General features: G+C 66.6%; 41 protein-coding genes and 3 pseudogenes (1 of these 44 cut by a window edge). 10 read left to right on the top strand and 34 right to left on the bottom strand.

All coding sequences use genetic code 11. The features are described 5' to 3' along the window. Nucleotides 1–30 precede the first annotated feature (30 nt). From ACXI0D_RS19425 to ACXI0D_RS19405, 5 genes and pseudogenes are all read left to right on the top strand, one after another. Entirely contained in the window at nucleotides 31–1,416 is a 1,386-nt protein-coding gene (locus ACXI0D_RS19425; protein WP_119006199.1) for an NAD-dependent succinate-semialdehyde dehydrogenase, read from the top strand. Between the two features lie 63 nt (nucleotides 1,417–1,479). Then, on the top strand, nucleotides 1,480–3,120 hold the full coding sequence (locus ACXI0D_RS19420; RefSeq protein WP_101765389.1) for an acetolactate synthase large subunit: 1,641 nt from the start codon (nucleotides 1,480–1,482) through the stop codon (nucleotides 3,118–3,120). A gap of 183 nt (nucleotides 3,121–3,303) precedes the next feature. Further along, nucleotides 3,304–4,814 (top strand): annotated as a pseudogene (gene lysS / locus ACXI0D_RS19415) (lysine--tRNA ligase). Between the two features lie 205 nt (nucleotides 4,815–5,019). Then, nucleotides 5,020–6,165, top strand: coding sequence for a cyclic di-GMP phosphodiesterase response regulator RpfG (rpfG, locus tag ACXI0D_RS19410; RefSeq protein WP_014037069.1), 1,146 nt, complete (start codon nucleotides 5,020–5,022; stop codon nucleotides 6,163–6,165). Further along, nucleotides 6,162–8,336 (top strand): response regulator, encoded by a 2,175-nt coding sequence (locus tag ACXI0D_RS19405; RefSeq protein ID WP_049443464.1) that lies wholly within the window; start codon nucleotides 6,162–6,164, stop codon nucleotides 8,334–8,336. Before rpfG ends, ACXI0D_RS19405 begins: the two co-directional genes overlap by 4 nt. Here the strand turns inward: ACXI0D_RS19405 and ACXI0D_RS19400 are convergent. From ACXI0D_RS19400 to betI, 6 genes are all read right to left on the bottom strand, one after another. Continuing rightward, nucleotides 8,333–10,087: a hypothetical protein gene (locus ACXI0D_RS19400; protein ID WP_479642986.1), complete on the bottom strand. Its 1,755-nt coding sequence runs from the start codon at nucleotides 10,085–10,087 to the stop codon at nucleotides 8,333–8,335. The two genes, ACXI0D_RS19405 and ACXI0D_RS19400, sit on opposite strands and share 4 nt — an antisense overlap. Nucleotides 10,088–10,267: 180 nt before the next feature. Further along, nucleotides 10,268–11,140 carry a crotonase/enoyl-CoA hydratase family protein gene (locus tag ACXI0D_RS19395; protein WP_014037072.1) on the bottom strand — a complete coding sequence of 291 codons (873 nt, stop codon included), beginning with the start codon at nucleotides 11,138–11,140 and terminating at the stop codon, nucleotides 10,268–10,270. A gap of 161 nt (nucleotides 11,141–11,301) precedes the next feature. Further along, nucleotides 11,302–12,978, bottom strand: a complete 1,677-nt coding sequence (locus ACXI0D_RS19390; protein WP_049443466.1) for a long-chain fatty acid--CoA ligase — start codon at nucleotides 12,976–12,978, stop codon at nucleotides 11,302–11,304. A 221-nt stretch (nucleotides 12,979–13,199) separates the two neighbouring features. Next, a complete protein-coding gene (gene betA, locus ACXI0D_RS19385; RefSeq protein WP_049443467.1) occupies nucleotides 13,200–14,882 on the bottom strand; it encodes a choline dehydrogenase in 1,683 nt (560 codons plus the stop codon). 101 nt (nucleotides 14,883–14,983) lie between these two features. Then, nucleotides 14,984–16,456 (bottom strand): betaine-aldehyde dehydrogenase, encoded by a 1,473-nt coding sequence (betB, locus tag ACXI0D_RS19380; RefSeq protein ID WP_101765391.1) that lies wholly within the window; start codon nucleotides 16,454–16,456, stop codon nucleotides 14,984–14,986. Between the two features lie 38 nt (nucleotides 16,457–16,494). Continuing rightward, complete coding sequence (gene betI / locus ACXI0D_RS19375) at nucleotides 16,495–17,085, bottom strand: transcriptional regulator BetI (protein WP_014037076.1); 591 nt, start codon at nucleotides 17,083–17,085, stop codon at nucleotides 16,495–16,497. 170 nt (nucleotides 17,086–17,255) lie between these two features. On the opposite strand from betI, the gene ACXI0D_RS19370 reads away from it, so the two are divergent. Further along, on the top strand, nucleotides 17,256–18,806 hold the full coding sequence (locus ACXI0D_RS19370; protein ID WP_014037077.1) for a BCCT family transporter: 1,551 nt from the start codon (nucleotides 17,256–17,258) through the stop codon (nucleotides 18,804–18,806). Nucleotides 18,807–18,994: 188 nt separating this feature from the next. Further along, nucleotides 18,995–19,438, top strand: coding sequence for a hypothetical protein (locus tag ACXI0D_RS19365; protein WP_014037078.1), 444 nt, complete (start codon nucleotides 18,995–18,997; stop codon nucleotides 19,436–19,438). A gap of 126 nt (nucleotides 19,439–19,564) precedes the next feature. On the opposite strand, the gene acnA is transcribed toward ACXI0D_RS19365, so the two are convergent. Next, nucleotides 19,565–22,318, bottom strand: a complete 2,754-nt coding sequence (gene acnA / locus ACXI0D_RS19360; RefSeq protein ID WP_049443469.1) for an aconitate hydratase AcnA — start codon at nucleotides 22,316–22,318, stop codon at nucleotides 19,565–19,567. A gap of 302 nt (nucleotides 22,319–22,620) precedes the next feature. On the opposite strand from acnA, the gene ACXI0D_RS19355 reads away from it, so the two are divergent. Genes ACXI0D_RS19355 through acnB form a run of 3 tightly spaced genes read left to right on the top strand, consistent with a single transcriptional unit; the run spans nucleotide 22,621 to nucleotide 25,882 of the window. Beyond that, nucleotides 22,621–22,845 (top strand): AbrB/MazE/SpoVT family DNA-binding domain-containing protein, encoded by a 225-nt coding sequence (locus ACXI0D_RS19355; RefSeq protein ID WP_005409505.1) that lies wholly within the window; start codon nucleotides 22,621–22,623, stop codon nucleotides 22,843–22,845. Nucleotides 22,846–22,851: 6 nt separating this feature from the next. Next, entirely contained in the window at nucleotides 22,852–23,250 is a 399-nt protein-coding gene (locus tag ACXI0D_RS19350) for a type II toxin-antitoxin system VapC family toxin (protein ID WP_008267153.1), read from the top strand. Between the two features lie 40 nt (nucleotides 23,251–23,290). Then, nucleotides 23,291–25,882 (top strand): bifunctional aconitate hydratase 2/2-methylisocitrate dehydratase, encoded by a 2,592-nt coding sequence (gene acnB, locus ACXI0D_RS19345; protein WP_049463414.1) that lies wholly within the window; start codon nucleotides 23,291–23,293, stop codon nucleotides 25,880–25,882. 92 nt (nucleotides 25,883–25,974) lie between these two features. Here the strand turns inward: acnB and ACXI0D_RS19340 are convergent, their stop codons facing one another. From ACXI0D_RS19340 to flhB, 27 genes and pseudogenes are all read right to left on the bottom strand, one after another. Further along, on the bottom strand, nucleotides 25,975–27,462 hold the full coding sequence (locus ACXI0D_RS19340; RefSeq protein WP_101765394.1) for an XVIPCD domain-containing protein: 1,488 nt from the start codon (nucleotides 27,460–27,462) through the stop codon (nucleotides 25,975–25,977). Further along, nucleotides 27,459–28,097, bottom strand: a complete 639-nt coding sequence (locus ACXI0D_RS19335; RefSeq protein ID WP_479642985.1) for a hypothetical protein — start codon at nucleotides 28,095–28,097, stop codon at nucleotides 27,459–27,461. The genes ACXI0D_RS19340 and ACXI0D_RS19335 overlap by 4 nt, the downstream gene beginning before the upstream one ends. Before the next feature lie 273 nt (nucleotides 28,098–28,370). Further along, the gene (locus tag ACXI0D_RS19330) at nucleotides 28,371–29,174 is read right to left on the bottom strand and encodes an alpha/beta fold hydrolase (protein ID WP_119006209.1); all 804 of its coding nucleotides are present in this window, start codon (nucleotides 29,172–29,174) and stop codon (nucleotides 28,371–28,373) included. 317 nt (nucleotides 29,175–29,491) lie between these two features. After that, entirely contained in the window at nucleotides 29,492–30,565 is a 1,074-nt protein-coding gene (locus tag ACXI0D_RS19325) for a protein-glutamate methylesterase/protein-glutamine glutaminase (protein WP_119006210.1), read from the bottom strand. After that, nucleotides 30,562–31,158, bottom strand: coding sequence for a chemoreceptor glutamine deamidase CheD (gene cheD / locus ACXI0D_RS19320; RefSeq protein ID WP_014037083.1), 597 nt, complete (start codon nucleotides 31,156–31,158; stop codon nucleotides 30,562–30,564). Before cheD ends, ACXI0D_RS19325 begins: the two co-directional genes overlap by 4 nt. Continuing rightward, a complete protein-coding gene (locus ACXI0D_RS19315; protein WP_014037084.1) occupies nucleotides 31,155–32,024 on the bottom strand; it encodes a CheR family methyltransferase in 870 nt (289 codons plus the stop codon). The genes cheD and ACXI0D_RS19315 overlap by 4 nt, the downstream gene beginning before the upstream one ends. A 37-nt stretch (nucleotides 32,025–32,061) precedes the next feature. Continuing rightward, entirely contained in the window at nucleotides 32,062–34,344 is a 2,283-nt protein-coding gene (locus tag ACXI0D_RS19310) for a methyl-accepting chemotaxis protein (protein WP_479642984.1), read from the bottom strand. Nucleotides 34,345–35,341: 997 nt separating this feature from the next. Further along, nucleotides 35,342–37,556: pseudogene (locus ACXI0D_RS19305) on the bottom strand (methyl-accepting chemotaxis protein); the annotation flags it as partial. A 101-nt stretch (nucleotides 37,557–37,657) separates the two neighbouring features. After that, nucleotides 37,658–38,041 carry a hypothetical protein gene (locus ACXI0D_RS19300; RefSeq protein WP_075674549.1) on the bottom strand — a complete coding sequence of 128 codons (384 nt, stop codon included), beginning with the start codon at nucleotides 38,039–38,041 and terminating at the stop codon, nucleotides 37,658–37,660. Nucleotides 38,042–38,177: 136 nt separating this feature from the next. Further along, nucleotides 38,178–38,669: a chemotaxis protein CheW gene (locus ACXI0D_RS19295; RefSeq protein ID WP_119006212.1), complete on the bottom strand. Its 492-nt coding sequence runs from the start codon at nucleotides 38,667–38,669 to the stop codon at nucleotides 38,178–38,180. Between the two features lie 218 nt (nucleotides 38,670–38,887). Beyond that, complete coding sequence (locus ACXI0D_RS19290; RefSeq protein WP_119006213.1) at nucleotides 38,888–39,661, bottom strand: flagellar brake protein; 774 nt, start codon at nucleotides 39,659–39,661, stop codon at nucleotides 38,888–38,890. A gap of 158 nt (nucleotides 39,662–39,819) precedes the next feature. Next, nucleotides 39,820–42,069, bottom strand: a complete 2,250-nt coding sequence (locus ACXI0D_RS19285; protein ID WP_049443475.1) for a methyl-accepting chemotaxis protein — start codon at nucleotides 42,067–42,069, stop codon at nucleotides 39,820–39,822. Nucleotides 42,070–42,451: 382 nt separating this feature from the next. After that, a complete protein-coding gene (locus ACXI0D_RS19280) occupies nucleotides 42,452–44,434 on the bottom strand; it encodes a chemotaxis protein CheA (RefSeq protein WP_049443476.1) in 1,983 nt (660 codons plus the stop codon). Between the two features lie 45 nt (nucleotides 44,435–44,479). Next, complete coding sequence (locus tag ACXI0D_RS19275; protein WP_005409521.1) at nucleotides 44,480–44,845, bottom strand: response regulator; 366 nt, start codon at nucleotides 44,843–44,845, stop codon at nucleotides 44,480–44,482. Next, a complete protein-coding gene (locus ACXI0D_RS19270; RefSeq protein ID WP_101765404.1) occupies nucleotides 44,842–45,150 on the bottom strand; it encodes an STAS domain-containing protein in 309 nt (102 codons plus the stop codon). The genes ACXI0D_RS19275 and ACXI0D_RS19270 overlap by 4 nt, the downstream gene beginning before the upstream one ends. A 233-nt stretch (nucleotides 45,151–45,383) precedes the next feature. Further along, entirely contained in the window at nucleotides 45,384–46,649 is a 1,266-nt protein-coding gene (locus ACXI0D_RS19265) for a chemotaxis protein CheW (protein WP_119006214.1), read from the bottom strand. Beyond that, nucleotides 46,646–47,428, bottom strand: a complete 783-nt coding sequence (locus ACXI0D_RS19260; protein ID WP_014037094.1) for a ParA family protein — start codon at nucleotides 47,426–47,428, stop codon at nucleotides 46,646–46,648. Before ACXI0D_RS19260 ends, ACXI0D_RS19265 begins: the two co-directional genes overlap by 4 nt. A gap of 4 nt (nucleotides 47,429–47,432) precedes the next feature. After that, nucleotides 47,433–48,449 (bottom strand): flagellar motor protein MotD, encoded by a 1,017-nt coding sequence (motD, locus tag ACXI0D_RS19255; RefSeq protein ID WP_014037095.1) that lies wholly within the window; start codon nucleotides 48,447–48,449, stop codon nucleotides 47,433–47,435. A 1-nt stretch (nucleotide 48,450) separates the two neighbouring features. Beyond that, nucleotides 48,451–49,191: a flagellar motor protein gene (locus tag ACXI0D_RS19250; protein ID WP_014037096.1), complete on the bottom strand. Its 741-nt coding sequence runs from the start codon at nucleotides 49,189–49,191 to the stop codon at nucleotides 48,451–48,453. 90 nt (nucleotides 49,192–49,281) lie between these two features. Next, a pseudogene (locus ACXI0D_RS19245) lies at nucleotides 49,282–51,125 on the bottom strand (chemotaxis protein CheA). 2 nt (nucleotides 51,126–51,127) lie between these two features. Then, nucleotides 51,128–51,733 (bottom strand): protein phosphatase CheZ, encoded by a 606-nt coding sequence (locus ACXI0D_RS19240; RefSeq protein WP_006442968.1) that lies wholly within the window; start codon nucleotides 51,731–51,733, stop codon nucleotides 51,128–51,130. Continuing rightward, complete coding sequence (gene cheY, locus ACXI0D_RS19235) at nucleotides 51,733–52,125, bottom strand: chemotaxis response regulator CheY (protein WP_005413247.1); 393 nt, start codon at nucleotides 52,123–52,125, stop codon at nucleotides 51,733–51,735. Before cheY ends, ACXI0D_RS19240 begins: the two co-directional genes overlap by 1 nt. Nucleotides 52,126–52,182: 57 nt before the next feature. Further along, nucleotides 52,183–52,926, bottom strand: a complete 744-nt coding sequence (locus tag ACXI0D_RS19230) for an RNA polymerase sigma factor FliA (RefSeq protein ID WP_049443479.1) — start codon at nucleotides 52,924–52,926, stop codon at nucleotides 52,183–52,185. Next, nucleotides 52,923–53,810: a MinD/ParA family ATP-binding protein gene (locus ACXI0D_RS19225; RefSeq protein WP_005416424.1), complete on the bottom strand. Its 888-nt coding sequence runs from the start codon at nucleotides 53,808–53,810 to the stop codon at nucleotides 52,923–52,925. Before ACXI0D_RS19225 ends, ACXI0D_RS19230 begins: the two co-directional genes overlap by 4 nt. Beyond that, complete coding sequence (gene flhF / locus ACXI0D_RS19220; protein WP_101765405.1) at nucleotides 53,797–55,398, bottom strand: flagellar biosynthesis GTPase FlhF; 1,602 nt, start codon at nucleotides 55,396–55,398, stop codon at nucleotides 53,797–53,799. Before flhF ends, ACXI0D_RS19225 begins: the two co-directional genes overlap by 14 nt. 145 nt (nucleotides 55,399–55,543) lie before the next feature. Then, entirely contained in the window at nucleotides 55,544–57,604 is a 2,061-nt protein-coding gene (flhA, locus tag ACXI0D_RS19215) for a flagellar biosynthesis protein FlhA (protein ID WP_170871758.1), read from the bottom strand. Nucleotides 57,605–57,648: 44 nt separating this feature from the next. After that, on the bottom strand, nucleotides 57,649–57,671 hold the final stretch of the coding sequence (flhB, locus tag ACXI0D_RS19210) for a flagellar biosynthesis protein FlhB (RefSeq protein ID WP_014037101.1). Its footprint extends 1,108 nt past the window's final position; 23 of the gene's 1,131 nt are visible here — the last part of the coding sequence; its start codon lies off the right edge, out of view — the gene reads right to left on this strand; the stop codon is at nucleotides 57,649–57,651.

Genomic DNA, 57,671 nt, shown 5'->3' with positions numbered 1-57,671 from the left:
CGCCCGTTGTCGAGACACCAGGAGACCTGCATGTCCGCTGCCCCCACCACCGCCATTTCCCGCGATCCGGCCACCGGCCTGCAGATCGCCAGCCATCCCTTCGCCACCGATGCCGAACTGGATGCGATCCTCGATCGCGGCCAGGCCGGCTTCGCTGCCTGGAGCGCCAGCAGCCTCGAACAGCGAGCGCAGGTGTTGCGCGCGATGGCGGGCGTACTGCGCCGTGACCGCGACAAGCTGGCTGCGCTGGCCACCGCCGAGATGGGCAAGGTGCAGGCCGAATCGCTGGCCGAGATCGAGAAGTGTGCCGTGCTGTGCGACTGGTACGCCGACCACGGCGCGCAGTTCCTGCGCGACGAACCGACCCAGGTGCCTGATGACAAGGCTTACGTGTCCTACCTGCCGCTCGGCGTCGTGCTGGGCATCATGCCGTGGAATTTCCCGTACTGGCAGGTGATGCGCGCGGCGGTGCCGATCCTGATGGGCGGCAACGGCTTCCTGCTGAAGCCGGCCGAGAACATCGTCGGTACCGCGCAGCTGCTTGATGCCGCCTGGCGTGATGCCGGACTGCCGGATGGCACTTTCATCGCCGCCAACATCAGCCGCGAGGGCACCAGCCGTGCGATCGCCGATGACCGCATCGCCGCCGTCACCCTGACCGGCAGCGTGGCCGCCGGCCGCAGCATTGCCGCCCAGGCCGGCCAGGCGCTGAAAAAGGTGGTGCTGGAACTGGGCGGCTCGGATCCGTTCATCGTGCTGGCCGACGCCGACCTCGATGCGGCCGTCGATGCGGCGGTGGCCTCGCGCTTCCAGAACACCGGGCAGGTCTGCATCGCCGGCAAGCGCATCATCGTTGAAGACGCGGTGTACGACCGCTTCGTGGCGCAGTTCTGCCAGAAGGTGCAGGCGCTGACCATCGGCGATGGTCGTGAAGCGGGCAACCGCATCGGCCCGATGGCGCGCCAGGACCTGCTGGAACAGCTCGACGCGCAGGTACGCGCTTCGGTGGAGGCCGGCGCGCAGCTGCTGGTCGGTGGCCACCAGCTGGATCGCCCGGGCGCGTTCTATGCGCCCACCGTGCTGGCCGGCGTGGAGCCGGGCATGCAGGCCTTCGATACCGAGACCTTCGGGCCGGTGGCCTCGATCAGCCGGGCCCGCGACGCCGACCATGCGGTGGAGCTGGCCAACCAGAGTGAATTCGGCCTCAGCGGCAACCTGTGGACCGGCGACCGCGCGCGGGCCATGCAGCTGGCGCGCCGGTTGCAGACCGGCGGCGTGTTCGTCAACGGCTTCTCCGCCTCGGACCCACGCGTGCCGATCGGCGGCGTGAAGAAGAGCGGCTTCGGCCGCGAGCTCTCGCACTTCGGCATCCGCGAGTTCGTCAACGCGCAGACGGTATGGTTCGACAAGCGTTGACGCGCGGCTCTCATCCTTCCTGCAACGATCCACCATCAGTCCAGCGAAAAGGACGGCATTCCAATGTCCAAGGGTTCAGATCTGCTTGTCGCCGCGCTTGAGAACGAAGGCGTTGAGCGCATTTTCGGTATTCCCGGCGAAGAAAACCTCGACGTGGTCGAGTCACTGCGCCATTCCAGCATCGAGCTGGTCATCACCCGCCACGAGCAGGCAGCGGTGTTCATGGCGGCCACCTATGGGCGCCTGACCGGCAAGCCCGGCGTGTGCCTGGCCACGCTCGGCCCGGGTGCGCTCAACTTCACCACCGGCGCTGCTTACGCGCTGCTGGGTGCGTGGCCGGTGATCATGATCACCGGCCAGAAGGGCATCGTCGCCAGCAAGCAGGCGCGCTTCCAGATTGTCGACATCGTCGGCACGATGAAGCCGCTGACCAAGCAGGCGCGGCAGATCGTCTCGGCGCGCACCATCCCGACCATCGTCCGCGAGGCGTTCCGTGTCGCCCAGGAAGAGCGCCCGGGCCCGGTGTTGCTGGAGCTGCCCGAAGACATCGCGGCCGATGAGGTCGAGGGCGTGGCGCTGATTCCGCCGCACGCGGTGGACCGTCCCATTGCCAGCCCGGAGGCGCTGGACCGGGCGGCGGAGATCATCCGCAATGCCAAGCGGCCGTTGCTGATGATCGCTTCAGCGGCGTCGCGACCGCAGTCCAGCGAAGCGCTGTCGGCCTTTGTGCTGCGCGCCGGCATCCCGTTCTTCACCACGCAGATGGGCAAGGGCGCGGTGGCCGGCGGTTCGGGCCTGTACATGGGCACCGCGGCGCTGACCGAGCGCGACTACGTGCACATGGCGATCGACCAGGCCGACGTGATCGTGACCATCGGCCACGAGGTCACCGAGAAGCCGCCGTTCGTGATGCGCCCGGGTGGGCCGACCGTGATCCACATTGGCTACTCGCAGGCGGCGGTGGAGCAGGTGTACTTCCCGCAGGTGGAGGTGATCGGCGATATCGGCCGTTCGTTGACCCAGCTGGCCGACCGCATCGAGGGCGCGGTGCCGAATGCCGCCGCGCTGCTGCCGCTGCGCCCGACCATCCTTGAGCACCTGGCCGACCGTGCCGAAGATGCCGGGTTCACCCCGCAGCGGCTGGTGCACGACGTGCGCCAGGTAATGCCGCCGGACGGCATCGTGGCGCTGGACAACGGCATGTACAAGATCTGGTTCGCGCGCAACTACCGCACCCAGGTGGCCAATACGCTGCTGCTGGACAACGCGCTGGCGACGATGGGCGCGGGCCTGCCGTCGGCGATCATGGCCTCGATCCTGTATCCACAGCGGCGGGTGCTGGCGGTTTGCGGTGACGGCGGTTTCATGATGAACAGCCAGGAGCTGGAGACGGCGCGCCGGCTGGGCCTGAACCTGGTGGTGCTGATCCTCAACGACGGCGCCTACGGGATGATCCGCTGGAAGCAGGCGGTGGATGGTTTCACCGACTACGGCATGACCTTCAGCAACCCCGATTTCGTGAAGTATGCCGAGGCCTATGGCTGCAAGGGTCACGAGGTGACGGCCATCGAGCAGTTCATCCCAACCCTGGAAGCGGCCTTCAACGAGGGCGGGGTGCACCTGGTGTCGGTGCCGATCGATTACTCGGAGAACCAGCGGGTGCTGGTGGACGAGTTGCGCCAGGCGTTCCCAGGAAACAGGTAAGGCCGGAGCAGGGCCGGCCGATCCGCCCGGTAGGTGTCGACCTTGGTCGACACGCAGAGCGCCAACCAGGGTTGGCGGCTACCGGGCGGCGGGCCGGGGCCGGGGCAGGGCGGTTTTGGTATGCTGGGCAACCGGCTGTGCCGGGCGCAGCATCCCCCCTCACTACACGATTCCCGCAGATCCATGAGCGAAGCTACCGATACCCCCCCCGTCGACGAAAACAAGTTGATCGCCGAGCGCCGTGAGAAACTCAAAGCGCTGCGTGGGCAGGGCATCGCGTACCCGAACGACTTCCGTCGCGAGGACTTCGCCGGCCGCCTGCAGGAAGAATTCGCCGATGCCGGACAGTGGACCGCCGAGGCTCTGGAAGGCAACGGCCGCCAGGTGAAGATGGCGGGCCGCCTGATGGCCAAGCGCATCATGGGCAAGGCCAGCTTCGCGCAGATCCAGGACGAGTCCGGCCGCATCCAGCTGTTCCTGCAGGGCGCGGTGCTGGGCGATGCCTACACCGCCTTCAAGGGCTGGGACGTGGGCGACATCATCGCCGTCGAAGGCGGCCTGACCCGTACCAAGACCGGCGAGCTGTCGGTCAAGGCCGAATCGATCCGCCTGCTGACGAAGTCGCTGCGCCCGCTGCCGGACAAGTGGCACGGCCTGGCCGACGTCGAGCAGCGTTACCGCCAGCGTTACGTCGACCTGATCGTGACCCCGGAGTCGCGCGCGGTGTTCATCAAGCGCTCGAAGATCATCCGCGCCATGCGCGCGTGGCTGGACAACCGCGACTTCCTGGAAGTCGAGACGCCGATGATGCATTACATCCCCGGCGGCGCGGCGGCCAAGCCGTTCACCACCCACCACAATGCGCTGGACCTGGACCTGTACCTGCGCGTGGCGCCGGAGCTGTACCTCAAGCGCCTGACCGTGGGTGGCCTGGAGCGCGTGTACGAGATCAACCGCAACTTCCGCAATGAAGGCGTCAGCACCCGCCACAACCCGGAATTCACCATGATGGAACTGTACGAGGCCTATGCCACGTACAACGAGATCATGGACCTGACCGAAGGCGTGATCCGTGACGTGGCCACGACGGTCAACGGTGGCACCGAGGTGGAGTGGGATGGCGCGAAGATCGACCTGGGCCCGGCGTTCCGCCGCTGGCGCATGGACGAGGCGGTCCGCCACCACAACCCGGAAATCTCCGCCGCCGACTGCACCGACCGTGACGCGCTGCTGCGCCATTGCGAGCGCTTGAAGATCCGCGTCAAGCCGTCTTACGGCTGGGGCAAGCTGCTGCTGGAGATCTTCGAGGCCACCGTCGAGCACACCCTGATCCAGCCGACCTTCATCACCGATCACCCGGTGGAGGTCTCGCCGCTGGCCCGTGCCAACGACAACGATCCGGGCTACACCGACCGTTTCGAGCTGTTCGTCAATGGCAAGGAGCTGGCCAATGGCTTCTCCGAGCTGAACGATCCGGAAGACCAGGCCCAGCGCTTCCAGGCCCAGGTGGCCGCGAAGGAGGGGGGGACGACGAGGCCATGCATTACGACGCCGACTACATCCGTGCGCTGGAGTACGGCATGGCCCCGACCGGCGGCCTGGGCATCGGCGTCGATCGCCTGGTGATGCTGCTGACCGGCAGCAGCTCGATCCGTGACGTGCTGCTGTTCCCTTACATGCGTCCGGAGCAGTAAGTCGTCTTTTTGACTCCTGATTGTGCGCGCCGTCCCGAAACGAGACGGCGCGATTGACGCCTCCCGCACTCGGCGTATCGTTATTGCACTACCTTGACGCCTGTTGTGGCTTGATCGGCGCCAAGGGGAGTGCACAGTGTGGAGAGCCCGCTTCACAATGTGATGACGATCATGAACCGGGACGCATGACACGGGAGTCAGGCCGATGCAGGGTGCGAGCGTTCGCAGCGGCAGAGTATCCTCGCCTGCTGATGATCCAGCATGGTCGAAAAACCAGGCAGAGTACGCGTTGAACATCGTCATTGTTGACGACCAGACTTCCGCCCGGACGATGCTGCGTCACGTCATCGAGGACATCGCGCCGGAACTGAGCGTGTATGACTTCGGCGATCCGCTGACCGCATTGGCGTGGTGCGAGGCGCATCCGGTCGACCTGCTGCTGCTCGATTACCGCATGCCGGAGATGGACGGGCTGGAATTCGCCCGTCGTTTCCGTCGCCTGCCGAAGCACCGCGACATTCCGGTGATCCTGATCACCGTGGTCGGCGACGAGCCGATCCGGCAGGCCGCGCTGGAAGCGGGTGTCATCGACTTCCTGGTCAAGCCGATCCGCCCGCGTGAACTGCGTGCGCGCTGCTACAACCTGTTGCAGCTGCGGCAGCAGACCGAGAACGTGAAGCAGCGGGCGTTGTCGCTGGAACAGCGCCTGCTGGCCAGCATGCATGAAGTCGAAGAGCGGGAGCGCGAGACGCTGTCGCGGCTGGCGCGTGCGATCGAGTTCCGTGATGCCGGTACCAGCGCCTACCTGGAGCGCATGGCGCGCGTGGCTGGCCTGATCGCCGACCAGCTCGGGCTGCCCGAAGAGGAAGTGCGCCTGATCGAGATGGCTGCGCCGCTGCACGACATGGGCAAGATCGCCATCCCCGATGCGGTGCTGCTCAAGCAGGGCAAGCTCAACGAAGAAGAGCTGGCGATCATGCGCCGGCACCCGCGTATTGGCCATGAACTGCTGAGTGGTAGCCAGAATCGCTTCATCCAGGTTGGCGCGTTGATCGCACTGCGTCATCATGAGCGCTACGATGGCAGTGGCTATCCCGATGGGCTGGTCGGCGATGCGATTCCGCTGGAAGCGCGCATCGTGGCCGTCGCCGATGTCTTCGACGCCTTGATATCACCCCGTCCGTACAAGGAAGCATGGACCATGGAAGCCACCCTGGCTTATCTCTACGCCCAGCGTGGCCGCCTGTTCGACCCCCGATGCGTGGACGCGCTGCTGCGCGGCCGCGAGCAGCTGGACCAGATCTGCGCCGAGCATTCGATGGCGTCCGCGCGCCCGGGGCTGGGCGCGTGAAACGGCTGTTGTCGCAGCTGCGGCTGCGCCTGTCCCAGCGCCAGGACAGTGAGCACGGCCAGCAGATCGTCCGCATTGTCCTGATCAGCCTGATCCTGGCCTACGTGCTGTTGCCTGCGCCACGCCACGATCTGCCGCACACGCAGTACGTGGGCGTGCTGGCGATCGTGCTGACCGGCCTGAGCCTGTCGCTGCTGCTGTTCGGTTGGCTGCTGTGGCGGCCCGCGCGTTCGGATCCACGCCGCGTGCTGGGCATGCTGGCCGACTACGGCCTGATCGCTGCCGGCATGGTGCAGATGGGCGAGCCGCTGTCCTGGGTCTACATCGTGGTGATGTGGGTGACGGTCGGCAACGGCATGCGCTTTGGCAACCACTATCTGTACGTGGCGGTGGCCATGGCGATGGTGAGCTTCGGTTGCACCGTGCTGCTGACTCCGTACTGGCAGCAGAATTTCCGCCTGGCCATCGGCCTATGGCTCGGCCTGGCCGCGGTGCCGCTGTACTTCTCGACGCTGCTGCGGCAGTTGACCGAGGCGATGGCCGAGGCGCGCCGCGCCAGCGAGGCCAAGAGTCGTTTCCTGGCCAACATGAGCCATGAGTTCCGCACCCCGTTGAACGGTCTCAACGGCATGACCGAAGTGCTGGCGACCACGCGCCTGGACGACGAGCAGCGCGAGTGCCTCAACACCATCCAGGCATCATCGCGCAGCCTGCTGGCGCTGGTGGAGGAAGTGCTGGACATCTCGGCCATCGAAGCCGGCAAGCTGCGCGTGGTGGCCGAAGACTTCGCCGTGACCGATGTGATCCAGGCGATCGGGCTGATCCTGCTGCCGCAGGCCAAGGCCAAGCGACTGGACTACCGGGTGAAGGTCGCCGACGGTGTGCCGCCACGGGTGCGCGGCGATGTCGGGCATCTGCGGCAGATCCTGTTGAACCTGGCCGGCAATGCAGTCAAGTTCACCGACCACGGCCGGGTCGAGATCCGTGTCGGCGTCGTCCATGCGGATACCAATGGCGCAGTGCGGTTGCGCTTCGACATCCTCGATACCGGCATCGGCGTGGCGCCGGCCATGCGCGCGCGGCTGTTCGATGCCTTCGAGCAGGCTGACGTCAGCATGGCGCGCCGCCACGAGGGCACCGGCCTTGGCACGACCATCGCCAAGGGCCTGGTCGAAGCCATGGACGGTGACATCGGCTATCTGGAAAACCCGCCGCGCGGCAGCCACTTCTGGGTAGAGCTGCCGTTCGCGCCGCCGCAGCCGCTGGTGCCGGGTGCGGTGCCGAGCCTGACCGGCGACGAAGACGTCGGGCCGGGCGGTAACGTGATCGCCTTTGCCGATCCGTTCCTGCGCCATCGCGCCCGCGTGCGCAGCATGCAGATCCTGGTGGCCGACGACCATGAGGCCAACCGCATGGTCCTGCAGCGCCTGCTGCAGAAGGCCGGGCATCGTGTGCTGTGCGTGGACGGCGGTGAGGCGGTGCTGGATGCGCTGGCCGACAGCGAGTTCGACGCGGTCATCGTCGATCTGCACATGCCAGGCATGAGCGGGCTGGACATGCTCAAGGAGTTGCGGGTCATGCAGGCCGGCGGCGGTCCGCGCACACCGGTGCTGGTGCTCAGCGCCGATGTCACGCCCGACGCGATCCAGCGCTGCACCCAGGCCGGTGCGCATGCCTTCCTGGCCAAGCCCGTGGTGGCGGTACGCCTGCTCGATACCCTGGCCGAGATCGCCAACAACGCCCAGTTGAAGACCATGGCTGCGCCGGTGGTGCGGCCGGCGGCGCTGCAGGACGGGGTGCTCGACAGCAGTGTGCTGGACGAACTGGCCTCGCTGGGCATGGGCGAGGGCTTCGAGCGCGAGTTCATCCGCCAGTGCCTGGAGGATGTGGCGAGCTGCATGGGCAAGGCCGAGCAGGCCGGCGAGGCTGCGCACTGGGATGTGTTCCGCGAACAGGCCCACGCGATCAAGGGCGTGGCCAGCAACCTTGGCCTGATGCGCGCGTCCAATCGTGCCGGCGAGCTGATGCGGATGGCCGACTGGCAGCTCAAGACCGAATGGCGTCCGCGCCTGGACATCCTGCAGGACGCGATCAAGGAAGGCCGGCGTGCGCTGGAGGCACGGGCCGAACGCCGCCTGCGCGGTGCTGCTGATGATGGTGAGGCGCGTTAGGGATTGTTGGTTCGTCGCGCGAGTTCGAGAATCCGCTGTGCCGCTGATTCCGCTGCGCGCAGTATCCAGGCGAGGGAGTTTGATGCGCCCCTTGGCTTCTGATCGGAGTCGGACGGCTGACGTATCGATTCCCGGTGCGTCAGCAGGAGGGTTTGCGGGTGCGGCTGGCGCTGGCCCCTCTTTACGTACCAGCGGATCAAGGTGTGGTTTGGGGCGTCGTACTCGATGCCTTCAACGAAGGCCTCGGACATGCGTGGATAGCGTTCCAGCAAGGGCCCGAGGTGGGTCTTCATCCACGCCAGGAGATCCATGTGGAAGGCGCGCCAGGGCTCTCCATAGCGTGATTCGGCAGTGGTTGCCGAAAGGCCCAGAGCGTTGATGCAGAAGCTGAGCAGGTGGACAGCATCCAGGCTCGGGCATTCGCGGATCTTTGCGAGCATGCGTGCGGCGATGCGCTCCTGGAACTGCCTTCCTGCTGCCGACGCACGAATGGAGTGCGAGAACAGGTGTTCCCAGATGAGCGAGAACTGAATTTTTGTGGTCGAAGCCTGCGGGGCCTTCATCTCTGCGGCTGACTCGATCAGTGAGAACGCCATGGCTTCGATATAGCCGATTGCCGGCTCCCATCGTCCTGTCGATGGAGGCGGCGTCTCCGGAAGCTGGGCGATCAATCTGCCAATGAACTGCAGTTCCTTTTCGACACTTTTGTAGGACTCGCTCCGGAACGTTACGGGCTCCCTGATCTGTGCAAGGTCGGAGGTCTGGCGTTCAATGAAGAAGCGTGCCCAATGCAGTGCGTCGGGAGGTTCCGGCGACGGATTTTCCATCCATGCTGCGTGCGCCAGGGATACCAGGCCGAGATAGGCGTGCCACTGGGGGAGGCTCAGTCTGACTGCAGATCCCTCGCGTGGGGCCAGCAGATATAAGGAGTTGTCGAGTAGCGCGCGGTTGCAGACGAGTGCGGCAGTTGCCGGGTGAGGGAGCGCCTCATCAGCGATGTCATCTGCGGGGAAGTAGTCCTCGTTGTAGAGGAACGACCCATCGAGTCTGATTGCTTCAGCAACCAGATTCTCTGCAAAACGGATAGCGGCGGGATGTGGCCGATCAGTGGATGGGATTTCCCTGAAGAATGCGGGAATGGCGGTTGGGCACTCAACTACGATGGTGCGACAGACGTTCCGATCCTTGAATCGATTGGTGATTCGCTCTGCGCATGCGTGCGCGGATCGTTCGTTGCTGGGCGCTGTTTCCGGTGCATGCAGGTGGCGAGCGATCTCTCCCATGGAGCGACCTAGTTCCTCGACCAGTACTGAAATTTCATCTGGCCTTCCGCGATCGATGATCTTCTGGGCGGCCTCAGAAAAGCGGTTTGCGTTGGCGGCACTGAATCGATTCGATGATGAGAACGCCGCGATTGTCCAGGCGATCAATGTGGCGAAGAACACGGCGGCAAGAGCGGCCTGCCAGGTCTCCGGAGTGAGCAATGATCCGGCGATGACCGGTCGGGACGTGGCGCGCCACCAGTCGGTGAGGAGCGTAAGGCAGCCCACCGAGATCATCGCAATCATCGCGAACTTCTCGACGTGAATTCTCGCGGTTGCGACGCGGAATCGATACCTCACGTCGAATATGGTCCAGACCAGAAGGAGCAACGCCAATCCAGAGAGAAACTCCGGGAAGCCGAAGAGGCGAGGGGCATCACTTCTGAGATGAATCCACTGGATTCCAGCACCGAACAAGCAACTGAACATTGATCCCTTCTTGCAGCGTCGACGGCTCCATTGCCATCAGCGGGATTATCGGTGTTCATCTTGGGTGCTGGATAGGTCCGAGGTTCGTTCTACTGCCGGCCGGTCCAGCTGAAGGTGTTGCACCCCTAAAAAAAGCCCGGTGGCCAACCGGGCTTGAACCCATCCTGGGGGAGGGATGAATCAGGCCGCGTCGAGGCTGGCGCGACGGGTCTGGGCCTTGATCAGGCGATCCATGGTTCGCAGCGAGCGGTCGCCGAGGGCCAGGGCGGAATCGACCCATACCTTGGTGATCTCCAGCAGTTCGTCATAGCTGACAGGCTGGGCAATGCTGCGTGCGGCGTTCATTGCCAGGTAGGACTGTGGGGTGCGCTGCTGCTGGCGGATCAGTTCCTCGACCGCCGCCCGACCTTCGCCCTTCTTCACCAGCACGTCGACCACGCCCATCGCATGCATTTCCTCGGCGCTGTAGACCCGGCCATCGAGGATGATCTTCTCGGCCAGGTGCGGCGATACCCGGCGGCACAGGAAGGAATAGGCGCCCATGCCCGGGAACAGGCCAAACAGCACCTCCGGTAGGCCGAGGCCGCTGCCTTCTTCGGCGACGATGGTGTGGCAGGCCAGCGCCATTTCCAGGCCGCCGCCGAGGGCGTCGCCCTGGATCAGGGCGATCGAACGGACATCGCCGCCGAACCCGGTATGCAGGTGGTGCACGCCCTCCACGCAGCGCTGGGCGTAGTTCAGCAGGAGGTCGCGGTTGCCCTCGCGGATCAGGCGGGTGAACAGGTCCAGGTCACCGCCCAGGTTGTAGGCGACGGCGTCCGAGGCCAGCACGAAATGCCGCAGGGTGCCGCTGTGGCGCTCGGCAGGGCTGCGGGTGATGGCGGCCATGTAGCTCCACATCTCGTCGAGCATGTCCTTGCGGCAGCAGGGACGGATGCCGGTGGCGGCATCGGCATGCATGAACAGCCAGTGGGCAGCGCCGTCGGCACTGTCTTCGGTACGGATGGTGGCAAAAGGCGAGCCGCTTGAGGGCAGCTTTTCGATGGTACTCATGGAAGGGTCCTCGGCATGCGGCCCGCAGTGTCAGGTGGGTGGCCGGCGGGCCGAACGGTCCACACACGCGGCGATGCTACACCGCCTCAGGGGCGTCGCATGCGAAAGGGCCCGGGACGTTTCCGCCCCGGGCCCTGCACTGTCCAGATTGCCGAAAACCCTTACTGGGCGGGCGTATCGCGGAGTTCGCGACGGAGGATCTTGCCGACATTGGTCTTCGGCAGTTCCTTTCGGAATTCAACGATTTTGGGGTGCTTGTAGCCGGTCAGGTTGGCCCGGGCGTGCTCCTTGACCATTTCGGCGGTCAGGTTCGGGTCCTTCTTCACGATGACCACCTTGACCACCTCACCGGACTTCTCGTCCGGCACGCCGACCGCGGCCACTTCCAGCACGCCCGGCATCATCGCGATCACGTCCTCGACTTCATTCGGGTACACGTTGAAGCCGGACACCAGGATCATGTCCTTCTTGCGGTCGACGATGTAGAAGAAGCCCTGTTCGTCCATCTTCGCCATGTCGCCGGTGTGCAGCCAGCCGTCGGTGTCGATGGTCTTGGCGGTTTCCTCCGGGCGCTGCCAATAGCCCTTCATCACCTGCGGGCCCTTGATGCAGAGTTCGCCGACCTCGCCCAGCGGCAGGATGGCGCTGTTGTCGTCCTTGATGCAGGCATCGGTGGAGGGGATCGGCAGTCCGATCGAGCCGTTGTACTCGGTCAGGGTGAGCGGGTTGATGCAGGCTGCCGGCGAGGTTTCGGTCAGGCCGTAGGCCTCGACCAGGGTCACGCCGGTGACCTTCTTCCAGCGCTCGGCCACGGCGCGCTGCACGGCCATGCCGCCGCCCAGGGTGACCTTCAGCGACGAGAAGTCGACCGTGTCGAAACCGGGGGTGTTGAGCAGGCCGTTGAACAGCGTGTTGACGCCGGTGATGGCGGTGAAGCGCACCGACTTGAGCTCCTTGACGAAGCCCTTCATGTCGCGCGGGTTGGTGATCAGGTGGTTGCAGCCACCGAACTTCATGAAGACCAGCCCGTTCGCCGTCAGCGCGAAGATGTGGTACAGCGGCAGGGCGGTGATGATCCACTCCTTGCCCATCTCGATGCCCGACGCACTGATCCAGGCCGAGGCCTGCTGCATGTTGGCGATCAGGTTGCGGTTGGTCAGCATCGCGCCCTTGGCCACGCCGGTGGTGCCGCCGGTGTACTGCAGGAACGCAATGTCGTCGTGGTCGATCTCGACCTTGGGCAGGCTGTGGCGGCTGCCGAGCTTGAGCGCCTGGCGGAAGCGCACCGCGCCCTTGAGATGGTAGTTGGGCACCATCTTCTTGATGTACTTCAGCACGAAGTTGACGATCACGCCCTTGCCGCCGAGCAGGTCGCCGAGGCCGGTGGTGATCACATGCTTGACCGGCGTATCGGCGATGACCTGCTCGACGGTGTCGCCGAAGTTGTCGACCACCACCAGCGCGGTCACGCCGGCATCGACCAGCTGGTGCTTGAGCTCGCGGGCGGTGTACAGCGGGTTGACGTTGACCACGGTCAGGCCGGCGCGCAGCACGCCGAAGGTGGCCACCGGGTACTGCAGGCAGTTGGGCATCATCAGGGCGACGCGGTCACCCTTCTTGAGCTTGAGCTCACCGAGCAGGTAGGCCGCGAACTGTTCGACCAGCGCGTCGGTCTCGCCATAGGTGAGCACCTTGCCGAAGCTGGAGTAGGCGGGACGGTCGCGGAATTTCGCGACGGAAGCGTCGAAGACCGAAGCTACCGAATGGAACTCGTTGACGTCGATCTCGGCGGGAACGCCTTTCGGATAGCTCTGCAGCCAGGGACGATCCAGACTCATATTCCCCCTCCAGGAATCGTGATGTATTAGGTTCCGGCCCTGAGCGTATCGACAATGGCCGGTCATTGCAGCATACCCCGCCGTAGGGAAAACGCGAAGAGGCCCCGAAGGGCCTCTTTGCCTGGTAGTGCCGGCCGCTGGCCGGCATCTGCAGCAACCGCGATGTCGGGCGATGCCGGCCAGCGGCCGGCACTACCGTGGCGCCAAGCAGGCCGCCTGCGTCAGCCCTGCTTGCGCACCGGTGCGCCGTTGGCCTTGTAGTACGCCGCGGTGCTGCGGGCCAGCGGGGTGCGACCGCGGATCACGTCGGCCAGCTTCTCGGCCATCATGATGGTCGGCGCGTTGAGGTTGCCGGTCACCACCTGCGGCATGATCGAGGCATCGACGATGCGCAGGCCTTCCAGCCCGTGCACGCGGCCCTGGCCGTCGACCACGGCCATCGGGTCATCGGCATGGCCCATCTTGTTCGAGCACGACGGATGGTAGGCGGTCTCGGCGTGCTCGCGCACGAACGCATCGATCTGCGCATCGGTCTGCAGCGCGCTGCCCGGCGAGATCTCGCGGCCGCTGTACGGCGCCAGTGCCGGCTGCGCGAAGATCTCGCGGGTGATGCGGATCGCCGCACGGAACTCGCGCCAGTCCTGGTCGTGCGACATGTAGTTGAACAGGATGCTCGGATGTTCGCGCGGGTCCTTCGAACGCACATGGATGCGGCCGCGGCTGGGCGAGCGCATGGAACCGACGTGCATCTGGAAGCTGTGCGCCTTGATCGGGTTGGAGCCGTTGTAATTGATCGCCACCGGCAGGAAGTGGTACTGCAGGTTCGGCCAGTCGAACTCGGCGTCGCTGCGGATGAAGCCACCGGCCTCGAACTGGTTGCTGGCGCCGATGCCGGTGCCCAGGAACAGCCACTCGGCACCGATTGCCGGCTGGTTGTACAGCTTCAGTGCCGGTGCCAGCGACACCGGCTTCTTGCATTCGTACTGCAGGTACATTTCGAGGTGATCCTGCAGGTTGGCGCCGACGCCGGGCAGGTGGTGCACCAGGTCGATGTCCAGGCTGCGCAGCAGGTCGGCCGGGCCGACGCCCGAGCGCTGCAGGATCTGCGGCGAGGCGATGGCGCCGCCGCACAGCAGCACTTCGCGGCGGGCGGTGGCACGCTGCGGCTGCTCGTTGTGCAGCCACTGCACGCCCACCGCGCGCTTGCCCGAGAACAGGATGCGGTCGGTCAGCGCGTGGGTGACGATGGTCAGGTTCGGGCGCGGCTTGGCCAGGTCCAGGTAGCCGCGGGCGGTGCTGGAGCGACGGCCCTTGGGGGTCACCGTGCGGTCCATCGGGCCGAAACCTTCCTGCTGGTAGCCGTTGAGGTCGTCGGTGCGCGGGTAGCCGGCCTGCACGCCGGCTTCGACCATTGCAGCGAACAGCTCGTTGTTGCCGGCCTTCGGCGTGGTCACGCGCAGAGGGCCGTCGCCACCGTGGTAGTCATTGGGGCCGATGTCGCGGGTTTCGGCTTTGCGGAAGTACGGCAGGCAGTCCAGGTAGGTCCAGTCTTCCAGGCCCGGCATGCTGGCCCAGTTGTCATAGTCCATCGCGTTGCCGCGGATGTAGCACATGCCGTTGATCAGCGACGAGCCGCCCAGGCCCTTGCCGCGGCCGCAGTCCATGCGGCGGTTGTTCATGAAGGGCTCGGGATCGGTCTTGTACGCCCAGTTGTAGCGCTTGCCCTGCAGCGGGAAGGCCAGTGCCGCCGGCATCTGGGTACGGAAGTCGAGCCGGTAGTCCGGGCCACCGGCTTCCAGCAGCAGCACGCTGACATCGGCATCTTCGGTGAGGCGGGTGGCCAGCACGTTGCCGGCCGAACCGGCGCCGATGATGATGTAGTCGTACTCGTTATGGGTGCTCATGGGTGTCTCCTGCAGGCCGGGGCGCGCTGCATGCAGGCGTCCCGGCGGGATGTCGGATCGGCGCGGTGGCCGGACGATGGGGCGTGCTCGCGGCGCGCCGGTCAGAACACGCTGGCGTAGTCGCCCAGCTCGACCTGCACCGACTTGATGCGGGTGTAGTGGCCGAGGGTGGAGATACCGTTCTCGCGGCCAACGCCGGATTCCTTGTAGCCACCGACCGGCATTTCGGCCGGCGATTCACCCCAGGTGTTGATCCAGCAGATGCCGGCTTCCAGGCGGTGGATGATGCGATGGGCGCGGCTGACGTCCTTGCTGACCACACCGGCGGCGAGGCCGAAGGTGGTGTCGTTGGCGCGGCGCACCACTTCGTCTTCGTCGTCGTAGGCGAGGATGCTCATCACCGGCCCGAAGATCTCTTCCTTGACGATGGTCATGTCATCGCGGCAGTCGGAGAACACGGTCGGCAGCACGTAGGCGCCGTTGGCCAGCGCGCCTTCGGTGGCACGGCCGCCGCCGGTCAGCAGGCGGGCGCCTTCGGCCTTGCCGCTTTCGATGTAGCGCAGCACGTTTTCCATGTGCGGGAAGCTGGTCAGCGGGCCGAAGTTGGTCTCGGCGGCCATGGGGTCGCCGATGCGGATGCGCTTGACGCGCTCGACAACGGCGGCTTCGAACGCGGCCAGCATGCTGCGCGGCACGAACACGCGGGTGCCGTTGGTGCAGACCTGGCCGGAGCTGAAGAAGTTGGCCATCACCGCGATGTCGGCGGCACGGTCGAGGTCGGCGTCATCGCAGATCACCAGCGGCGACTTGCCGCCCAGCTCCATGGTCACTTCCTTCAGCGACGAGGACGCGGCGCTGGCCATCACCTTCTTGCCGGTGGCGACGCCGCCGGTGAAGGAGATCTTCTCGATCACCGGGTGCTCGGTCAGCCACTGGCCGATCTCGCGGCCCGGGCCCTGCACGACGTTGAACACGCCGGCCGGCACGCCCGCTTCGGTGTAGATCTCGGCCAGCCGGATCGCGGTCAGCGGGGTCACTTCGGACGGCTTGAACACCATCGCGTTGCCGGCGGCCAGGGCCGGGGCCGACTTCCACATGGCGATCTGGATCGGGTAGTTCCAGGCGCCGATGCCGGCGACCACGCCCAGCGGCTCGCGGCGGGTGTAGAAGAAGCTCGATTCGCGCAGTGGCAGCTGGATGCCTTCAATGGCGGTGGCCAGGCCGGCGTAGTACTCGACCACGTCGGCACCGGTGACGATGTCCACGGTGGTGGTTTCGGCCAGTGCCTTGCCGGTGTCCAGCGTTTCCAGTTGTGCCAGTTCGTCGTTGCGCTCGCGCAGGATCTCGACGGCGCGGCGCAGGATGCGCGAACGCTCCATGGCGGTCATCGCGGCCCACACCTTCTGGCCTTCGGCCGCGCTCTGCACGGCGCGTTCGACGTCGGCCTGGCTGGCGACCTGCACTTCAGCGATCACTTCACCGGTGGCCGGGTTGACGGATTTGAAGGTCTTGCCGCTTGTGGCATCGACCCGCTGGCCGTGGATGTAGAGCTGTTGGACGGGCAGGGTGGTCATGGGGCGTACTCCTTGGAAGGGGGCGGGTGCTGAAGCGCTTATAGCGCGACAGCCTGCAACTGGAAGTCGATGTAGCCGTAAGCGATGCGCCGGGACTTCTCGGCGTTGAACTGGCCGCCAACCAGGCTGCCGCGCAGCCACAGGCCGTCGATCATCGCGGCCAGGCCGCGGGCGGCCAGGCGGGCCTGCGGATGGGGCAGCAGGCGGTTGAACTGGTGGCACAGGTTGGAGAACAGGCGCTGGTCGTTGGCGCGCTGCAGCCGGGCCAGTTCCGGCTGGTGCATGCTCGCGGCCCAGAAGGTGAGCCAGACGCGCATCGCGGTGCCGTTGATCTGGCTGTCGTCGAAGTTGCCATCGACGATGGCGCGCAATTGGTCGCGCGGGTCGTCGCCGACCTCGGCGCGGTAGCGGGCAACGGCGTCCTTCAACTCGCGCAGGATCTGCCGCATTGCAGCATTGAGCAGGCCGTCCTTGTCGCCGAAGTAGTGGGCGACGATGCCGCTGGACAGCCCTGCCTTCTTCGCGATGGTGGCGACGGTCGCATCGGCCATGCCGATCTCGTCGATGGTCTGGAAAGTGGCCCGGATCAGCTGTTCGCGCCGTACCGGTTCCACGCCTTTCTTCGGCATTGTCTCTCCACGGATTGCGACCCGAAGGATCGGGCTGCCGGCCATTATGCTTTTTATTGATTGAACGTTCAATCAATAAACCCTAGGATGCGCTCGCGCCCCACGCCATGGGCCCGGTTTACCGGTCCGGCCCCGCCCATGTGCTCCCTCGGACTTGATGAGACGACCCCATGTCTTCCCTGGCTCATCCCAAGCGTTCGCCCCTGCGCTTGAACCGTTTTGTCTTCTTCAGCTCCTCGGTGTCGATCGGCATCCTCGGGCTGCTCACCGTTCTCTATCCCGAAGGCAGCGAGCACTGGCTGCAATGGGCGCAGGCCGAGGTGTCGGCTGCGTTCGGCTGGTGGTACATGCTGCTGATCGTGCTGTGCCTGGGCTTCGTGCTGTGGCTGGCTTTCTCGCCGTATGGCCGCATCCGCCTGGGCCACAACGAGGAATCACCGGCCTTCGGCTACGTCGCCTGGGTCTCGATGCTGTTCTCGGCCGGCATCGGCATCGCGCTGCTGTACTACGGCGCCTACGAGCCGCTGGATCACTTCCTCAATCCGCCCGGGCAGCCCGGCGGGACCGTGGCCGCCGGCCGCGAAGCGATGGTGCTGACCTTCCTGCACTGGGGCCTGCACGGCTGGGCGCTGTACGCGCTGGTCGGCGTGGCCCTGGGCTACTTCGCCTACCGCCGCGACCTGCCGCTGGCGCTGCGCTCGGCGCTGTACCCGATCTTCGGTGAGCGCATCCACGGCCGCATCGGCGACATGGTGGATGGCTTCGGCATCCTGGCCACGCTGATCTCGATGGTGACCAACCTCGGCATCGGCGCGCTGGTTGTGCAGTCCGGCCTGGTCTACCTGTTCCACATCCCGGATACGCCGCAGGTGCTGGTGGCGATCGTGCTGGTGATGATGGTGGTGGCCACCATCGGCGTGGTCGCCGGTGTCGAGAAGGGCATTGCCTGGCTGTCCAACCTCAATGTGCGCCTGTTGTGTGGCCTGCTGCTGTTCGTGCTGGTCACCGGCCCGACGCTGCACCTGTTCGACGGCCTGATCCAGAACACTGGCGATTACCTCGGCGCGTTCGTGCGCAAGAGCTTCGACATGTACCTCAACGACCCGAAGGGCCGTGAGTGGATGGGCTCGTGGACGCTGTTCTACTGGGCCTGGTGGATCGCCTGGGCGCCGTTCGTCGGTCTTTTCGTGGCGCGCATCTCGCGTGGCCGCACCATCCGCGAAGTGATCATGGGCGTGCTGCTGATTCCGCTCGGCTTCACCCTGGCGTGGCTGTCGATCTTCGGCAACACCGCCATCGACCTGGTGCTCAATCACGGCCAGGCGATCCTGGGTGATGTGGCCCAGCACGATGCGGCGATGACGCTGTTCAAGCTGCTGGAGTACCTGCCCGCCGCGCCCTACGTGGCCGGTGCCGCAGTGGTGATCGGCTTCGTGCTGTTCCTGACCCCGGTCGACTCGGGCACTCTGATGATCGCCAACCTGTGCACCCGTCGCGTTGACGATGGCGTGGAGGATGGCCATGACGCGCCGATCTGGCTGCGCGTGTTCTGGGCAGCTGGCATCACCGTGGCCAGCGTCGGCCTGCTGCTGGCCGGCAACTTCAGTGCGATGCAGACGGCGGTGGTGCTGTGCGGCCTGCCGTTCTCGTTCACCCTGGCGTTCTACATGTGGGGCCTGCTGAAGGCGCTGCGCACCGACCCGGACGCCCCGCGGCGGTGATCGGGCACCCGGCATCCATCCCGATGCCGTCGGTAACGCAGTAGAGCCAGGCCATGCCTGGCTGCGAAGAAACCGAAAGGGCCGGATCCGCGAGGGATCCGGCCCTACTCAATTTCGTAGCGCTCTGAAAGACATGCAGGGTCGTTCGCGGCAATCATCGTTCAACGTTCCTTTTGCGGAGTTGAGCCATGGTCCGAATCCTGAGCTGTGCGTTGATGGTCTCGCTTTCGATGAGTGCCCATGCGGTGCCGAACGCGATGGTGCAATCGAACTTTCCAGTGATCGCGCTGGGTGAAACGGCAGAACTGAATCTGCAGCTGGCACCGCATCCTGGTGGGCTGGTGACCTATTCAATTCACACCAACGTCTATGCCAGCGAGGAGAGCAGCGGCTACCGGGTGCTGGATGTGCGCTGCCCGCCGGGCTTCCTCTCAAACGTCTACCAGGGAAACGCCGGTGCGGTGTGCTATCGCATCGAGGACACGCCGCATCCGGCCGGCGAGATGTCGGTGACAGTGTTCAACGAGGATGCGCCGGATGGGCATCTTGAGTGGGAGGAAGGCCTATGGTCGTTGGATACCAGTGGCCCCGCAGTGAAAACGTCGTGGCATCTGTTTGGCGTGCGGCCATGATCGGGAGGGTCGACGTGTGACCTGATGCGAGCGGGACAGTGTGCAGACGAAAAGGGCCGGATCCGCGAGGATCCGGCCCTTTTGTTAGGTAGTCGACCCGCAGTCGACTCTACCGAGAGTGCGGCGTTACTTGCTGGCCAGCTGGCGCAGCACGTACTGCAGCAGGCCGCCGTGGCGGAAGTACTCGACTTCCTTCGGGGTCAGCAGCATCACCGACACCTCGAAGGTCTTCTTCGTGCCATCGGCCTTGGTCGCGGTGACCGTGGCACGCTTGCTGGCACCGTCCTGCAGGCCGGTGATGTCGATCGTTTCCGAGCCGTCCAGGCCCAGGCTCTGCGCGTTCTCGCCGTTGCGGAACTGCAGCGGCAGCACGCCCATGCCAACCAGGTTGGAGCGGTGGATGCGCTCGAAGCTTTCGGCGATGACGGCCTTCACCCCCAGCAGCAGGGTGCCCTTGGCCGCCCAGTCACGCGACGAGCCAGTGCCGTATTCCTTGCCGGCCAGCACCACCAGCGGCACCTTGTCGGCCTTGTACTTCATGGCCGCATCGTAGATCGCCAGTTTCTCCGGCTGGCCACCACCGGCGGGGTAGTACAGGGTGTTGCCGCCTTCCTCGCCACCGAACATCAGGTTCTTGATGCGGATGTTGGCGAAGGTGCCGCGGACCATCACGTCATCGTTGCCGCGGCGGCTGCCGTAGCTGTTGAAGTCGGCCGGCTGCACGCCGCGTTCCTGCAGGAAGCGGCCTGCCGGCGAGTCCTTCTTGATGTTGCCGGCCGGGGAGATGTGGTCGGTGGTGATCGAATCGCCGAACAGGCCCATCACGCGCGCGCCGTGCACGTCGTCGATGCTGCCGGTCTGCATGGTCATGCCATCGAAGTACGGCGGGTTCTTGATGTACGTGGAGGCATCGCTCCATTCGTACAGGTTGCCGTCCGGCGAGGCGATGGTGTTCCAGCGGGTGTCACCCTTGAACACGTCGGCGTAGTTCTGCTTGAACATCTCCGGGCCGATGGTGGCGGCGATGACATCGCCGATTTCCTTGTTGCTCGGCCAGATGTCGCGCAGGAACACCGGCTGGCCATCGCTGCCGGTGCCCAGCGGCTGGGTGGTCAGGTCGATGTCGGTGGTGCCGGCGATGGCATAGGCCACCACCAGCGGCGGGCTGGCCAGGTAGTTCATCTTCACTTCGGGGTGCACGCGGCCCTCGAAGTTGCGGTTGCCCGACAGCACCGAGGTGACCACCAGGTCGCCGGTGGCGATGCCGGCACTGACTTCGGTCGGCAGCGGGCCGGAGTTGCCGATGCAGGTGGTGCAGCCGTAGCCGACCACGTAGAAGCCGATCTTCTCCAGCTCCTTCAGCACGCCGGCCTTTTCCAGGTAGTCGGTGACCACGCGCGAGCCCGGCCCGAGCGAGGTCTTCACCCACGGCTGGCGGTTCAGGCCCTTGGCGGCCGCGTTGCGGGCCAGCAGGCCGGCGCCGATCATCACCGCCGGGTTGGAGGTGTTGGTGCACGAGGTGATGGCGGCGATGACCACCGCGCCATCCTTCAGCCGCACCTTGCGATTCTCGATCTCGATGTCGGCGAAGCCCTTGGCCAGCTGCTCGTTGCCGACTGCGGCGCCACCGCCTTCATTGACGAACGAGGACACATCCTCGCTGCGCTTGTCACGGTTGGCGGTCATGCCGACCAGCGCTTCGCGGTAGTTCTTCTGCACGTCTTCCAGCAGCACGCGGTCCTGCGGGCGCTTCGGGCCGGCCAGCGAGGGCTTCACTGTGCCCATGTCCAGTTCCAGCGTGGTGCTGTACTGGGCATGCGGGCTGCCCGGTTCGTGCCACAGGCCCTGTGCCTTGGCATAGGCTTCGACCAGGTCGATCTGCTCTTCGCTGCGGCCGGACAGGCGCAGGTAGTTCAGCGACTCGGCGTCGATCGGGAAGATGCCGCAGGTGGCGCCGTATTCCGGGGCCATGTTGCCGATGGTGGCACGGTCGGCCAGCGGCAGGTGCTGCAGGCCGTCACCGTAGAACTCGACGAACTTGCCGACCACGCCCAGCTTGCGCAGCATCTGGGTGACGGTCAGCACCAGGTCGGTGGCGGTGGCACCCTCGGGCAGCTTGCCGGTCAGCTTGAAGCCCACCACCTGCGGGATCAGCATCGAGGACGGCTGGCCGAGCATGGCCGCCTCCGCTTCGATGCCACCCACGCCCCAGCCGAGCACGCCGATGCCGTTGATCATGGTGGTGTGGCTGTCGGTACCGAACACGGTATCGGGGTAAGCAACGGCCTTGCCGTCCTTGTCCGCGGTCATCACCACGCGGGCCAGGTTCTCCAGGTTCACCTGGTGGACGATGCCGGTGTTCGGCGGCACCACCTTGAAGTTGTCGAAGGCCTTCTGGCCCCAGCGCAGGAAGCCGTAACGTTCCTGGTTGCGCTGGAATTCGATCTTGCCGTTGAGGTCCAGCGCGTCGGGCTTGCCGAACACATCGACCTGCACCGAGTGGTCGATGACCAGTTCGGAAGGAATCTGCGGGTTGATCTGCTCAGGCGAGCCGCCGAGCTTGACCACGGCGTCGCGCATCGCGGCCAGGTCGACCACGCAGGGCACGCCGGTGAAGTCCTGCAGGACCACGCGCGCCGGCATGAAGGCGATCTCGGTGTCCGGCTCGGCCGCCGGGTTCCAGCGGGCCACGGCTTCGATGTGGTCCTTGCCGACGGTGACGCCGCCGTCCTCGTGCCGGAGCAGGTTTTCCAGCAGGATCTTCATCGAGTAGGGCAGGTGGGAGATATCGAAGCGCTGGCCCAGCGTGGGCAGGCTGAAGTAGTCGTAGGTCTTGCCGCCGACGTTCAGCTGGCTGCGGGTGGAGAACGAATCGCTCATGCGGGGTAACTCCTTCTTGCGGATGGCTTGCAGTGGCCCGCGCATGGGCGGACCTGCTTGCGGTCGCCGCGGGCCTGACGGCCCCGGTGGTCCCAGTATGAACCCCAGACTGAATGGATTCATCCGGGCCGGGTTCCGGCCTGCGGCATCGGTTCCAGACTACAGGGGAAGGTGTATGGCGTATGTCACGTTTGTGGCCGATCCTTTGCGAGGCAAGGGCTGGCGGGGTGCCGGTCCTGTTCAGGGTGGAAGTATGCCCGGGGAAGTATGTATAATTTGTGCATACTCTGGAGGGCCTACTGATGGAAGCCACTGTTGCAGAACGCGGACAGATCACCCTGCCCAAAGCGGTGCGTGATGCCCTCGGCCTGACCAAGGGCACGCTGCTGAAGGTCGAGCTGGACGGCAGCCGCATCATCCTGCGCAAGAGTGTTGACGATGCCATTTCACGGGCGCGCGGCAAGTTCGCGCTGGACGGCTTCGAATCGTCCGACGCGGCCGTACGCGCGGTGCGTGACGAGGAATAAGCCGTGATGATCGCCGTCGATTCACCGGTGCTGGTCGAGCTGCTCAGCAATGGTCCGCAGGCCGATGCCGTGGAAGCCATCCTCCGGCAGAGCCTGGTCGGTGGCCGCGTAGTGGTCTGCGGCGCGACCCTGGCCGAGGTCTGCGCATCGCTGCGCGGCGGCGCCGAGGTGCTCGAAGCGCTGGAAGAAATGGGCGTGCACTTCAACCCGATGGAAGCCAAGTCGGCGCTGCGCGCCGGCGAGATGCACCGCCGCCACCGCCAGCGCAGCGGCAGTCGCCGCAGCCTGGACGAATTCATGGTCGGCGCCCACGCACTGTTGCAGTGCGACGGCCTGATCACCTGGAACGACACGTTTTACCGCGACTACTTCAAGGGCCTGAAGCTGATCGTGCCGCAAGCCTGAGCCCACTTTTTTTCAACCTACGCATTACCCGGGAGTTGTCATGTTGGAAGCCTACCGCCACCACGTCGCCGAGCGCGCTGCGCTTGGCATCCCGCCGCTGCCGCTGAGCGCGCAGCAGACGGCCGATGTCATCGAGCTGCTGAAGAACCCGCCGCAGGGCGAGGCCGAGTTCCTGCTCGACCTGCTGACCCACCGCGTGCCGGCCGGCGTCGATGACGCAGCCAAGGTCAAGGCCTCGTACCTGGCGGCGATCGCCCTGGGCAGCGAGCAGAACCCGCTGATCAGCCGTGAGCGCGCCACCGAACTGCTGGGCACCATGCTCGGCGGCTACAACGTCGCTCCGCTGGTGCAGCTGCTGGACGACGCCAGCGTCGGCACCATCGCCGCCAACGGTCTGAAGAAGACCCTGCTGGTGTTCGATGCCTTCCACGATGTGCAGGAAAAGGCCAAGGCGGGCAACGCCAACGCCCAGGCCGTGCTGCAGAGCTGGGCCGACGCCGAGTGGTTCACCAGCAACCCGGAAGTGCCGCAGAGCCTGACCGTCACCGTGTTCAAGGTGCCGGGCGAGACCAACACCGACGACCTGTCGCCGGCACCGGACGCGACCACCCGCCCGGACATCCCGATGCACGCCCTGGCGATGCTGAAGAACAAGCGCGACGACGCGCCGTTCACCCCGGAAGAAGACGGCAAGCGCGGCCCGATCCAGCAGATCCTCGACCTGAAGGACAAGGGCCACCTGGTCGCCTACGTCGGCGACGTGGTCGGCACCGGTTCCTCGCGCAAGTCGGCCACCAACAGCGTGCTGTGGTGGACCGGCGATGACATTCCGTTCATCCCGAACAAGCGCGCCGGTGGCGTCTGCCTGGGTTCGAAGATCGCCCCGATCTTCTACAACACCATGGAAGATGCCGGCGCACTGCCGATCGAGCTGGACGTGTCGAAGATGGAGCACGGCGATGTGGTCGAGCTGCGTCCGTACGAAGGCAAGGCGCTGAAGAACGGTGAAGTGATCGCCGAGTTCCAGGTCAAGTCCGAAGTGCTGTTCGACGAAGTGCGTGCCGGTGGCCGCATTCCGCTGATCATCGGCCGTGGCCTGACCGGCAAGGCGCGCGAAGCGCTGGGCCTGGCTCCGACCGATCTGTTCCGCCTGCCGGTGCAGCCGGTCGATACCGGCAAGGGCTTCTCGCTGGCGCAGAAGATGGTTGGCCGCGCCTGTGGCCTGCCGGAAGGCCAGGGCATGCGCCCGGGCACCTACTGCGAACCGAAGATGACCTCGGTCGGCTCGCAGGACACCACCGGCCCGATGACCCGTGACGAGCTGAAGGACCTGGCCTGCCTGGGCTTCTCGGCCGACCTGGTGATGCAGTCGTTCTGCCACACCGCCGCCTACCCGAAGCCGGTGGACGTGAAGACCCACCACACCCTGCCGGAGTTCATCTCCACCCGTGGCGGCGTCTCGCTGCGCCCGGGCGACGGCGTGATCCACAGCTGGCTCAACCGCATGCTGCTGCCAGACACCGTCGGTACCGGTGGTGACTCGCACACCCGTTTCCCGGTGGGCATTTCGTTCCCGGCCGGTTCGGGCCTGGTCGCCTTCGCTGCTGCCACCGGCGTCATGCCGCTGGACATGCCGGAGTCGGTGCTGGTGCGCTTCAAGGGCAAGATGCAGCCGGGCGTGACCCTGCGTGACCTGGTCAACGCGATCCCGCTGTACGCGATCAAGTCGGGCCTGCTGACCGTGGCCAAGGCTGGCAAGAAGAACATCTTCTCCGGTCGCATCCTGGAAATCGAAGGCCTGCCGGAACTGAAGGTCGAACAGGCGTTCGAACTGTCCGACGCCTCGGCCGAGCGTTCGGCGGCCGGCTGCTCGGTGCGCCTGAACAAGGAGCCGATCATCGAGTACCTCAACAGCAACATCACTCTGCTGAAGTGGATGATTGCCGAGGGTTACCAGGATCCGCGCTCGCTGCAGCGCCGTATCGAGAAGATGGAAGCGTGGCTGGCCAACCCGGAGCTGCTGGAGCCGGATGCCGACGCCGAGTACGCGGCTGTCATCGAGATCGACCTGGCCGATATCCACGAACCGATCGTGGCCTGCCCGAACGACCCGGACGACGTGAAGACCCTGTCCGAAGTCGCCGGCGCCAAGATCGACGAAGTGTTCATCGGTTCGTGCATGACCAACATCGGTCACTTCCGTGCGGCTGCCAAGCTGCTGGAAGGCAAGCGTGACCTGCCGACCCGTCTGTGGGTGGCCCCGCCGACCAAGATGGACGCCTCGGAGCTGACCAAGGAAGGCGTGTACGGCACCTTCGGCGCCACCGGCGCCCGCATGGAAATGCCGGGCTGCTCGCTGTGCATGGGCAACCAGGCGCAGATCCGCGAAGGCTCCACCGCGATGTCGACCTCGACCCGCAACTTCCCGAACCGCCTGGGCCGCAACACCAACGTGTACCTGGGTTCGGCCGAACTGGCCGCGATCTGCTCGCGCCTGGGCCGCATCCCGACCAAGGAGGAGTACATGGCGGACATCGGCGTGATCAACGCCAATGGTGCGGAGATCTACCGCTACATGAACTTCGACCAGATCGAGGAATACCAGGACGTGGCCAAGACGGTTGCTGCCTGATGCGGTAACGCCGGCCACTGGTCGGTAGCCCGTTGAAACGAAGAACCCCCGGTGAAAGCCGGGGGTTTTTTGTGTGCGCCGGGCCAGGTGGCCTAGCCCATGCGCATCGCCGTCCGGGTCTGCTCCTGGGTCTGCTCCACGGCGTGGTCTTGCTGGGCAACCTGCTGTACCTGCGACATCTGTTCAACCTTCGCGAGCGACTGCTCCACGGGCGTATTGACGGCGTCGCTGATCGCGACCGACGACCGCAGGTGTGCCGGATTGTCGAGCGCTCCCTGCACAACGAACATGCGAGGGCCGGTGCCATCGCTGGGTGGGTTGCCCAGGACCACATGATCGACGCGTTCTAGGCCGCTGCTCTTGGCCGCGGCAAGCAGGCTGGCCGTCATCCGCTCGCTGGTTTCATCGAAACTGCGCCCGTGCCTGGCATCCACAGCGGATACACCGTCGCGAATCTGCCGGTAGAGAGGTTGATCTGGGTGGCCTTCCTTCCTGGGATCCAGGCCTGCCTTGTCCAGGGTGGATTCGATGCTCTCCTGCACTGGGTTCCTGGGAGAGAAGCCGGGATTGCCGAGAGAGGGCGAGCCCTGGTCGGTTGCATCCTGGATCAGGTGCTTCCCAGGCTTGAGCGCAGTGCGGGCCCGCTGCTCCGCTTCTGCTTCGTGGCGGGCGTACGCACCGGCCTCCTCAATACCACGCAGGTAATTGACCCCGTCGCGCAGCAGGCCAGGTCCGCCGCCGACCAGCACGGTCGCTCCGGCGCGCAGCTGATGAACATCACTGCGGTAATCGGCAATCCGGCGCAGGTCTTCAGGATCCGTGATCCGGGCCTGGGGATTGTCCAGTACAGACTGCACGGGACCCTTGTCGGTCATGCGATCAAGGAAATGAACCAATCGATGAGAGTCACCCAACTGGACCGCGACGGCGGCGGACATGACATGGCCGCTTTTCATCCCGAGCGTTCCGAGCGAGGCGATGCGCTGGCCCTGCTCGGCGTTGCGCAGAACCTCCAGTTCCCTGGGCAGCGCATACATCTCGACCTTGCCGTAATGAGGGCCGCCCGCACTGACCAGGTCGCCTGCCATCACATGGTTGGTGAAGGGCGCCGCATTGGCCGGCTGGCCTTCAGGGAGGCGATACGCCAGCCCGGCGGCACCGTAAGGATTGAAGGCATCGCCGGGGAGGTTGTAGTGATGGGCGGTGATCTGCGCGAGCGCGCCGCCGAGGGAGTGGCCGGTGACGTGTACCGGACCATACCCATTTTCTTCAGCCAGCTTGATGGCCTGCTTGGTCAGGGCAAGGGCATCACCGAGTTGTGCGTTGACCCTGGCGGTGACCATCGCGGCGTCGATGCCGCCGTCAATCAGAGGCTGGCGATCAAACTCGGTACCGCGATGGGTGACGATTACTTCTTTGGATTCGAGATTATGGTAAATGACGCCTTGGTAGCCGGTGGCGGAGTTTAAGCTGGCCAGTACACGATATTCCGTCCCGGCAATGGTAACAATGGCCTTGGGCTCAGGGAGCGGATCCTTGTAGACATGATCTGAGAGGGCTGCATTTGCTCCAGGATTCATTGGGCTGTTCCTTCAGTCCGCGTGGAGATTTCGATTGGGAAGTAATTCTTTCGCTTATCTGGAGACATCTTCTCGTACCAAGTCGAAGGCTCGGTAGGCGTCCACTCTGGCGATCCCCCTGAAGTCATGGGGCGTAAGGCGCGATGTACGTAGGTAGTAGAGAGTTTCTCGGTTTCAAGCTTTGTGAATGAAGTCCATGCGGTTGCTTGGATAGGGCGATCATCAGTGATGAAGGAAAACGAAGCTTCTACGAGGGCAGGTGTCCAAGTGCACGGACCCCGACCGTAATAGTCGGCAACTTCCATGCCGTCGTTGAATACAACACTGCTGAATTCAGTAGCACTGAGGCGCTGTGCCTGAAGCTCAACCTTGTGCTGATTCGGCTCGTACTGCACCCCTTCCCAATTGTTGACCGGAGGGAGACAGAGTGGGTCTATCTCATACGTGACGAAGACCGAAGGAACGGGGACATCCACGGGTGCATCGTGGACCCGAATCACAATCGGCAGCGCATCCTTGGGCGCAGGATTCTCGCGGTAGACCGGATATGAGCGTTCCTTGTTGCAGCCTGGAATGGCCAGTGTGATCAATGCGATCAACGCAACATGAGCAAGGCAGGAGACGGATTTCAGCATGAGCGGTCCACGTCGCTGATCAAGGTTTTGCGGGGTGCGGCGACACCATGAAGGGCACCTCGGGGCAAATGCGACGGATTGCGCATTTCATGCTGGGGGCACGCCGGCACTTCATCCTTGTATGCCGGTGCCTCGGGGCGTTGCGGCGTATCGTTCATCGGCGTTCCATTGCTCTGCGACGTCTGACTATACGACCCGGTGCAGCTGTGCTCCAAGGCCGAGGTTCAGCGCCGGTGGCGTCCGGTGGGACGCCGCCCGGCGTTCAGCCGCTTGCTAGCAGGCGACGTGCAGCGACTGCCGCAACCATGCATCCAGCTGCACGCTGGTGAAGGTGGGATTCTCCAGGGTCGAGATATGCCCCGCGCCGGGTATCGATTGCAGGCGGCAACCGATCACCCTGGCCATCTGCTCCGCTTCGCTCAGGGGGCGTGGCAGGTCCTGTTCGCCGCTCAGGATCAGCGTTGTTTCCCGGTTCAGATCCATCAAGGTGCCCAGCCGGTCCGGGCGACCGAAGATCAGGCGACCCAGCGGAACCACCGCGTTCAGCAGGCGCTCGCGAGGCCAGGACAGCAGCCGTTGCCGGAACAGCAACCGGATCGGATCGTCGATGGCGATGCCTGGGCGGAAGAACAGCGGCACGATCTGTTCGGCCATGGCTTCGGGGATGCAGCTCAGCTGTTCGATCCTGTCGAGCATGCCGAAGTAGCGCTGCCGTGAGGCCTCCGGTTCCGCACCGAGGTAGGTGTCCATCAGGATCAGCGAGCGGACCTGCTCGGGGCGCTGCAGCGCCAGTTCCGCTGCCCACATGCCGCCGACCGACAAGCCAGCCACCGCGTACTGGCGGATGTCCAGCGCATCCAGCAAACGGCCGACTTCGCGTGCGAGGCAGGCCGGTGTGGTGAAGGCGGCGGACAGGGGCAGATCGTTGTCGTGGCCGGGCAGCTCCGGAAGGATCAGGCGGTAGTGCCGCGACAACACCTCGATCTGTGGCGCCCACATGTCGCGGCCCCAGAGATAGCTGCCGCCAAGAACGATGGGAAAGCCGGTGCCGATATCGTGATGGGTGAGAAGAGGCAATGAGAGGCTCCGTGGAAGGGAGCCTTACGCTGCAGGTGCAGGGAAAGCACGTCCAATGTGGCGGATCGACCAGGATCCGCCCGCCGGCGCAATCGAGGTGATTGCGGCACACATGTGCGTAAGCAGCACTAGTGAAATGCCAGTGTCCGACGGTACCGCCAGATCGAACGAGCTGAATGCGACGTCTGGCCGGTGTGTTTGGCCGATGCGGAGCCGAGCATGGGCTATGCCGGGCGTCCTTGCCCGGCCCCCTTCGGGCCGTCGCAAGCGACGTTGGCAACGACTCCTGCCGTTGCCTTCGGCTCTACAGCTCCCCATCAGGCGCGGGCCAGCGCCAGCAACCGCTCGGCAATCCGTTCCAGCGGCACCTGTTCTTCGGCGGCGCCGAGCTTGAACGCTGCACCCGGCATGCCCCAGACCACGCTGGTGGCCTCGTCCTGCACCAGTGTCGGCGCGCCGGCCTGGCGCATTTCCAGCAGGCCGCGTGCGCCGTCATCGCCCATCCCGGTGAGGATGGCGCCGATGGCATTACCGCCGGCGTTCTGCGCAACCGAGCGGAACAGCACATCGACCGCGGGCTTGTGCCGGTTCACTGCCGGGCCATCATCGACACGGCAGCGCCAGCGCGCACCGTCGCGGATGATCCGCAGGTGCTTGCCGCCTGGCGGCAGGTAGGCGTGGCCGGGCAGCACAGCTTCGCCGTCGCTGGCCTCGCGCACGGCCATGGCCGAGTGGCGGTCCAGGCGCTCGGCGAAAGCACTGCTGAAGCTGGCTGGCAGGTGCTGGGTCATCACCACGGCGGGCGCGTCGGCCGGCATGCCTTCCAGCACCACGCGCAACGCTTCGGTGCCGCCGGCCGACGAGCCGATCGCGATCAGGCGGTCAGTGGTGCGGAACTGCGGAGCAGCGGGGCGCATCGCAGGCGCGGCGTCCAGCAGGAGTTTCGGTGCGGCGGCGCGCACCAGCGGGCGGACGCGCGAGCGCGCCGCCATCTTGACCTTGGCGATGATCTCGTCGGCGTAGGCCTGCAGGCCGCGCGCCACGTCCAGCTTCGGCTTGGACACGAAGTCCACCGCGCCCAGCGCCAGCGCCTGCAGGGTGGTGTCGGCGCCGCGTTCGGTCAGCGAGGAGATCATCACCACCGGCAGCGGGTGCAGGCGCATCAGGTTTTCCAGGAACGCCAGCCCGTCCATGCGCGGCATTTCCACGTCCAGGGTGATCACGTCCGGGGCCAGACGCTTGATCTTCTCGCGCGCCAGCAGCGGGTCGGCGGCGGTGCCGACCACGTCGATGGACGGATCGCTGGACAGGATTTCGGTGAGCATCTGGCGCACGACGGCGGAGTCGTCGACGATCAGGACCCGGCAGGGGGCGTTGCCGGTCAGGGTCATTCGAACAGCTCCACGCCGCCGGTGACCGGGGCCTTGGACAGGCGCGCACGCACCGCCGATTCGGTCGCGGCCACTTCGGCCTCATGGGCATGCGGCAGGCGCTGCACCACCACGCGGCCGGTATCGGCGAAGAACCAGATCTTGCGCGGATGGATGCCGCACAGGTCCTCGGCAATGATCGGGATGTGCTCGGCCTGCAGGTACTGGCGCACGAATTCGGCGTTGCGGGTGCCGACCGGATTGCTGGTGAAGCCCTTCAGCACGTTGGCACCACCGAACACCTTGGCCTCGATGCGCTTGCGATGTGCGCCGCGCTTGAGCATGTCGTTGATCAGCAGTTCCATCGCATAGCTGCCATAGCGCGCAGGCGCGCCGTCACCGGCGTTGCCCTCGGGCAGCAGGAAATGGTTCATGCCGCCGATCTTCAGCACCGGGTCGCGCAGGCAGGCCGCCACGCAGGAGCCCAGCGTGGTGGTCAGCGCAGTGGTGTCATCGACCACCAGGTACTGGGTCGGCAGCAGCTTGGCGGCGATCGTCTGGAAACGCGCATCCTGGTAGCGCATCACATCGTCGGTACGCAGCGAGGCATTCATGCGCCGGCCTTTGCCGCACGGCGGTACAGGGTGCGGCCGCAGGGCTGGATCAGGTCGGCGGCGTGCAGGTAGTTCTCCGAGTGGCCGGTGTAGAGCAGGCCGTCGTCGGCCAGGTGCTGCACCAGGCGACCGAGGATGGCGCGCTGGGTCGGCTTGTCGAAGTAGATCATCACGTTGCGGCAGAACAGCGCGTCGAACGGGCCGCCGACGTCGTAGCGCGGGGCGAGCAGGTTCAGCGGGCGGAACTCGATCAACTCGCGCAACGCCGGCAACACGCGGCACTGGCCCTCGTTGGGGCCGCTGCCGCGCTGGAAGTAGCGGCGGCGCAGGTCCGGATCCAGGCTGGTGACGCGATCGATGTTGTAGACACCGCGGCCGGCGGTGGCCAGCACCTGGGTATCGACGTCGGTGGCGATGATGCGCACCGGAGGCTTCAGCGTGCCGAAGGCCTCGCAGGCGGTGATCGCCATCGAGTAGGGCTCTTCGCCGGTGGACGCCGCGCACGACCACAGCAGCAACGGCGTGCGGCTGGAGCGCTGCTGCAGCTCCTCGCGTAGCTTGTCGAAGTGGTGCGGTTCGCGGAAGAACGAGGTCAGGTTGGTGGTCAGGGCGTTGGTGAACGCCTGCCACTCGTCACCGTCTTCCTGCTCCAGATGGTCCAGGTACTGCTGGAAGCTGCGCATGCCCAGCGTGCGCAGGCGGCGCGACAGGCGGCCATAGACCATGTCGCGCTTTGCCGGGGCGAGGGCGATGCCCACGCGCTGGTAGATCAGGTCGCAGACGCGGCGGAAATCACGGTCGGCGAACTCGAATTCGCGCGGGCCGGTAACGATGGGAGTAGGACTTTGCACGGGGGACGTGTCCATCGGCAGAGGCGGCGGCCGCAGCCGCCGCGGGTGGGTCTCAGAATTCCTGCCAGTCGCTGTCGCTGGCGACGAAGGTGCTGGCGTTGCTGCTACGGCGTGCCGGTATCGGTGCCGGTGCGGGCGTGCGGCTCGGCTGCGGGCGTGCCACGGCGGCGACGCGCACCGGCTCGACATGCGCGGCCACGGCCTGCATCGCGGCCGAGACCTGGTTGTCGAGGCGGAAGATCGCCACGGCGTCGGCCAGCTGGCCGGCCTGGTCTTCCATCGCGCGTGCGGCGGCGGTGGCTTCTTCCACCAGCGCGGCATTCTGCTGGGTGGTTTCGTCCATCTGCACCACGGTCTGGTTGACCTGCTCGATGCCAGCCGACTGTTCCTGCGAGGCAGCGGAAATCTCGGCCATGATGTCGGTCACGCGCTGCACCGAGGCGACGATCTCGCCCATGGTGCTGCCGGCCTGGTGGACCAGGCTGGAACCTTCGGCGACCTTGCCGACCGAGTCGTCGATCAGGCCCTTGATCTCCTTGGCGGCGGCGGCCGAGCGCTGGGCGAGAGTACGCACCTCGCTGGCGACCACGGCGAAACCGCGGCCCTGTTCACCGGCACGCGCGGCTTCCACCGCGGCGTTCAGCGCCAGAATGTTGGTCTGGAACGCGATGCCGTCGATGACCGAAATGATCTCGGCGATCTTCTTTGACGAGGCTTCGATGGCCGACATGGTGGTGACCACTTGGCCGACGACGTCGCCGCCCTGCGAGGCGACGCCATGCGCGCCGATGGCGAGCTGGTTGGCCTGGCGGGCATGCTCGGCGTTCTGGCGCACGGTGGAGGTCAGTTCCTCCATCGAGGCGGCGGTTTCTTCCAGGTTGGCAGCCTGCTGCTCGGTGCGGCGCGACAGGTCGCTGTTGCCGGAGGCGATCTCGCCGGCGGCCAGGGTGATGCTGGAAGCGCTGGCCTGGATCTGGCCGACGATCTGGGTCAGCTGCGCGACGGTGGTGTTGGCGTCGTCACGCATGCGTGCGAACACGCCCTGGTAGTCGCCGTGCATGCGCGCGGTCAGGTCACCCTCGGCGATGGCCGACAGCAGCTGCGAGAGCTTGCCGAGGTTGTCATCGCTGACCGCCATCATCGCATTGAGGTTTTCCAGCATCAGGCGGAAATCGTGATCGAAACGCTGGGCGTCGCCACGGCGGCTGAAGTCACCCGCAGCGGCGGCGCTGGCCAGCTGCTTGATCTCGGCGTTGATGCGGCCGAGGTTGGCCTTGACCGTGTCGACGGTGGTGGTCATCGCGGCCTTCTCGCCCGGGTAGCGCGCGATGTCGCGGCTGAGATCGCCGACAGCATACTGCTGCACCACGTCCAGCACGTCGTGCAGGGTCTGCACGTGGCCGCCGACCAGGGCGTTGGTTTCCTGCACCATCAGCCCGTACTCGCCGGGGAAGGCGCTGGCGTCGATGCGATAGCTCAGTTCGCCACCGTCGTGGCGGCGCGCCATTTCGCGCTGGCCCGAGATGACCGCATGCAGCTGCTGCTGCATGCCGGCCATGGCCTCCAGCAGGCGGCCGGTCTCGTCATGCGGCTGCGGGCCGATGTGGCTGTCCAGCTTGCCGCCGGCGATGCCTTCGGCCACGGCGGTGGCCTGCTTCAGCGGTACGGCGATGCGGTTGCCGATGACCCAGCTCAGGGCCAGCACGATCAGTACCAGCACGCCACCGGAGACCGCCATGATGGCGGTGAACACCAGCGCCTGCTTCTGCACGTCGTCCATGTAGACACCGCTGCTGACCACCCAGTTCCAGGGCGCGAACAGGCCGGCATAGGCGACCTTCTCGACGTCGCCCTTGCTGCCCGGCTTGGCCCAGCGGTAGTTGACGAAGCCGCCGCCGGCGCGGGCCGCTTCGACCTGGTCGTAGTAGATCCGCACGCCGTCGTCGGTGCGGAAGTCCTTCATGTCCTTGCCGACCAAGTCCTTGCGGAACGGGTGCATCAGCAGGCGGTAGCCGGTGTCGTAGATGTTGAAGTAGTAGGTATCGTTCTCGGCGCGCATGACCTCCAGCGCCTGCAGCGCGGCGCTCTTGGCGGCCTCTTCGCTGAGCTCGCCGGTACCGGCCAGGCGGTGGTAGTGCTGCAGGATGCCGTAGCTCAGTTCGACCTGGGTCTTCAGCGCGGTCTTGCGGGTCTCGGTCAGGTCCAGGTACTGCATGCGGGCGGCGATCACCGACAGCGCGATCACGCCGAGCGCGATGAGCAGCGTCAGCAGGTTGAGCTTGCGCCGGACGGAGAGATTGCTGAAGTAGTGTTGCCAGCAATGCAGGAGATTCATCGAGCAGGACCAGGTCGAAGCGGGCGGGCGGCGCCGTGCCGGTCACAGCGGGACAAGCGGTGACAACCCCGTTATCGGCCGCGCGGGCGGGGGATTGAGGTGCGGTGTCCGAACGTATTCAGGTTTCCTTGCAGCGGCGGCTGCGGCGCTGCCTGCGGCAGGCTTTTGGAGCAACAGCAACGGCAACGGCAACGGCAACGGCAACGGCAGGTCATGGCGATGGGTTGCTACGGGTTGGCCGGATCGGGGTGGGCAGGCAGGACACGCCGTGAACCCCCCTCCGGGGTCCGGCCCAGCCGCTGGCGGCTGTGCGTTCGGGCGCTTGCGAAGCAGTGCTTCGCAAGCAAAGCGCCCTCACCCATGGGGGCTCGATGGCGCCATCCATGGCGCCAACGGTCCTGCCTGCCCACCCCGACCCGGCCCGCCAGGGCTTCACTTCGGCGGACGGCAAGAGCGTTGGGTTTCCAAGTGGAAAGAGGGGTCAGATCCGTTTTCCTGCGGAAAACGGATCTGACCCCGGACGCGGTGCGGCTGTTGCTGTTGCTCTTGCTCTTCTTTCTTCGATCCGGGGTGGACGCGCACGGAAAGTGTCCGTGGCCGGGAGGGTGGGTTGCGCAGGGGCGTGAGCCGCATGGATGCGGCGACCGAGCTTACATGGACGTACTTGCAGCGTCCCCTGCGCAACCCACCCTCCCGGCCCAAGCGAAGGAAATCCGCCGCCTTCCGCGACCACCCCGAGGGGCATCGCCGTTGGCTGGATATCCAGATACCCCGTAAACGAAAACGCCCCGGCGCAGGGCCAGGGCGTTCTCGTACGTCAGGTCAGGCAGGCATCAGAACTCCTGCCAGTCTCCGTCGGCCAGTTCGGTGGCCATCGGACGACCACCGGCGGTGCGGCGGGCCGGCGGGGCGACCGGGGCCGGTGCGGCCGGTGCAGCAGCACGCGGGGCCGGGGCAGCGGCGATGCGCGGGGCAACCACGGTCTCGGCTTCGTCCACTACGAAGATCGACACGGCCTCGCTGAGGTGACCGGCCTGCTCTTCCATTGCACGTGCTGCGGCAGTGGCTTCTTCCACCAGCGCAGCGTTCTGCTGGGTGGTTTCGTCCATCTGCACCACGGTCTGGTTGACCTGCTCGATGCCGGCCGACTGTTCCTGCGAGGCCGCGGAGATCTCGGCCATGATGTCGGTCACGCGCTGCACCGAGGCGACGATCTCGCCCATGGTGGCTCCGGCCTTGTGCACCAGCGCCGAGCCGTCGTTGACCTTGCCGACCGAGTCGTCGATCAGGCCCTTGATCTCCTTGGCGGCGGCGGCCGAGCGCTGGGCGAGAGTACGCACCTCGCTGGCGACCACGGCGAAACCGCGGCCCTGTTCACCGGCACGCGCGGCTTCCACCGCGGCGTTCAGCGCCAGAATGTTGGTCTGGAACGCGATGCCGTCGATGACCGAAATGATCTCGGCGATCTTCTTTGACGAGGCTTCGATGGCCGACATGGTGGTGACCACTTGGCCGACGACGTCGCCGCCCTGCGAGGCGACGCCATGCGCGCCGATGGCGAGCTGGTTGGCCTGACGGGCGTGCTCGGCGTTCTGGCGCACGGTGGAGGTGAGTTCCTCCATCGAGGCGGCGGTTTCTTCGAGGTTGGCAGCCTGCTGCTCGGTGCGGCGCGACAGGTCGCTGTTGCCGGAGGCGATCTCGCCGGCGGCCGAGCTGATCGCGCGGCTGGACTGCTTGATGCGGGTGACGATCTCGCTCAGCTGTGCGGCGGTGGCGTTGGCATCGTCGCGCATGCGGGCGAACACGCCCTGGTAGTCGCCGTGCATGCGCACGGTCAGGTCACCCTGCGACAGCGCGGCGAGCAGGCCGGAGATCTGTTCGATGCTGCCAGCGTTGGCGTCCAGCAGGCCGTTGATCTGCTGGGCCAGCTGCAGGAAGAAGCCTTCCTTGTCGCTGGCGTCGATGCGGCCGGACAGGTCGCCGGCGGCAGCCTGGGCGATCACGCGGGCCACTTCGGCTTCGACCTGCGCTTCCTGGGTACGGTCACGCCACTCCACCACGTAGCCGACGGTGTCGCCGCCTTCATTGCGGATGGTCGAGACCACCTGGGCGAACTGCGCATCGCCGTACTGCATCGGGCGACGGGCGACGCCGTGTGCCTTCAGGTTGCCCAGCAGGGTCTGGTCCATCTCGCCGCGGTGTTCAAGCACGGTGACCGGCTTGCCGATCAGCGACGCCTGCGCATCGAAGTCCGGCAGGTCGCGGCGCACGTCGTCCTGGTACTGGCTCAGGGTCTGCTGCAGGGCGCGGTTGCTGTAGACGATGGTGTTGCTGGTGTCGGTCAGGTACACGCCGGTCGAGCTGTAATCCAGTGCGGTACGGATGCGCAGGTTCTCGCGGGCGATGGCCTGGTCGGTTTCGGTGCGCTCGCGCAGGTCGCGCTGCATGCGCTGCATCGCCTGCATCAGTTCGCCCACTTCGTCCTGGCGGCTGACGTCGATGTGGCCATCGAGCTTGCCGCCGGCCACTTCGTTGGCCACCGAGACGGCGCCGCGCACGCTGCCGACCAGGGCGCGGGCAAACAGCCAGACCAGCACCAGGCCGAGTGCGGCGCCGCCCAGCAGGGCGATCACGGTCAGCACGGCCGAGGCGGAGTAGGTGGATTCGGCCTCTTCGCGCGAGGCGCGGGCGAGGCGGTTGTCTTCGGCGATCAGCGCTTCCAGCGCCGAGGCGGCCTTGCGGTGCTTGGTGCGGGTTTCGCCGACGAAGGTATCGATGGCGTCGTCCGGCAGGTCCAGTTCCAGCATCTCGGTGACGCTGTCATAGGAGGCCAGGGCGTCCTTCCATTCCTTGGCGAAGGTGTCGAACAGCTTCTTCTGCTGCGGGTTGTCGACCAGTGCCGGATAGCCCTTGATCGACTTGTCCATGCTCTCGCGCAGCTCGACGGCCTGCTTGCGGGCATCGGACTTGACGTCGTCGCTGGCGCGGATCAACTGCTGGTAGGCGGCATTGCGGTATTCGCCCAGCATGCCGCGCATCTCGCCGGCCATGCGGATGCTCTCCATGCGCGAACCGGCCAGCTCGGTGGTGACGTTGTTCAGCGAATGCAGGCCACGATAGGCGACGATGCCCTGCAGCAGCATCACCAGCAGGATGACGCCGAAGGTCAGCATCAGCTTCGGCATCAGTTTCAGGTTGTTGATCCACGGCATGGGCGTTGCAGGCTCCTAAGGCAGACGCGCCCGGGCATCGGGCCCGGTTGCAGCAGGAACCACGCCGGCACCAGGTCCGGCGTGGCTCGACGAACAGCGGATTACTTGATGTTGGCCAGCTTCAGTGCCGACGGCGAGCTGACTTCGATTTCCGCACGCGAAGCGTCGCGCTGGATCTTGCCGATCACGCAGACGGTCTTGCCTTCCAGGGTTTCCAGCGGGAAGGAGAACTTGCCGCGGTTCTCACCGGCGATGCGGGCCGAGAAGGTGTGGCGCGGGAAGGCGCCGCCCATGTACAGGAAGGTCGGCTGGCCTTCGGAACCTTCTGCGTAGCGGGCCTTTTCGACCTTGCCACAGACCATGCCGTCCTTGCCGACCGAACGCGGTGCCATTTCCGGCGGGATCATGTCGGCCGACTGGGCAAAAGCGGAGGCGGCGGTGGTGGCCAGGACAGCGGCCGAAACGAACGCAAGCAGGGACTTCATCGAGGGGTATCTCCGGGGATGGTAACGGTCGGGCCGGTCCTGCGCGCTCCTGCGCGACCGGCTTCTGTCCCCCTATCGGCATCGCCGGAGGGAACTGAAGGGTTTTGTGACTGGAACGTGAAGCAGTTCCGTTTGCTCAGGCGGCGACGTCTTCGGCGAGGCTGGCCTGGCCCATGTCGGCGCTGTCGAGCAGGGTCTCGATGTCCAGCAGGATCAGCATGCGATCGTCGTGGGTACCGATGCCGGAGATGAAGCGGGTATCGACGGCGGCACCGAATTCCGGGGTCGGGCGGATCTGCTCGGCCGACAGCGGGATCACGTCGGAGACGCTGTCGACGACGATGCCGACCACGCGGTCTTCCACGTTCAGCACGATCATCACGGTGAAGGCGTCGTAGCGGGCGTTGTCCAGGCGCAGCTTCAGGCGCAGGTCGATGACCGGGACGATGGTGCCGCGCAGGTTGATCACGCCCTTGATGTAGTCCGGCGCATCCGGTACGCGGGTGACGGCGTCGTAGCCACGGATTTCCTGCACCTTGAGGATGTCCACGCCGTAGTGCTCTTCACCAAGGGTGAAGCTGAGGAATTCGCCACCGGCGCTGGCGGCGGAGCTGGTCTTGTCGTTCATCGAGGGGTCCTGGTTCTGCCGGAAGTCCCGGTGTCAGGCTCGATATCGGCCCCGTTGGAGGGGACTTTAGGTGCCGGGGGAAGGCATCCACGCTTGGTGTGGATCTACCAGGGAGGGTGCGCGGATGGGGTCAGATCCCTTTTCAGGGAAAAGGGATCTGACCCCGGCATGCGTTCCGGGGTTGCCGGCCAGCGGCCGGCACTGCCGGTCGGACGGCCTTACAGCTCGCCGTTGCGGCGGGCCTTGCGCTGGCGGTCGATGCGGAAGATGTAGCGCTGGATGGCGCTGTCGGCGCCGCGCGGCAGGCTTTCAAAGCGCATGCCCACGCGCTTGACCTCGATGCCATTGGGCTGGCGCTGCGGCAGCAGGTTGCAGACCACCAGTTCGATATCCAGGTCGGGGCCATCGGGCAGCGACAGCTGCGCCGGATAGCGCTTCTGCAGGCCGAACACCGCACAGTCACTTGGGACCACCACGGCCAGGCCGCCGCCGCTGATGTCCACCACCCGCATCGACAGCGCTTCGGCTCGCGCTTCGCCGGGCGGCAGCAGCAGCTGCGGCGAGTCGGTGACGGGGGTTTCCAGCCGGTACAGCTCGCGGCGCTGCAGGTGCACCAGTTCGTCCGGCAGCGGGGCGCGGAAGGCGACGTGGCCGTCGTTGTCCACGCGCTGCAGTTCGTGCAGGCGGAAGCGCACCAGCACGCGTTCGAGCTGGGCAAAGCACAGCAGGTGATCGGCCTGTTCGGCGGCACGGTTGGAGGCCTCCTGCGGGCTGCCATCGAGCAGCAGGAAGTCCTCGTCTTCGTCGAGGTCGAGCAGGGCGGTCGGGAACGAGCGGTCGCGGCCGTCGATATGGGCGTTGATCAGCGAACGCTGGTCGATCAGCGAGCGCAGCAGCTGGCGCAGCTGGCGCGGGTTGCGGACCAGGAATCGTTCGTCGGCGGCATCAGCCGCGTGGACATCATGCACTGCAGTGTCGTTGCCGTCGGACATGGAATCTACGGTCAGGGGCGGGCGCCAGCACGCGTTGGCGCGAGGCTCGATGGGGATATCGGCCTCTGCCCCGGATTATGAAGTGAGAATTACATCACTTTCCATGCGTGTGGGGTCGGATCCCTCTTCCGAAGAAGAGGGAGCCGACCCCGGCTACATCAGAACTCCTGCCAGTCGCCGTCCGCGGCCAGTGCCGGCTGCGCCGCCGAGCTGCGCAGCGGGCGCGTGGGGGCCGGCTTTGCCGCAGGTGCGGCGGCCGCGACCTGGCGCGGTACCGGTGCTGCCAGCGGGCGTGCGGGAATGGCTGTCGTGCCCTGCGATGCGAGCCGGAAGCGGGCCACGGCTTCACCCAGCTGTACCGCCTGGTCTTCCATCGCACGTGCCGCAGCCGTGGCTTCTTCCACCAGGGCGGCGTTCTGCTGGGTGGTCTCGTCCATCTGCACCACGGTCTGGTTGACCTGCTCGATGCCCGCCGACTGCTCCTGCGAGGCCGCGGAGATCTCGGCCATGATGTCGGTCACGCGCTGCACCGAGGCGACGATCTCGCCCATGGTGCTGCCGGCCTGGTGGACCAGGCTGGAGCCTTCGGCGACCTTGCCGACCGAGTCGTCGATCAGGCCCTTGATCTCCTTGGCGGCGGCGGCCGAACGCTGGGCGAGGGTACGCACTTCACTGGCGACCACGGCGAAGCCACGGCCCTGTTCACCGGCACGGGCGGCTTCCACGGCGGCATTCAGCGCCAGGATGTTGGTCTGGAACGCAATGCCGTCGATGACGCTGATGATCTCGGCGATCTTCTTCGACGAGGCTTCGATGGCCGACATGGTGGTGACCACCTGGCCGACCACATCGCCGCCCTGCGAGGCGACGCCATGCGCGCCGATGGCGAGCTGGTTGGCCTGGCGGGCATGCTCGGCGTTCTGGCGCACGGTGGAGGTCAGTTCCTCCATCGAGGCAGCGGTTTCCTCCAGGTTGGCAGCCTGCTGCTCGGTACGGCGCGACAGGTCGCTGTTGCCGGAGGCGATCTCGCCGGCAGCCAGCGTGATGCTGGAGGCGCTGGCCTGGATCTGGCCGACGATCTGGGTCAGCTGCGCGACGGTGGTGTTGGCGTCGTCACGCATGCGTGCGAACACGCCGTTGAACTGGCCTTCCATGCGCGCGGTCAGGTCGCCAGCGGCGATCGACTGCAGCAGCTGCGAGAGCTGGCCGAGATTGCCGTCGGCCACCTGCATCATGGTGTTGAGGTGCTCGATCATCAGCTTGAAGTCGTGCTGGAAACGCTGTGCGTCGCCGCGCTGGCTGAAGTCACCGGCCGCGGCCGCTGCGGCCAGCTGCTGGATCTGCGAGTTGATCGCCAGCAGGCTGGCCTTGGCTGCATCCATCGATTCGTGCAGGATCGCGCGGCTGCCCGGCAGGCGGCGGGCGTCCGGGGCGAGGTTGCCGATGGCGTACTGGTTGAGCACGTCGATGGCATCGCGGATGGCGTCCAGGTGCTCGAAGATCACCGTGTTGATGCCGCCGGCCAGCTGGCCATAGACACCCGGGAAATCCTCCGGAATGCGATGGCTGATGTCCGGGCCCGCGTGCATCTGTGCCATCAGCTGGGTCTGCTCGCTGAAGCGGCGCAGCATCGCGGTCATCTCGGCGGTGGCGGCCAGCATCCTTCCGGCTTCGTCCTTGCTGGTGGCCTGGGTGCTGACGCTCAGGTCGCCACGGGCCACCGCCTGGATGGCGTGCACGGCCTTGCCCAGCGGACCCGTCACTGCGCGTGAGATGACCGTGGCCAGCGCGGCGGCCACCAGCGACAGCAGCACGATGCAGCCGATGATGGCGATCATGCTGGTGCGGTGGGTGGCGTTGGCGGCGGCGATCTTGCCGTCCATCAGGCCGGCGATGTGGGTGCCGAGGGTCTTCATCGCGGCGAACAGATCCCGGCGCGCCGGGCGCGACTGTTCGTCGGAGATCTGCTGCGCCAGGGTGCCATCACCAGCGGCCACGGCTTCGCGCATGGCCTTGTTGGCGGCGAAGTAGCGTTCCAGCTGCACGTTCGCGGCGCGATAGAGTTCACGCTCCTTGTCCAGCGCCGGCAGCGCCGTGTACGCAGCCAGCTCGTCGTGCACGGCCTTGGCGGTGTCGTCCATGCGCTTGTTGTAGTCGGCCACCTTTTCCGGCTGGTCGAGCATGCTCAGCAGGGCCAGTTCGTAGGTACGGAACTCGCCCAGCTGCGAGCGCGCTTCGCCCAAATGCTGGACCGAGGGAATATCGTTGCCGGCCATTTCGCGGAGCTGGCTGTTGGCTTCGCTCAGGCGCAGCAGGGCGAAGGCGCCGAGGACCAGGGTCATCAGCGTGGTAAGTGTGAACCCCACGGCCAGCTTGCGGGCGATGGGCAGATCTTGGAACCACTTCATGCGGGGTGCTCCAGGTGGGCAGAGTGTCGGCGGCGGTGCGCCGGCTGGGGTGGTTGCATCGCGAACGGTGGTGCCCGGTGGGGTTCGGTGACGGCCGTCATTGCGGAATAACGGCGCGTTCCGGGCGGACTTTATGGACGCAGATCACATTCGGTTGCGTAGGGATGACGGCGCGAAAGTGCTGCAGTGGCGGGGCTTTCGCTTGCGTGGCGTGGTTGCGCACGAAACCATCGCGATGACGGAGTTCACAAAATGTGGGGCGCTGTGGATTGGGGTCAGATCCCTTTCCGCAGGAAAGGGATCTGACCCCCTTGGCAGAGCGCGCACAAACAAAAACCGCCGCCCCGAAGGGCGGCGGTCCAGTGCACGCCTGCAGCGTGGATCAGGCGGCCTGCGGCATCCGCAGCGAACGCACCAGTCCGCCGATGTCGACGATCAGCGCGACGCGGCCGTCGCCGAGGATGGTGGCACCGGACACCCCGCCGATGCGGCGGTAGTTGTTCTCGATGTTCTTCACCACCACCTGCTGCTGGCCGACCAGTTCGTCCACTTCCAGTGCGATCTTCTGGCCATCGCCTTCGACCACCACCACCAGCGATTCGCTGCCCGGCGCACGGTTGCCGTAGCCGTAGTACTCGCTCAGCGACAGGATCGGCAGGTACTCGCCACGCACGCGCAGTACGCGGCCTTCGCCGGCCATGCTGCGGATGTCCTCGGCCTGCGGCTGCAACGCCTCAAGCACATAGGCCAACGGCAGGATCAGGGTTTCACCAGCCACCGCCACGGTCATGCCATCGAGGATGGCCAAGGTCAACGGCAGGCGGATCAGCGTGCGCGTACCAGCACCGAGGCTGCTCTCGATCTGCACCTCGCCCCCCAGCGCCTGGATGTTGCGGCGGACCACGTCCATGCCGACGCCACGCCCGGACAGGTCGGTGACTGCATCGGCGGTGGAGAAGCCGGGCTGGAAAATCAGGTCCCAGACCTGCGAATCGGTCGGGTTGTCCGGCACCGCCAGGCCGCGTTCGTGGGCCTTGGCCAGGATCTTGGCACGGTCCAGGCCGCGACCGTCGTCGCTGACTTCGATGACGATATGGCCGCCCTGATGCGAGGCCGCCAGCGTGATCGTGCCGGTCTCGTCCTTGCCTGCACCGCGACGCACGTCGGGCATTTCCAGGCCGTGGTCGATCGAGTTGCGCACCAGGTGCACCAGCGGATCGGCGATCTTCTCGATCAGGCCCTTGTCCAGTTCGGTGCCTTCGCCGACGGTGCGCAGGCGCACCTGCTTGCCGAGGCGGCTGGACAGGTCGCGGACCAGGCGCGGGAAGCGGCGGAACACCGCATCGACCGGCAGCATGCGCACGCCGATCACCGCTTCCTGCAGGTCGCGGGTGTTGCGTTCAAGCTGGTCCAGGCCGGCGAACAGGCTCTCGGCGTGGACCGGGTCCAGCGCGTGCGAGACCTGCTTGAGCATGGCCTGGGTGATGACCAGTTCGCCGACCAGATTGATCAGCGCATCGACCTTGTCGACGCTGACGCGGATGGAGGTTTCCGCTTCCTGGCTGGCACCACCGCTGGCGGCGGGCGCGGCGGGAGCCGACGGCGCTGCTGCCGCCGGAGCGGGAGCGGCCGGTGCCTGGGTGGCCAGGCTCGGCGGCGCGGCCGGACGGATGTCCAGTTCGCAGTCGTCCAGCACCCAGGCGAAGGTGTCTTCGATCTTGCTGCGCGGCACCTTGCCGACCAGACCAAGGTCCCACGCCAGGTGAGCTTCGAGCGGATCGAGCTGGGCGAAGCCCGGCAGGCGGTCCATGCGCGCGGCGACCTGCAGCGAACCCAGGTGCTCAAGTTCGCGGATGATGCGCAGCGGGTCGTTGCCGCTCATGAACAGTGACGGCGCGGGGGTGAAGCCGATCTGCCAGGCTTCCGGCGTATCGTCCACCTTGGCTGCGGCGGCCGCCGGGGTGCTCGCTGCGGCCTGGCCGGAAAGAACCGCTTCCAGGCGCGCCTTTACCGCAGCAACCGCAGCGGGATCGGCAGCCTGGCCGTGTTCGGCTTCGCGCAGCAGGGCGCGCAGCACGTCCACCGAGGACAGCATGGCGTCGACGGCGTGGCCTTCCAGTGCCCGCTTGCCGGCGCGCAGCTCATCGAGCAGCGTCTCCAGCACGTGGGTCAGGCCGGCGATCGCGTCGAAGCCGAAGGTGCCGGCGCCGCCCTTGATCGAGTGGGCAGCGCGGAACACCGAATTGATGATCTCCGCGTCCTGCTGCCCCGATTCCAGGGCCAGCAGGCCAGCCTCCATCGCGTCGAGGCCTTCGCGGCTCTCCTCGAAGAAGGTGGCGTGGAAGCGTTGCAGGTCCATGCTCATGGCAGTGGTGGTCCGGAAGCGAAGAGGGGGAGCGGTGCCGGGCGATCAGCCCAGCACTTTCTGCACGGTGGCGACCAGCTGTTCGGGATTGAACGGCTTGACCAGCCAACCGGTGGCACCGGCGGCCTTGCCTTCGGACTTCTTGTCGGCGGCCGATTCGGTGGTCAGCATCAGCAGCGGGGTGAACTTGTAGTCCGGCAGCTGGCGCAGCTCGCGGATCAGCGCGATGCCATCCATGTTCGGCATGTTGACGTCGGTGACCACCGCATTGAAGCGCTGGCCCTTGGCGCGACCGAGCGCGACCGCGCCGTCTTCAGCTTCTTCGACGGCAAAACCGGCCGAGGTGAGGGCGAAGGACACCATCTGGCGCATCGACGCCGAATCGTCCACCACCAAGATACGTGCGCTCATGCAGCGTTCTCCACAGATTTCAGGTTGTCATGGGTTACGTCCAGGCCCAGGGCCTGGGTGACGCCCAGCAGGCGCGCGGCGTCACGGAAGGTTGCGGTGCAACCGTGGAAGCCGGTGCCCAGGCCTGCCTCGCGGCGGGCCTGCACGAACGCACACAGCACCTGCACGGCGGCCGTGTGGATGCGGGCGACCTGGCTGGCATCCAGGGTCAGCTCGCCTTCCTGCTCCACCAGTGGGGCGAGGCGGTTCTTGAGCTCGGTAGTGCTCTCGATGCCGAGATCCCCACCCAGTTCGACAGTGCTCATCGTTGCTCCGGACAAACGGTTCCGTGATCCATAACGGCACCCCGGTGGGGTTCTTTAGGGGAATCGACGCGGTGCGTCGATGCGGTGCTTTTCGGGTCGCCCTTGAAAAGGGGACGGAGGGGATTAAGTCGCAAACGGCCGCGCCGCTCTGCGATTGCCAGTAGCAACAGCGACCGCGCAAACCGCCGAGCCAGTTGCGACTTAATCCCCTCCGTCCCCTTTTTCGTTGCGGCTCAGCTCAGCAGCCGGGTGGCGTCGAGCAGGATCATCGGGCGCTGGCTGACCCGGGCCACGCCTCGGAACAGGTCGTTGGAGATCTGGCAGATGCGTGCGGTATCGGGCGGCTCGATCTGCGAATCGGTGAGGTTGGCGACATCTTCCACTGCCGACACGCGCAGGCCGATCGTCTCGCCGTCTTCTTCCAGCACCACGATGCGGGTCTGGGCGTCGTCCTCGGCGGCGGCCGCGCCCAGGTGCAGGCCCAGGTCCATCACCGGGACCACCTGGCCGCGCAGGTTCATGATGCCCAGCATGGCGGCAGCGGTGCCGCGCAACGGCAGCAGCGGCACCGGCAGCACGACCTCCTGGACCTTCAGCAGTTCCAGGGCATAGGCCTGGGTGCCGCAGCGCAGGCGCAGCCAGCGCGAGGTGCGTTCGCCGGCGCGACGGTTCTGCGGATGCGGGCTGCGGGCCGGTTGGTGGGCCTGCGCCTGCAGTTCCTGCCAGGTGCCGGGGCGGTTGCCTGCGGGTGCATCGACGGCGACGCGCGGCGGCGGTGTGGCGGCGCGTGCGGCCGGGGCCGGTGCAGGGCGTGCCGCCGGTGGTGCCACTGGCGCTGCGACCACGGCGGGCGGCGGCGTGGGAACGTCTTCGCCACCGGCGGCCGCCTCGAAGGCGGCCTGCAGGCCAGGGCTGTCGGTGTGGGCGAGACGATGGCTGTCCGCCGGATCGGTCTCGTAGATCACTTCGTCCGGCAGATCGTCCCAGGTGGGTTCCGGGCCGGTGTTCGCAGCGGCTGCAGCGGGTGCCGGCGCGGTTTCGTGGATGACTTCGTCGGGCAGGTCATCCCAGGTCGGCTCGCGTTCGGCGGTCGCGATGCTGTCCGGTGCGGCGGCGGCCTCGAAGGCCGCCTCCAGCGCTGCCTCATCCTCGACCGGGGCCGCGACGACGGCATCCGTTTCGTAGATCACTTCGGCCGGCAGATCGTCCCAGGTGGGTTCGCGTTCTGCATCGATCACGCTGACGGGCGCGGAGGCGGCATCGAAAGCGGCTTCCAGTGCGGCGTTGTCCACGGCAGGGGTAGCGGCAACGGTCTCGGTTTCGGTTTCGTAGATCACCTCGGCCGGCAGGTCATCCCAGGTCGGCTCGCGTTCGGCGGCGGCTTCGGTCGCCTTGGCCGGGGCGGCGCTGATCGGCGCGGGCACGGCAGCGGCGGCCGGGGCGATCGCCTCGCCCAGCAGTTCGTCCAGGTAGTCGTCGAGGATGCCGGTGCTGTTCATGCGGCCTGCTCCAGGGCGCGGGCGTCCTCCCCGAGGATCCAGTTCAAGGCGCGGCGGTAGGCGGCCAGGCCCCGGCCGGGGTAGTCCTCGCCGACGCTCGGCAGGGTCAGGCCGGCGGCGTTGCTGATGCGGGTGTCGATCGGAATCGCGTCTTCCCACACGCGGCTGCCATGACGGTCCTGCATGGTGCGCAGCGACTCGTTGCCGGCGCGGGTGCGGCGGTCGAACAGGGTGGGCAGGATCGAGATCGGCAGCGGGCGGCGGCGCGAACGTTCGACCATCTCGCCGGTGCGGACCATGCCATCCAGACCGTGCAGGGCCAGCGGCTCGGCCTGGGTCGGGATGATCAGGCGATCGGCTGCGGCCAGCGCGTTGATCATCAGCAGGCCGAGGGTCGGTGCGCAATCCAGCAGGATGTAGTCGTGCTGGCCCTGGTGGCGCGCCAGGGCGTTCTGCAGGGCCAGGCCGAGACCGGGCTGGTTGGCGCTGCGGCGTTCCAGTGTCGCCAGCGCCGACTGCGCGCAGACGTAGTCCAGGCCATGGATGTTGCTGGCATGGCACAGGCTGGCAAGGTCGGCGGGCGGTGCGCCGAACAGTTCCAGCACGCCGGCCGGCGGCGGATCCACCGGCACGCCGAAGGCGCGGCTGAGCGAGGCATGCGGATCGAGGTCGATCAGCAGCACGCGATGGCCGAGCGCGGCCAGGCCACGGCCGAGGGCGAGGGTGGTGGTGGTCTTGCCGACTCCGCCCTTCTGGTTGGCGACTGCCCAGATGCGCATCGGATTACTCCTTCATTGCCGGGGGGACGGCGGCGCCGACGCGGCTGCCAGCCGGCACCGGCGGCAACGTCACCGGTGCGATGGGGGAGGTGGGGGCGCTGGCCGGCGTTGCTGCGGCCTGTTCGGTGGCGGTGCTGTCGGTGGCGCCGGTGGCCGCGTTCAGGCGTTGGCCCAGCGGATCCACCGAGTGCGAGGTGTCGGCCAGGATGATGACCATGACCCGGCGGTTGCGGTTGCGGCCCTGCGCGCTGTCATTCTCTTCGCGGGGGCGGAACTGGCCGTAGCCGACCATCGCCAGCCGCGACGGCTGCACGCCCTGGTCGGCGAACAGGTGCACCACGCTGGCGGCGCGTCCGGCCGACAGCTCCCAGTTGGACGGGAAGGTGGCAGTGGCGATCGGCACGTTGTCGGTGTGGCCTTCCACGCGCACGCTGTTGGGTACGTCGCGCAGCACCTCGGCCAGGCTGGCCAGGGTCTGCCGCGCGTGCACGTCCAGCGCGGCCGAGCCGGTCGGGAACAGGATGTCGCTGTTGATCTCGACTTCGATCCACAGTTCCGTGCGGCGCACGCTGATCATGCCGCGGTCGATCAGCGGCGCCAGCGCGGCGGTCAGGCGGTCGGCGATGGTGTTGAGCTGGCGCTCGGCGCGCGCGATCTGTTCCTGATTGTGCACCGAAACCGGCATGCGCATCTGCGAGGCCATCGACGGCAGCAGCGTCGGGTCGTGCGAGGGCGCCGGTGCGGACGGGCCGACCTTGGTGCCGGACTTGATCACCGACGGGCTGTCCCAGCCGCCGCCCTGCACCTGCTTGTTGCCGACCTGCACCGGGTTGATCGTGCGCGGTGCGCCGCCGAAGGCATCGGTGAGCGCGTCGGCCATGATCCGGTACTTGCCCTCGTTGACCGAGGAAATCGCGTACATGACCACGAAGAAGGCGAGCAGCAGCGTCATCAGGTCGGCATAGGGGATCGCCCATGCTTCGTGGTTGGCGTGCTCTTCGTGGTGCTTGCGGCGGGCCATGTCAGTGCAGGAAGCCGGAGAGGTTGGTTTCGATGTTGCGCGGGTTCTCGCCCTGGGCGATCGAGATCAGGCCTTCGATGACCATTTCGCGGTCGCGCGTGTTGTGCGAGATCACACTCTTGAGCTTGGCCGAGATCGGCAGGAACAGCAGGTTGGCCGAGGCGATGCCGTAGATCGTTGCGGTGAACGCAGCGGCGATGCCGTGGCCGAGCTTGCTGGGGTCGGCCAGGTTCTTCATCACCGCGATCAGGCCGAGCACGGCACCGATGATGCCGAGCGTCGGTGCATAGATGCCCATCGCCTCGAACACCTTGGCGCCGGCCTGGTCCTGGTGTTCCTGGCTGCCCAGTTCGATCTCCAGCATGTGCCGCATCGATTCGGGCTCGACACCGTCCACCAGCAGCTGCAGGCCCTTGCGCAGGAACGGGTCCTGCTGTGCTTCCACCTGCGATTCCAGGCCCAGCAGGCCCTGGCGGCGGGCAATGTTGCTCCACTCGACGATCTGCTGGATCAGCTCGCGACGATCGCTGTGCGGTGGGCGCACGACCCAGCGCACGATCTTGAACGCATGCTTGAACACCGCCGGCGAGGTATGCAGCAGGATCGCGGCCACGGTGCCGACGATGACGATCACGAACGCCGCAGGCGACCACAACGACGCCAGGCCGGCGCCCTTGAGGATGCTGCCACCGACCAGCGAGGCCAGGGCAAGAAAGAGTCCAATGAGGCTGAGTCTATCCATGGATCCGGTATCGGCTTGTATGAATGGGACTTGAGACACCGGTACGGGCTACTGGTGCGACTTCACAGTTTTACGGGTTCAGCAAGCGGGTCAGTCGTGCGGGCTGCGCAGGCCGTCCACGTCCAGGATCAGCGCCATGCGACCATCGCCGATCAAGGTTGCACCGGCGTAACCGCGCAGGCCGCGCAGGGCTTTCGGTAGTGGCTTGATGACCACTTCCTCGCGCCCGCGCACCTGGTCCACGACCAGGCCGAAGCGCGCTTCGCCGGCCTGCAGCACCACGATGGTCAGCAGGGTCGACGCGGCGGGCGTCACATCCAGCCACTGGCGCAGATCGACCAGTGGCAGCGTGTGCGAACGGCGGTCGAGCACGGCGCGGCCATCGAACCAGCCCAGCGAGGTGCGCGGTGCGTGCAGCACTTCCATCACGCGCGCCAGCGGCAGCGCATAGACGTCCTCGCCGGCCTGCACCAGCAGGGTCGGCAGGATCGCCAGGGTGAGCGGCACGCGGATCAGGAAGCGGCTGCCGCGGCCCAGCTCCGACTGGATCTGGATCTGGCCGCTCAGTTCGCGGATGCGCGACTGCACCACGTCCATGCCAACGCCGCGGCCGGAAATATCCGTGACCTGCTGCTTGGTCGAGAAGCCGGGCAGGAACACCAGGTGCAGGCACTCCTCGCTGCTCAGGCGGGCGGCGGCCTCCGGATCGATCAGGCCCTTCTCGCGTGCCTTCGCGCGCAGCTTTCCGGGTCGATGCCGGCGCCATCGTCCTGCACCTCGATGCTGACGTAGTCACCTTCCTGTTGCGCCGACAACCGCACATGGCCCATCCGCGGCTTGCCCTGTGCTTCGCGCAGGTCGGGCATTTCCACGCCATGGTCGATGGCGTTGCGGACCAGGTGCACCAGCGGGTCGGCCAGCGCTTCGACCAGGTTGCGATCGAGCTCGGTCTCGGCGCCGATCAGCTCCAGGTCCACTTCCTTCTTCAGAGAGCGGGCGACGTCGCGGGCGACCTTGGGGAAGCGCGAGAATACCTTGCCCACCGGCTGCATGCGGGTACGCATCACCGCCGACTGCAGGCGCGCGGTGGCGATGTCCAGGGTGGACACGGCGCGGTCCAGCTCCTCGTCGCGCAAGCGCGCACGCAGGGTCTTGAGCCGGTTGCGCGACAGCACCAGTTCGCCGATCAGGTTGACGATCGCGTCCAGGCGCTTGGTGTCCACGCGCACGGTGTGTTCGGCCTCGGCCAGCGGCTTGGCGGCGGGCTTGGCCGCCGGTGCCGGTGCGGCCGCCGGGCGCGGGGCGGCGATCGGTGCCGGTGCCGCCGCCGCCGCGGGCTTGGCGCCGGGTGCGGCGCCACCGTGCAGCTGGTCGAGCAGGGCTTCGAACTCGTCCTCGCTGATCAGCCCGTCGTCGGCCTTCTTTGCCGGCGCCACCGCAGTCGGTGCGTTGCCGCCGTGCAGCTGGTCGAGCAGGGCCTCGAACTCGTCGTCGGTGATCAGGTCGCTGCCTCCCGCAGCGGGCGCTGCTGCGGCGGCGGGTGCAGCCACGGCACCGCCATGCACGTCGAACTGGGCGATCAGGTCAGGCGGTGCATAGCCCGGCTCGGTGCCGGAAGACACGGCATCCAGCATCGACTGCAGGTAGTCCAGCGATTGCTGGGCGGCGTCGAAGTGATGGGCCTGCAGCACGGCCTGGCCGGCACGTGCAGCGCCCAACGCTTCCTCAGCGGCGTGGCACAGCTCGACCATGGCGGTGACACCGAGGAAACCGGCGCCGCCCTTGAGCGTGTGGTAGCCGCGGAACACCGCGTTGAGCTGTTCGGTGTCCTGCGGTGCCTGCTCCAGCGACACCAGCTGTTCGCCGAGGCGATCCAGGATTTCCTGTGCCTCGATGATGAAATCGGCAGTGATGTCGTCGGATACCGCGCTCATGCTTACAGCCCCAGATCCGACAACAGGTCGTCGGCGTCGTTCTGCGAGACCGCGTGGCGGTCCAGTCCTTTCAGTGCCGGCCCGGCCAGTTCCGGGTCGGTGCGATGCTGTTCCGGCGGCAGGCCGAGCGCGCCGAAGCCTTCGTGCACGCGGCGGACGATGCCCACTACGCGACGGATGATCTGCCCGGTCAGGTCCTGGTAGCTCTGCGTCAGGGCGATCTCGGTGAGGTTGTGGCGGATGCGCTCGAGCTGCGCGTCTTGGCCCGGCTGCAGGCCTTCGGCGCGCAGCTGTTCGGTCAGGCTGCGGCATTCCTCGGCCAGGTCCAGGGTACGGTGGGTGGCCTGTTCGGTCATCGCCACCACGTGGTCCAGGCGTGCGCAGGCATCGTCCAGTTCGCCGGCTTCGCTGGGCACGGTCGGCAGTTCACCCAGCGCCTGCCCCAGCTCGCGGGCGAGCCGCGAGAGGCCGCTCATCATCGGCTGCGTGCGCAGCGCGACCAGTCCGTCGATGCGTTGCCGCCACGCGGCTTCGTCACCGGACTCCAGTGCGTCCAGGGCCTCCTGCAGGCGCAGGGCGAGGGCGTTCTTGTCGACCGTGGTATCCATCAGGCGCTGGCCGCCAGGCGTTCGAAGATCTTGCCGAGCTTTTCTTCCAGCGTCTGCGCGGTGAACGGCTTGATGATGTAACCGTTCACGCCGTTCTGGGCCGCTTCAATGATCTGCTCGCGCTTGGCTTCGGCGGTGACCATCAGTACCGGCAGGGTCTTCAGCTTGGCATCGGCACGGATCGCCTTGAGCAGTTCGATGCCGGTCATCACCGGCATGTTCCAGTCGGTGACGACGAAATCGAACGGCTGGCTCTGCAGCAGCGACAGCGCGGCATGCCCGTCCTCGGCTTCGGCGGTGTTGGTGAAGCCCAGATCGCCCAGCAGGTTCTTGACGATTCGACGCATGGTCGAGAAGTCGTCGACGATCAGGATGCGCATGTTCTTGTTCAAAGCAGAGTTCCTTTGTTGTTCATTCCGGGCGGCCGGGGGCAGCCGCCTCGGGGATGTTCATTCTTCCAGGCCGGCGTCGACGGCCTCGAATATCTTCAGCCGGCCGCGCAGGCGCAGCACGGCCTGGCCGTGGATCTGGCAGACCCGCGATTCGCTCACGCCGAGCACCGCGCCGATCTCCTTCAGGTTCAGCTCCTGCTCGTAGTAGAGCGAGAGCACCAGTTGTTCGCGCTCGGGCAGGTGGCCGATGGCCTTGCCCAGCTCGCGGCCGAACTCGCCGCGCTCCAGCACCTGCTGCGGGGTCGGGCCACCCTGGGCGACGGTGTCCAGTTCGCCCTGGTCTTCGATGCGCGACTCCAGGCTCAGCACCTGGCCACGTGCGGCGTCTTCCATCAGCCGCAGGTATTCGGGCAGCGGCATCTCCATCGCGGCGGCCACTTCGGTGGCGCTGGCGGCACGGCCGGTGCTCTGTTCCAGGCGGCGGATGGTGGCGGCGGCATCGCGGGCACGGCGGTGCACCGAGCGCGGCACCCAGTCGCCACGGCGGATCTCGTCGATCATCGAGCCGCGGATGCGGATCGAGGCATAGGTCTCGAACGACGCGCCCTGGTCGGCGTCATAGCTGCGCGAGGCTTCGATCAGGCCCATCATGCCGGCTTGGATCAGATCATCGACTTCGACGCTGGCCGGCAGGCGCGCGGCCAGGTGGTGGGCGATGCGCCGCACCAGGTCCGAGTGCTGGGCGATGACCTCGTTGGCCGCCGAGCGCTGGACTTCCCTGTACTGGGCTGCGCCTTTCATGCGGCCACCCCGCGCTGCTTGAGAATGCGTTCGAGGAAGAACTCGACACCGCCACGCGGTTCGGTCGGTGCCTGCCAGCGTGCGGTGCGGCGCGCGATCTCGGTGATCGCCAGCGCCGAAGGGCTGGACGGATAGGCCTTCACCACCGGCTGCTGGCGCTGCACCGACAGGCGCAGCCAGTCATCCTGCGGCACGCAGCCCAGGTAGTTCAGCGAGACATCGGCGAGGAACTTCTCGCAGACGCGGGTCAGCTTCTCGTACAGCACGCGGCCCTCGTTCGGGTCACGCACCATGTTGGCCACCACCTGGATGCGGTCCACGCCACGTTCGCGCGACAGCACCTTGATCAGTGCGTAGGCGTCGGTGATTGAAGCCGGCTCATCGCAGACCACCACTACGGTGTCCTGCGCGGCCTGGCAGAAGGTCAGCACGCCGTCGGTGATGCCGGCGGCGGTATCGACCACCATGATGTCCAGCTCGCGTTCCAGTTCGGAGAACACGTTGACCAGGCCGACATGCTCGGCCGGGGCCAGTTCGGCCATGTGCCGGCGGCCCGATGCGGCCGGGACCACCAGCACGCCGTTCGGGCCTTCGACGATGACGTCGTCCAGCGAGCAGCGGCCGGCAACCAGGTCGGCCAGCGTAAAGGTGGGGTTCAGCCCCAGGATCACGTCGATGTTGGCCAGGCCGAGGTCGGCGTCCAGCAGCAGCGTGCGCTTGCCCATGCCGGCCAGCGCCACGGCCAGGTTGGCGGACACATTCGTCTTGCCCACGCCGCCCTTGCCGCCGGTCACGGCAATGGTGCGCACAGGGCCGAGCGGCTCGCTGCGGGTGGCCGACAGCGGGAAGGTCTTGGTCAGCTTGGCGTACTCACGCGACGGCATGGTTCAACTCCGGGTTGCAGGGCATATCGGCCGCTCGGCGCAAATCTTCAAGGCGAAGTACAAGATTGGCTGCACTGGCCCGGTGCAGGTCCTCCGGGACGTCCTGGCCATCGGTCACCCAGGTGATCGGCAGGGCGTGGTCCACGGCCACCGACAGGGCGTTGCCGAAGCGGCCGGTCTCGTCCAGCTTGCTCAGCACCAGCCCCTGCAGGTTGGCCGCACCGAAGCGGCGCACCACCTCGTCCATGTCGCCGAAGCTGGTGTTGGCCGGCAGCACCAGCAGGGTGCGGACCTGGCGGGCGGCGCGCAGCCACTGCAGCTGGGCGGCCAGGGCACGGTCGCGCGGGCCCAGGCCCGCGGTGTCGATCAGCACCAGCTTGTAGTCCTTCAGGCGTTCCAGCAGCTGGTCCAGGTCGGTGCCGCTGTTGGCCTCGTGCACGGCGATGCCGAGCTGGCGGCCGTAGCCATACAGCTGCTCACGGGCACCGATGCGGGTGGTGTCGGTGGTGACCAGGGCGACGTCGCGCGGTGCGTGCTTCTCGGCGAAGCGCGAGGCCAGCTTGGCGATGGTGGTGGTCTTGCCGGCGCCGGTCGGTCCGACCAGGGCGATCACACCACCTTCTTCCAGCGGGTCGACCGGAGCGATCGGCAGCTTGCGCGAGATCAGCCCCAGCATCAGGCCGCGGCCGCGGTGGGCCTCGGTCTCCAGCGGGATCTGCATGGCCACGTCGCGGGCCAGGCCGGCATCGAAGCCGTATTCGTCCATCAGGTCCAGCGCGGTGGCGCGCACCGGGCAGCCACGCAGGCGCTCGTCGGTGAAGCGGTTCATCTCGCGCTCGATCACCTGGCGCATGCCGGCCACTTCCTGGCGCAGCTGGCGGATCTCGGCGTCGTCCTGGGCGACCACGGTCAGCGTCGGTGCCGGGGCCAGCATCGGGGCCGGGCTGGCCTCGACGACGGCTTCGACCGCTGCCGGTTCGCTGGCGGCGATATCTGGCTGTGCATCGGTCACGACAGCGGTCGGCAGCGGCGGCGGCTGCACGGCCGGCGCCGCGCTTTCGTGATGCGTCTCATGCGGCGGGTCGATCTGGAAGCGGGCGCGGTTGGCCGGTGCGACGATGGCTTCGGCGAACGGGGCGAAGATCTGGTCCGGCAGCGCCGGTTCGTTGACGGCGGCACGCGCCAGGGTGGCGGCGAAGCCGGTGCTGCCGCGGGTCGGCACGATCTCGTCGGCGCTGTCCAGGGTGCGGCCGGTGGCGCCGACGGCGGCGCGGGCGAGGGCGGCGACGGCCGAGGTGGTGGCGGCGACCGGTTCCGGCGCCGGGGTGCTGCTGCGGCGGCGGGTGACGGCGGCGATCACCGCGTCGGCGGCGGTGCGCGGCTTGGGGGCCGGCGGCGGTGCGACATCACGGCGCGAGGCTTCCAGTGCACGCTGCACGGCGCTCTCGTCGTAGTTGGCGGCGGCGACGATCTCGATACCTTCCTCGATCCGGCGGTTGGACAGGATCACGGCGTCAGGACCATGTTCCTTGCGCACCAGGTTCATGGCCGAGCGCATGTCGGCGGCGACGAATCGTTTGATTTTCATGCTGTGGTCACGGGACGAAGACGGCGGGGTGGCGGTCGGAGAACTCGGGTGGTCGGTGGTCTGCACGGTGCGGGTTCCCCTTGGTATCTGTCTGTTGCGTTGGTTCGAAAGTGGTGTCTGTTTTCTGGCGCATCGGAGGGCGGCGTCAGCTGATCGTTCCGACCAGCTTCAGGCGCTTGTCCTCCGGCACCTCGCTGTAGGCCAGGACCGACAGCGACGGAACGCTGTGGCGGACCAGGCGGGCCAGCGCGGCGCGCACCGGGCCAGGTACCAGCACGACCGCGGGCTCGTTGCGGGCTTCCTGCTTGCTGACACATTCGGCCAGGCTCTGGTGCAGTCGCTCAGCGAGTCCGGGTTCCAGCGCGGCGCCGTTGCCCTGCGTGGACTCCTGCAAGACACGTTCCAATTGCGGGTTGAGGGTGAACACCGGCAGCTCCGCCGACATTCCGGCGATCTCCTGCACGATGAAGCGGCCCAGCGCGGTGCGCACGGCGGCGGTCAGCACGGCCGGGTCCTGGCTGCTGGGCGCGTGTTCGACCAGTGCTTCGGCGATCTTGCGCAGCTGGCGGATCGGAATGCGCTCGACCAGCAGGTTCTGCAGCACGCGCACCACTGCCGACAGCGGCAGCGCCTTCGGCGTCAGATCTTCGACGAGCTTCGGCGCGCTCTTGGCCAGGTTGGCCAGCAGGTGCTGCACTTCTTCGTGGCCGAGCAGTTCCGGCGCGTGCTCGCGGATCAGGTGCGACAGATGGGTGGCGACCACAGTGGCCGGATCGACCACGGTGTAGCCCAGCGTTTCGGCCTGGGCGCGCTGGTGCGGCTGGATCCAGGTGGCATCCAGGCCGAACGCGGGGTCCTTGCCGGCGATGCCTTCCAGCGCGCCGAGCGCACTGCCCGGGTCCAGCGCCAGTTCGCGATCAGGATGGATCTCGGCGGTGGCCACCGGCACGCCGTGCACCAGCACGCGGTAGCCGTTGGCCGGCAGTTCCAGGTTGTCGCGGATGTGCACCGACGGGATCAGGAAGCCGACATCCTGGGTCAGCTTGCGGCGCACGCCCTTGATGCGTGCCATCAGTTCGCCGCCCTGGTTGCTGTCCACCAGCGGAATCAGCCGGTAGCCGACCTCCAGGCCCAGCGGATCGACCGGGCGCAGTTCGTCCCAGCTCAGTTCGGCGGTCGGTGCGGGTGCGGCTGGGCGGCCGAGTGCGTTGAGCGCGGCAGCATCGGTGCCAGCGCCCGCCGCATCGGCAGCCGGGGCCTTGCCCTTGCGGTACACCTTCCAGGCGATGAAACCGAGGATCGCGGACAGCGTCAGGAAAGCGACGTTGGGCATGCCCGGCACCAGGCCGACCACGCCGATGATGCCGGCGGTGATCGCCAGCGCACGGTACTGGCCGAACACCTGGCCGGTCATGGCCTGGGCCATGTCCTGCGAGCGCGAGGCGCGGGTAACCAGCATCGCCACGGCGCTGGAGACCAGCAGGGCCGGCAGCTGCGCCACCAGACCGTCACCGATCGACAGCAGGGTGTAGGTGGCAGCGGCTTCGCCAAATGGCATGCCATGCTGCAGCACGCCCACGGCCAGGCCGCCGAGCATGTTGATGAACAGGATCAGGATGCCGGCAATGGCGTCGCCGCGGATGAACTTGCTGGCACCGTCCATCGCACCGTAGAAGTCGGCTTCCTCGCGGACTTCTTCGCGGCGCAGCTTGGCTTCTTCACGCGTCAGCAAACCGGCGTTGAGGTCGGCGTCGATCGCCATCTGCTTGCCGGGCATCGCGTCGAGGATGAAGCGCGCAGTCACTTCCGAGACGCGGCCGGCGCCCTTGGTGATGACCACGAAGTTGATGATGGTCAGGATCGCGAACACCACGATGCCGACCGCGTAGTTGCCGCCGATCACGAACTCGCCGAACGCGGCGATGACCTTGCCCGCGGCGTCGTGGCCGTTCTGGCCGTTCAGCAGAATCACGCGGGTGGAGGCCACGTTCAGCGCCAGCCGCAGCATGGTGGTGATCAGCAGCACGATCGGGAAGATGGTGAAGTCCAGCGGGCGCTTCACGTAGACCACCGCCAGCAGCACCATCAGCGAGATGGCGATGTTGAAGGTGAACAGCGCATCGAGCACCGGCGCGGCCAGCGGCACCACGACCATGGCCAGCAGGGCCAGCACGATCAGCGGTGCGCCAAGGCCCTGACGGATCATTTCCAGGGCGCGGCGGGTGTTGAAACCGGCGGAGGGCTGGGCGCTCACGGGCGGCCTCCCTTGCCGA

The sequence above is a fragment of the Stenotrophomonas sp. C9D9 genome, from assembly GCF_056491205.1.
This window is presented reverse-complemented; position numbering and strand designations above follow the sequence as displayed.

Bases quoted from the DNA above. Each gene is read 5' to 3' on its own strand.
- ACXI0D_RS19365 (WP_014037078.1), top strand. From the start codon at position 18,995: ATGGTCCGAATCCTGAGCTGTGCGTTGATGGTCTCGCTTTCGATGAGT.
- rpfG (WP_014037069.1), top strand. From the start codon at position 5,020: ATGCAGGGTGCGAGCGTTCGCAGCGGCAGAGTATCCTCGCCTGCTGAT.
- ACXI0D_RS19225 (WP_005416424.1), bottom strand. From the start codon at position 53,810: ATGCCGTCGCGTGAGTACGCCAAGCTGACCAAGACCTTCCCGCTGTCG.
- ACXI0D_RS19335 (WP_479642985.1), bottom strand. From the start codon at position 28,097: ATGCTGAAATCCGTCTCCTGCCTTGCTCATGTTGCGTTGATCGCATTG.
- ACXI0D_RS19265 (WP_119006214.1), bottom strand. From the start codon at position 46,649: ATGAACAGCACCGGCATCCTCGACGACTACCTGGACGAACTGCTGGGC.
- betI (WP_014037076.1), bottom strand. From the start codon at position 17,085: ATGCCGAAGAAAGGCGTGGAACCGGTACGGCGCGAACAGCTGATCCGG.
- ACXI0D_RS19315 (WP_014037084.1), bottom strand. From the start codon at position 32,024: ATGGACACGTCCCCCGTGCAAAGTCCTACTCCCATCGTTACCGGCCCG.
- ACXI0D_RS19250 (WP_014037096.1), bottom strand. From the start codon at position 49,191: ATGGATAGACTCAGCCTCATTGGACTCTTTCTTGCCCTGGCCTCGCTG.
- ACXI0D_RS19275 (WP_005409521.1), bottom strand. From the start codon at position 44,845: ATGAGCGCACGTATCTTGGTGGTGGACGATTCGGCGTCGATGCGCCAG.
- ACXI0D_RS19420 (WP_101765389.1), top strand. From the start codon at position 1,480: ATGTCCAAGGGTTCAGATCTGCTTGTCGCCGCGCTTGAGAACGAAGGC.
- betB (WP_101765391.1), bottom strand. From the start codon at position 16,456: ATGACCACCCTGCCCGTCCAACAGCTCTACATCCACGGCCAGCGGGTC.
- betA (WP_049443467.1), bottom strand. From the start codon at position 14,882: ATGAGCACCCATAACGAGTACGACTACATCATCATCGGCGCCGGTTCG.
- ACXI0D_RS19395 (WP_014037072.1), bottom strand. From the start codon at position 11,140: ATGAGTACCATCGAAAAGCTGCCCTCAAGCGGCTCGCCTTTTGCCACC.
- ACXI0D_RS19290 (WP_119006213.1), bottom strand. From the start codon at position 39,661: ATGTCCGACGGCAACGACACTGCAGTGCATGATGTCCACGCGGCTGAT.
- ACXI0D_RS19295 (WP_119006212.1), bottom strand. From the start codon at position 38,669: ATGAACGACAAGACCAGCTCCGCCGCCAGCGCCGGTGGCGAATTCCTC.
- flhF (WP_101765405.1), bottom strand. From the start codon at position 55,398: ATGAAAATCAAACGATTCGTCGCCGCCGACATGCGCTCGGCCATGAAC.
- cheD (WP_014037083.1), bottom strand. From the start codon at position 31,158: ATGAATGCCTCGCTGCGTACCGACGATGTGATGCGCTACCAGGATGCG.
- ACXI0D_RS19340 (WP_101765394.1), bottom strand. From the start codon at position 27,462: ATGAATCCTGGAGCAAATGCAGCCCTCTCAGATCATGTCTACAAGGAT.
- ACXI0D_RS19400 (WP_479642986.1), bottom strand. From the start codon at position 10,087: ATGTTCAGTTGCTTGTTCGGTGCTGGAATCCAGTGGATTCATCTCAGA.
- ACXI0D_RS19260 (WP_014037094.1), bottom strand. From the start codon at position 47,428: ATGCGCATCTGGGCAGTCGCCAACCAGAAGGGCGGAGTCGGCAAGACC.
- ACXI0D_RS19270 (WP_101765404.1), bottom strand. From the start codon at position 45,150: ATGAGCACTGTCGAACTGGGTGGGGATCTCGGCATCGAGAGCACTACC.
- ACXI0D_RS19350 (WP_008267153.1), top strand. From the start codon at position 22,852: ATGATCGCCGTCGATTCACCGGTGCTGGTCGAGCTGCTCAGCAATGGT.
- ACXI0D_RS19390 (WP_049443466.1), bottom strand. From the start codon at position 12,978: ATGAGTCTGGATCGTCCCTGGCTGCAGAGCTATCCGAAAGGCGTTCCC.
- flhA (WP_170871758.1), bottom strand. From the start codon at position 57,604: ATGATCCGTCAGGGCCTTGGCGCACCGCTGATCGTGCTGGCCCTGCTG.
- ACXI0D_RS19230 (WP_049443479.1), bottom strand. From the start codon at position 52,926: ATGAAAGGCGCAGCCCAGTACAGGGAAGTCCAGCGCTCGGCGGCCAAC.
- acnA (WP_049443469.1), bottom strand. From the start codon at position 22,318: ATGAGCGATTCGTTCTCCACCCGCAGCCAGCTGAACGTCGGCGGCAAG.
- ACXI0D_RS19240 (WP_006442968.1), bottom strand. From the start codon at position 51,733: ATGGATACCACGGTCGACAAGAACGCCCTCGCCCTGCGCCTGCAGGAG.
- ACXI0D_RS19370 (WP_014037077.1), top strand. From the start codon at position 17,256: ATGTCTTCCCTGGCTCATCCCAAGCGTTCGCCCCTGCGCTTGAACCGT.
- motD (WP_014037095.1), bottom strand. From the start codon at position 48,449: ATGGCCCGCCGCAAGCACCACGAAGAGCACGCCAACCACGAAGCATGG.
- ACXI0D_RS19325 (WP_119006210.1), bottom strand. From the start codon at position 30,565: ATGACCCTGACCGGCAACGCCCCCTGCCGGGTCCTGATCGTCGACGAC.
- acnB (WP_049463414.1), top strand. From the start codon at position 23,291: ATGTTGGAAGCCTACCGCCACCACGTCGCCGAGCGCGCTGCGCTTGGC.
- ACXI0D_RS19425 (WP_119006199.1), top strand. From the start codon at position 31: ATGTCCGCTGCCCCCACCACCGCCATTTCCCGCGATCCGGCCACCGGC.
- ACXI0D_RS19285 (WP_049443475.1), bottom strand. From the start codon at position 42,069: ATGAAGTGGTTCCAAGATCTGCCCATCGCCCGCAAGCTGGCCGTGGGG.
- ACXI0D_RS19355 (WP_005409505.1), top strand. From the start codon at position 22,621: ATGGAAGCCACTGTTGCAGAACGCGGACAGATCACCCTGCCCAAAGCG.
- ACXI0D_RS19310 (WP_479642984.1), bottom strand. From the start codon at position 34,344: ATGAATCTCCTGCATTGCTGGCAACACTACTTCAGCAATCTCTCCGTC.
- ACXI0D_RS19300 (WP_075674549.1), bottom strand. From the start codon at position 38,041: ATGAAGTCCCTGCTTGCGTTCGTTTCGGCCGCTGTCCTGGCCACCACC.
- ACXI0D_RS19280 (WP_049443476.1), bottom strand. From the start codon at position 44,434: ATGAGCATGGACCTGCAACGCTTCCACGCCACCTTCTTCGAGGAGAGC.